Origin of the sequence: Nocardia spumae, from assembly GCF_020733635.1 — a bacterium.
Taxonomy (GTDB): Bacteria; Actinomycetota; Actinomycetes; order Mycobacteriales; family Mycobacteriaceae; genus Nocardia; species Nocardia spumae.
In genome coordinates this window covers 1,210,478-1,268,148 of the sequence record NZ_JAJFZL010000001.1, presented here as the reverse complement: position 1 = coordinate 1,268,148, position 57,671 = coordinate 1,210,478, and the positions used below count along the sequence as shown (strand labels likewise).

Here is a 57,671-nt window from a genome sequence, read left to right as displayed (position 1 = left end):
ACGCCGTAGGCGAGCGCATCACGCACCCCGTGTGCCCCCGGGAAGGCCGGCAGCAGTGCGGGGTGGGTGTTGATGATCCGGCCTTCGAAGCGCTCCAGGAACCGCGGGCCCAGCAGGCGCATGAATCCCGCGGACACCACCAGATCGGGAGAGTGGGCCGCGACCGCCTCGGTCAGGGCGGCATCCCATGCCGCCCGATCGGGGAAATCGCCCGGGGCGACCCGGAAGTCGGGTATTCCGGCGCGGATCGCATGGTCGGTCGCCGCGCAGATCCGGTCGACACCCACAGCCGCCACCCGTGCCGGATAGTCCGGTTCCGCGGTGGCCGCGATCAACGATCGCAGCAGTGATCCCGTGCCCGAGGCGAGTACGACGAGGGTCGCCGGAGCGGTCGGAGGTACCAGCTGGGCGGGCGGGGTGGTCAGCGCTCTACTCCCTGTGCGTCGGGGCTGCCGGAGGGCGGCGGTCACGATGTCCGCCGGGTTAGAGCCTAACGACCGCCCCTCCCGGGACTCTCCGGCAGGTCACCCTCTACCACTTCGGCATCGACGATGTCGGCGTTTTCGGTATCGAAGTCGTAGTCCGGATCGGGGTCGGCGTGCACCGGGTCGAGACCGTCGTCATCGAGCAGTTCACCGTCGACCTCGACGACCGCCACCGCGCCGGTACGGCGGTAGGACGGTTCCGGATATCCGTCGCCGGCCGGCTCGTCGTCGTCCAGTTCGTATTCGACGTAGCGCGGATCGTCGTACAACTGGTCGATATAGCGCGGTTCGGCAGCGTCGTACCGATCGTCGTACCGATCGTCGCCGTACCGATCGTCGCCGTAGTCCGCAGTGGCGTAGCGGTCCGCGGCGTAACGGTCCGCGGCGTGGCCGTAGTCGTGCGACGGATCGCCCGCGAGCCGCGCATCGAAACCGCCGGCGCCGTCATCGGGCGGGATACCGAGAAACCGCCGCCCGCATACCAGTCCGACGTACCCGGCGACCGTCAGCCAGCCGAAAGCCGCCCCGGCGGTGAGCAGCGCCCCCGGGCCGATGTCACCGAACGAGCCGACCCGGCCACCGGCGAACAGATCCAGCAGCGTCAGCACCACCGCCGACAACGCCGCGCCGAACAGTGTCGCCCACGGCGCCCGGGGTTCATCGGCGGATTCGCGGGCGCAGTCCAATCCCCCGCGTACCCCGACCACGGCCGGGACCAGCAGCAGTGCCGGCCACCATGCCGCCGCCGGACCGGTAGGGACGGCCGCCAGCACCGGCAGGGCGGGCACCGGCGCACCGGTCACCGAGAACAGGCTCAGTCCGCCGTCACCGATATGCACATCGGCGCCGAGCAACACGCTCGTCGACGCGATCACCACATTCGGCAGATAGGCCAGCGACAGCACCGTCAGGCCCAGCACACCGGCGACATTGCCGGCGGTGGCGTAGGTGTCGCCGATGACCGACCAGTGCAGCACGAACGAGACCAGCGCGAACGCCGCACCGCACAGCAGCAGCCGCCACAGCGCTCGTACCGCCGCGCGCGTCCCGGCGAAGACCCAGTCCGGAAGATACGAGGCGATCCGGTCGCGCAGCGCGTTCGGCTCGGCGGCGATACCCGCGACCGCGGCGAGCAGATGCAGTCCGCCCACACAGCAGAAGGCGGTCAGGGTATTGGGCGCCTGCAGCGGAACCGCCGCCGCGGCATCCTCGGCGACCGCCAGGCAGACGGCGGTGACCAGCAGCGGGCCCGCCATCGCGGCGCCCACGATCCAGCCCAGGTCGGCCCGTGAGGACCGCGGTGACACCGCGTGCGCGCAATCGCGCATCGTCAGCCACAACACCAGGCCCGTCGGCAGCAGGGGCAGCAATCCGAGCGAGGTCTTGCCCACCACGACCGGCACCTGATGGACCGCGAGCCACCCCGCCGCGATCGCCCCCGAGGCCCCGGTCAGGCCGCTGCCGGCGGCGATGAGGGTGACCAGCACGAGCGCGACTGTGGCGACCACGGTGAAGCTCGAGGCCCGGGCCGCGATGACGAGCAGGACCTTGGCCCGCTCGGGACTCAGCGAGAGGAAGACCGGGTCCTCGGATTCGTCGGGGGGTTCGGGCTGCGCCGGTCTCGCGCCCGCCCGCTGCTCGCGAAGGTCGGCCCATCGGACCAGTGCGGACTTCATAGAACTACCTCGCGGATCCTGGTTGGCTCGTCGACGACGATCGCCCGGTTACCGACATGTCAGAGTGGCAGCTGGAAACGGATCGGCGAGTCAGGCGCGCCGTGAAAAGCGCCTGACTCGCCGATCGATATGCGAAGCGGAATCTACTTCTTGTCGTCCTCGGGACGGAACGCCTTGGTGGCGTCCGCGGCCGGATTGCCGGTCTGCTCACCGCCGAACGGCTGGCCGGACTGGCCTTGCCCCGGCTGGCCCTGCTGACCGAAGTTCAGCGAGCCGAACTGCTGGCCCTGCTGACCACCGGCCTGCTGGGTCGGCGCGGCACTGCCGAAGTGCTGGGTCGCGGCGTCGTCGCCCCCTTGGGCCGGCGGCCGCTGGCCGTAGGGCGACTGCGCACCCGCGGCGCCGTAGGGCTGCTGGCCCGGCTGGCCGTAGGCCGACGGCTGCTGGCCGTACTGGCCCTGGCCGTACTGCTGGCCGTACTGGCCGTAGGCGGACTGCTGCGGCTGCTGACCCGGTGCCGCCTGCGCCTGACCGGCCTGCGCCTGGCTCTGCTGGGCCTGCCCGTACTGCTGGCCGTACTGGCCGTACTGGGCCTGCGCGGCAGCGCCCTGGCTCTGGCCGTACTGCGCCTGCTGGCTCTGCTGCTGCGCCTGACCGTAGGACTGCTGACCGTAGCCGCTGGCACCACCGAACCCGGCCGCCGGAGCGGGCTTGGCCTCGGGCGCGGAGACGATGCCCGTTTCGAACAGCAGCGCGGCCACGGCCGCGGCGGCCTGCACGAGGGACAGGAAGACCAGGACCCAGGCCATCCCCGCGGTCTTGAATCCCGGGAAGGCGTTGAAGGTCTGGAACAGGAACCCGAGGAAGCCCGTCACGGACGCCGCGGCCACCACGGCGTTCTTCGCTTCCTGCTTGGGAAGCAGCGACGCCCCGGCGAGCGCACCGGCGAACAGCAGCAGCAACAGTGGGGCCGAACCACCCAGCTGGAACGGGTTCAGCGAATCCAGCTCGTCCCGGGTCGCATCCTTGTTGGCCGTCAGCGAGTTCAGCAATCCCAGCAGAAAATTGATCACGCCCAGCGCGGCGATCCCAACGGTCAGGTAGAACGTCAGCCCCTTGGCGCTCAACGCCGAACTCCCCGAGCCGCCGCCGCTGGCGCTACCTGCCGGCTGCTGGCCGAAGCCGGCCGCGGACGAGGGTGTGGGCGAGGGCGTCGGAGTGGGCGCGTTATACCCGGATCCCCCGGTCGGGTAGGACATGTGGTCGTCTCCTATCGAGTCCTTCATCGGCTTTCAGGCTGAATACCCTTGACGCTACTGCACTCGCGCGCGCCGGTCACGGCCACGACGCCAGTCCTGGCAACCTCGAGAGTCCCCGGTGAACCCGATCCCCGCCTCGACCGTGTTGTCAGCGAAGACGATCGGAGGTACGGATGGACGTTTCGGAAATGTTCTGCATGGTGGTCCGAGCCCTGGGGCTCTGCCATCTGTTCCCGGCACCCTGAGCGACGGTTGTCCCTGCCCGCAGCGGCACCGCTGCTATCTGCCCGCAGCAGCACCGCTGCTATCTCACCACAGCAGCATGTCGCTCGCCTGCCGGAACGAATGAAGGCCGCCTCGCCGTTACGGCGAGGCGGCCTTCATCGACAGCGGTCAGGCGCTGATCGAAGCCTTCTCGAGGATCTCGCGCGCCAGGGCGGCGGTCTCGGACGGGGTCTTGCCGACCTTCACGCCCGCGGCCTCGAGGGCCTCCTTCTTCGCGGCGGCGGTGCCCGAGGAACCGGAGACGATGGCGCCGGCGTGGCCCATGGTCTTGCCCTCCGGCGCGGTGAAGCCCGCGACGTAGCCGACGACCGGCTTGGTGACGTTGGCCTTGATATACGCAGCCGCGCGTTCTTCCGCGTCGCCGCCGATCTCGCCGATCATGACGATCAGCTTGGTCTCCGGATCCTTCTCGAACGCCTCGATGGCGTCGATGTGGGTGGTGCCGATGACCGGGTCGCCACCGATGCCGATGGAGGTCGAGAAGCCGAAGTCACGCAGCTCGTACATCATCTGGTAGGTCAGCGTGCCCGACTTCGACACCAGGCCGATCGGGCCCTTGCCGGTGATGTTGGCGGGGGTGATGCCCACCAGCGACTCGCCCGGGGTGATGATGCCGGGGCAGTTGGGGCCGATGATCCGGGTCTTCGGACCCTCCGCTCCCCCTTTTTCGAGGTTGTAGGCCCACGCGTACGCGGTGTCCTGCACCGGGATGCCCTCGGTGATGACCACGAGCAGCGGGATCTCCGCGTCGATGGCCTCGATGATGGCGTCCTTGGCGAACTTCGGCGGCACGAAGGCGATCGACACGTCGGCGCCGGTCTCCTTGATGGCCTCGGCGACGGTGCCGAACACCGGCAGCTCGACGGCCGAGCCGTCCTTGGCGGTGTGCGAGACGGTGGTGCCGGCCTTGCGGGCGTTCACGCCGCCGACGACCTGGGTGCCGGCCTTCAGCATCAGCGCGGTGTGCTTGGTGCCCTCACCGCCGGTGATGCCCTGGACGATGACCTTGGAGTCCTTGTTCAGGAAGATAGACATGTTCTTTTGTCCTTACTTGGCCGTGCCGTTGGAAGACGCCGCCAGTTCGGCTGCTTTATCTGCGCCTTCGTCCATGGTCTGGGCGAGGGTGACCAGCGGGTGGTTGGCGTCGACGAGGATCTTGCGACCCTCCTCGACCTTGTTGCCGTCGAGGCGGACCACCAGCGGCTTGTTCGCCTCCGAGCCCAGGATCTCCAAGGCCTTGACGATGCCGTTGGCCACCGCGTCACACGCGGTGATGCCGCCGAACACGTTCACGAACACGCTCTTGACCTGCGCGTCGTTGAGAATGACGTCGAGACCGTTGGCCATCACCTCGGCCGAGGCGCCACCACCGATGTCGAGGAAGTTGGCCGGCTTCACGCCGTTGTGGTTCTCACCGGCGTAGGCGACGACGTCCAGGGTCGACATGACCAGACCGGCACCGTTGCCGATGATGCCGACCTCACCGTCGAGCTTGACGTAGTTGAGGTCGTTCTCCTTGGCCTTGAGCTCCAGCGGATCGGTGGCGTCACGATCGGCGAACTCGGCGTGGTCGGGGTGGCGGAAGTCGGCGTTCTCGTCGAGGGTGACCTTGCCGTCCAGCGCCAGGATCTCGTTCTCGGGAGTGCGAACCAGCGGGTTCACCTCCACCAGGGTGGCGTCCTCGTTGACGAAGACCTCCCACAGCTTCTGAATGGTGACCGCGGCGGCGTCGAGCACGTCGGCGGGCAGGTGGCCCTGCTCGGCGATCGAGCGCGCGAAGGCCAGGTCCACACCCTTGACCGCGTCGACCGGCACCTTGGCCAGACGATCGGGCTTGGTGGCGGCCACCTCTTCGATCTCCATGCCGCCCTCGACCGAGCACATGGCCAGGTAGGTGCGGTTGGCGCGATCGAGCAGGAAGGAGATGTAGTACTCCTCCGCGATGTCCTTGGCCTCGGCGACCAGGATCTTCTTGGTGATGTGGCCCTTGATGTCCAGGCCCAGGATGTTGGACGCGTGGGTGAAGGCGTCGTCCGGGGTCGCGGCGTACTTCACACCGCCGGCCTTACCACGACCGCCGACCTTGACCTGCGACTTGATCATCACAGGCTTGCCGATTTCGGTCGCGATGGCACGGGCGTCCTCGGCCGAGTCCGTGACGCGGCCCTCCGACGAAGGCACTCCGTGCTTCACGAAGAGTTCCTTCGCCTGATATTCGAAGAGATCCATGTACTCACCGTCTCGTCTGCGTTGTGGTGACAACGACTTTGTTGGCGGCCCGTCGTCGGAAGCGGGTCGAGTCGGACTCTAATCAGTTCGATGTCGCCGAAATCAGCCGCATACAGCCTAAGTGGCGCAGGTCACGGGCGGGCATCCGGCCGCGCAAAACCGCTGGCCAAGGCTACTGGCGAGTAGCTTTCAGAGGCGGTGGCAGGTAGACGAGAGGATGGTCGGATTTGCCGATACGTCTACTACGTAGTGTAGTTGCAGATTCTCACTTTTCCGGCGGATTCACAGTGAGCCATTCCTGGCAACAAACGTGATCAATCTCACATGTGCGCCCGCAGGCACCGTAGCGCTTGCCCACCTGCAATCGTTTCGTTACCGTCGATGCGGTCGATGTCACAGCTCGGTTACAGGACCAGCGGGAATACGCCCACAAGCGCCCAGGTCATCGACTACGCAACCCGGATTAGGCCCGCGTACACCGCACCGGACCAGGAGGACGGCAGGCTTGTTGCAGCACAGTGCTCCGAAGGTGACGCGTCGCTCTCTCGGCGGAGTTCACCGATGAGCCACGGCCGCCTACAACCGGGGCATCGCGCACTGTCCGCCCGGCGTTACCGGGGCGAGGGAGAATCCGTCGACCAGCACCCGTACTTCGGCAACGGGCAGGCCCTCGGCGGCTACGCCGGGGAACACACCGAAGAGCCCGCGCAGGTGCGCGGCGTTCCGGGCCGGGCCGAGAGCTGGTCGCTCGCGAGTGGCGCGGGCGCCGCGGTCGTCGGAATCACCGCGAATCGCCAGGCTGCCCCCGAAAATCACTGGCCCACATCGGGTTCCGAGGATTCCGGCGAATGGCAGCCGTGGGCCGCGCAGGCCGGTTCCAACGGTGACTGGACGGCCGAGCCGCAATGGCCCCGCACCGACGAGTGGGCCGCCGCCGACCCCGACCGGGACCACGATCAGGACTACGGCGCCTACGACGCCGCCGAGGATCACGACGAGCCGGCCGATCACCAGCCGTTCACTCTGGCCCGCCTGGTACCCACCCGTAAGCGCACCCCGGGCGGGGGATCCGCGGCCGACGAGCCCCTCCGCTTCAGCGGCGCCCACCGGATGCCGGCTCCGCCGGCCGCACTGAAGGGTCGCGCCGCCGTCGTGGCCGTGGCAGCGGGTGCCGTGGTCGCCGCGGGGCAGGCCGGGATGCAGTCCACGGGCCAGCACCACGCCACCTCCGCCGATGTCGATGCCGCCGGGCAGGTGCACGAAATCGCCGCACAGGCGGCGGTCAGCACCCAGGCGCAGGCCGGCGCTCCGCAATCACCGCAGGTGCTCAACGTCGCGCCGGTCGCCGATCTCAGCCAGTTCCAGGACATCCTGCAGCACGGCCAGGAGTTCGCCGCTGGACTGGCGGCCCAGGAATCGGCGAAGCTGCGTCCGCTGTTCTCGAAGTTCGCCAACGGCACCTTCACCTCCGGATTCGGTGGTCGCTGGGGCGTCCAGCATCTGGGCGTCGATATCGCGGCCCCCATCGGTACCCCGATCTACGCCGTCGAGGACGGCGAGGTGATCAGCGCGGGTCCCGCTTCCGGTTTCGGCATGTGGGTGCGACTGAAGCACGCCGACGGCACCATCACCGTGTACGGCCACGTCGATACCGCCACCGTCTCCGAGGGCCAGCACGTGCTGGCCGGTGACCAGATCGCGACCGTCGGCAACCGCGGCTTCTCCACGGGTCCGCACTGCCACTTCGAGGTGTGGCTGAACGGTTCGAACAAGGTCGACCCGCTGCCCTGGCTCGCCTCTCGTGGCATCTCCCTGGGCCCCGAGCGCGACTGAGGTTCTCCGCCCCGCCGCGATTGTCGCGGGCGAGTGAGTGCGTTGTGGGACGGCGGCTGTGAAGCGGTCGGGCGGTCCCCGGTAATTGTGTTGCCGGAAGGTGTGAGCGGCGGCCAGTCTGGTGCCGTGATCGAGATTCGTGTGGTGGGCGCGGACGAGTGGCGGTTGTGGCGGCGGGCGCGGCTGGCCGCACTGGCGGGTGCGCCGGAGGCATATCGCACGCGGCTGGCGGAATGGCAGGGCGACGGGGACCGGGAACAGCGCTGGCGGGATCGGCTCAGTATCCCTGGCGCGCACGATCTGCTCGCCGTGCGCGCGCATGAACCGATCGGAATCGTCACCGCTGTACCGGATCCGGAAGGTGATGCGGCCAGGATCATTTCGATGTGGGTCGACGAGTCCGCACGCGGGTCGGGAGTGGGCGACCGATTGATCACGACCCTGGAAAGCTGGGCGGCCGGGAACGGCTACACCACGCTCTCGCTCGGGGTGTTCGCGGGGAACGAGCATGCCATCGGGCTGTATCGGCGCAACGGCTTCGAGTTCCTGGACGAGCCCGGTGCGCCGACACCGCCACCGGCTGCCGACAGCGCAGTCGACACCCGGGTCGAACGCGTCATGATCAAGAAACTCGTCCCGACGGGCTGACGAGCCCGCCGGGAGCACCCGTCAGAGCTTCACCAAGGTCCGGCTGTACTGCGGGATCAAGCGAATCTTGCCCGCGGTGCCGAAATCGATGGTGACTGTCGCCAGGGCGCCGAAGCCCTCGGCGGCCACCACTCGGCCCAGGCCGTACTTGTCGTCGCTGACGCGGTCGCCCACGGCCAGGACCAAGCCCGAGTTGTTGTGTTTGGCGGCCGGGCGGGCCGGGCCGCGATCACGCAGGCCGGGGCGCTGCTGGGACCAGCCGTCGCCGCGGGTCCAATCGCGTTCCATCCCGTCGTCCTCGCCGCGGCGGCGGAAACCCCGACCGCCCGACGGTGGCGCCGGCTCCAGCCGCTGCCAGTCCATCAAATGCCCCGGAATCTCCTGCAGAAAGCGCGATTCCGGATTCGACACCGCTTGGCCCCAGCCCGAGCGGACCACCGCGCGGGACAGATACAGGCGTTTGCGGGCCCGGGTGATGCCCACGTAGGCCAGGCGGCGTTCCTCGGCCAATTCGGCGGGATCGCCCAAAGCGCGCATATGCGGGAACTGGCCGTCCTCCCAGCCGGTGACGAACACCACCGGGAACTCCAGGCCCTTGGCCGTGTGCAGTGTCATCAGGGTGACCACGCCGGATCCCTCGTCGGGAATCTGATCGGTGTCGGCGACCAGTGACACCCGCTCCAGGAAGGCCGCCAGCGAGCCGGGATCCGGCTCCCCGTCGGCCGCCTCGGGTACCAGCCCCTCGGCACGTGCCGCCTCGACATTGTTGCGGGCTTCGGAGCTGAACTCCCGTGCGACGCTGACGAGTTCGTTCAGGTTGTCCAGCCGGGCGCCGTCCTGAGGGTCGTCGGAGGCTTCCAGTTCGCCGCGATATCCGGTCTTGTCCAGCACCGCGTCCACGATGTTGCCGACATCCGGATATTCCGAATCCGGGGTGGCGCCGGCGGCCCGGATCTCGTCGAGCAGATCCAGGAATCCGGCGATGGCGCGCTGGGCTCGGGTGTTGAGCAGCGCCACCTTGCCGTCGGCCGCGTCCCGCAGCGCGGTGGCGAAGCCGATATCGCGCTGTTCGGCGTGGACGGCCACGCACGCCTCCGCGCGGTCACCGATACCGCGGCGCGGGGTGTTGAGGATGCGGCGCAGGCTCACCGCATCGTCGGGATTCTCCAGCACCCGCAGGTAGGCCACCACATCGCGGACCTCTTTGCGCTCGTAGAACCGCACCCCGCCCACGACCTTGTAGGGCAGGCCCATGCGGATGAAGATCTCTTCCAGCGCACGCGAGTTGTTGTTGGTGCGATAGAAGACCGCGACATCGGCGTAGTTGTAGTCGCCCTGGTCGACCAGGCGATCGATTTCCCGGGCGACGAACGAGGCCTCGTCGTGTTCGTTGTCCGCGACGTAACCGACGATCAGATCGCCGTCGCCCGAATCGGTCCACAGCTTCTTGTCGCGGCGATTCTCGTTGCGAGAGATGAGCGCGTTGGCGGCCGACAGAATGTGCTGGGTGGAGCGGTAGTTCTGTTCCAGCAGAATTGTTTCCGCGTCCGGGAAATCGCGTTCGAATTCTTCGATATTGCGGATCGTCGCACCGCGGAACGCGTAGATGGACTGATCGGCGTCACCCACCACACACAGTTCGCTGGGCGGCACCGCCTCGGCCCGGCCGGCCGGGATGAACTCCGGATCGGCGGCCTCCGCCCCGGCATCGGCATCGGCGAGTTCGTCGGTCGCGGGCCGCACGTGGTGGCCGACCAGCTCGCGGATCAGCACGTACTGAGCGTGGTTGGTGTCCTGGTACTCGTCGACCAGAACATGCCGGAACCTGCGGCGGTAGTACTCGGCGACCTGCGGATGACGCTGCAGCAGCGCCACCGTCTCGCCGATCAGATCGTCGAAGTCGAAGGCATTGGCGGCCCGCAACCGACGCTGATATTCGGCGTAGACCCGGGCGACGATGCCGGGCAGGTCGGACTCGTCGGATTCCGCGTCCGCCGCGGCGGTTTCGGGATCGATGAGCTCGTTCTTGAGATTGGAGATGGCGGTGGACAGCAGGCGCGGCGAATACTTCTTCGGATCCAGGTTCTGATCGCGGATGATCATCGCCAGCAGCCGCCGCGAATCGTCGGCGTCGTAGATGGAGAAATTCGAGTTCAGTGAGCCGGGCAACAGGTTGGCCTGCATCCGGAGAATGCGTACGCAGGAGGAATGGAAGGTGGAGACCCACATCGCCGCCGCGCGCGGGCCCACGAGGTCGATCACCCGTTCGCGCATCTCGGCCGCGGCCTTGTTGGTGAAGGTGATGGCCAGAATCTGTCCCGGTGTGACCCCGCGCTCGGCCAGCAGATAGGCGATGCGCCGGGTCAGCACGGCGGTTTTGCCGGAGCCGGCGCCGGCGACGATCAGCAGGGGGGAACCGGCGTGCACGACGGCGGCCCGCTGCTGCGGGTTGAGGCCCGCGAGCAGGCGTTGCACCTGCTCGTCGGCATCCGGGGCGGACCGGCTCGCGGTTCGCGGCGCCACCGCGCCCACCCCCGTAGTTCCTGTCGCCCCGTTCGTCGCCTCGGTCGTTCCAGACACCTTTGTTCCAGCCACCGTCGTCTCCATCGTCCATCCACGCTACCGGCGGACACCGACATGCTGTAGTCCGGCGCGATACCGGCGGCATTCTCACCGACGAGAACTTTGCCTCGTTTGCCACGCGTGGCAGACTGGCCATATGACCAGCGCGCTCACCACCTCTGCTGTTCTGACGAACGACGGCATTCGTGGTCGCCGATTTCGCACGTGAGCGCACACTAGACGGGGGACAATTCAAGGCCGACAAGGTCTGTTTCACGGTGGAGGAATCCGATCGGTAACGGGGCAGGGCCGCATGCCGATCGAAGTTCTGACACGAGGAGAAGAAAGTATGAGCACCTCTACTGAGCCGATCGACCAGTCCGCGACCGGGGCCGAGCCCGAGCTGCCCAGCAGTGAAGCGGAGATCGAGAAGCTCCGCAAGGAGATCGATCGGCTCGACGCCGAGATCCTCGCGGCGATCAAGCGCCGTACCGAGGTCTCGCGAATCATCGGCCGCACCCGGATGGCCAACGGCGGTCCGCGCCTGGTGCACTCCCGCGAGATGAAGGTGCTGGAGCGCTTCAGCGAACTCGGTCAGGAAGGCCACACGCTGGCCATGCTGCTGCTGCGCCTGGGGCGCGGGCGGCTCGGCCACTGACCTTTCCGGCCCGGTCCCGCCGATCGGGCCGTCACCGAATGCTGCCTGTCGACGACCGCCCCGCGATCCGGAGCGCCGACCGGCAACTCGACCAGACCACGCGGCGATCGTCTCGACGAACTCCGCGACCCCAGGCCGCCCCGGGTGTTCATTCCCCCGGGGCGGTCGTTCTTCTCGCCGGCCGCCCGAAACGCGATCAGGGCAGGGCGATGTACTTCGTCGACAGATATTCCTCGATGCCCTCGAAACCGCCCTCACGGCCGAATCCGGACGCCTTCACCCCGCCGAAGGGGGCGGCGGGGTCGGAGATGACGCCCCGATTGACCCCGACCATGCCGCTTTCCAGTCCCTCGGCGATTCGCAGCGCGCGGTCCAGGTCACGGGTGTAAATGTAAGCGACCAAACCGAATTCGGTGTCGTTGGCGGCGGCGAGCCCCTGCTCCTCGGTATCGAATCCGATGATCGGCGCGACCGGGCCGAACACCTCCTCGCTCAGGATTCGGGCATCCTCGGGCACCTCACACAGCACCGTGGCCGGGTAGTAGTAGCCCGCACCGCCGGGCGCCTTCCCGCCGATACGGACCTCGGCGCCGCGCTCGACCGCGTCGTCGACCAGGTCGCTGACGGTATCGAGCTGATCCTGGTTGATCAGCGGGCCCAGCGTGGTCGACGGATCGTCACCGGGGCCGAGTGTGACCTCCTGCATCGCCGCGACGAGCTTGTCGGTGAATTCCGCGCGTACCGAGTTGTGCACGTGGAATCGGTTGGCGGCGGTGCACGCCTCGCCGCCGTTGCGCAGTTTCGCCAGCATGGCGCCCTGCACCGCGGCATCGATATCGGCATCGTCGAAGACCACGAAGGGGGCGTTACCGCCCAGTTCCATCGAGGTGCGCAGCAGGCCGTGCGCGGACTTCTCGACGAGAGTGCGACCGACCTCGGTAGAGCCGGTGAAGGTGAGTTTGCGCAGCCGCGGATCGCTCAACAGGGGTTCGGTGACCGCACCGGAGCGGCGCGAGGTGATCACCGACAGGACACCGTCGGGCAGTCCGGCGTCGCTGCACAGCTTGGCCAGCAGCAGCATGGTCAGCGGGGTGGCCGAGGCCGGTTTGACGATCATCGTGCAGCCGGCGGCCAGGGCGGGCCCGATCTTGCGGGTCCCCATGGCGAGCGGGAAGTTCCACGGGGTGATGGCCAGGCACGGTCCCACCGGCTGTTTGTGGACGACGATGCGGCCGGTCCCGGTGGGCGCGGTCTGATAGCGGCCGTGCACCCGCACCGCTTCCTCGCTGAACCAGCGGAAGAATTCGGCGCCGTAGCGCACCTCGTTGCGGCTCTCCGGTAGCGCCTTACCCATTTCCAGGGTCATCAGCAGGGCGAAGTCCTCGGTGTGCTCGACGATCCGCTCGTAGACCGCGCGCAGGATCTCGCCGCGCTCGCGAGCGGGAGTCGCGGCCCAGCCGTCCTGTGCGGCCGCCGCCGCGTCCAGGGCGCGCATCGCATCCTCCGGTGAGGCGTCGGCCACGTGTGCGACGGGCTCGCCGGTGGCCGGATTCTCGACCGCGAACGTGGCGCCACCGGTGGCATCCACCGGCCCGCCGATCCAGAGCTGGTTGGGGACGGATTCCAGTAACTCGGTTTGCGACACCATGTGCTCAGCGTAGGCCGCGCGCTCCGTCGGTAGGGAGATCTCCGATGTCGCGCAACGGACCGAGCCAGCGACATCACTCCGATACCTGCGCGGGCACGGACTGGTCTGTCGTGTCGCGCAACGGACCGAGCCAGCGACATCACTCCGATACCTGCGCGGGCACAGACTGGTCTGTCGTGTCGCGCAACGGACCGAGCCAGCGACATCACTCCGATACCTGCGCGGGCACGGACTGGTCTGTAGTGTCGCGCAACGGACCGAGCCAGCGACATCACTCCGATACCTGCGCGGGCACGGACTGGTCTGTAGTGTCGCGCAACGGACCGAGCCAGCGACATCACTCCGATACCTGCGCGGGCACGGACTGGTCTGTAGTGTCGCGAAGGTGAGCAGCGACATCACCGCGACTGCGGCCTGGCGGAAACTGCATGATCATCACTCGGCTGTGGCCGACCGGCATCTACGCGAATTCTTCGCCGAGGATCCCGAGCGCGGGCGGGAGCTGACGGTCGAAGTGGGCGACCTCCACATCGATTACAGCAAGCATCGGATCACGCGCGAAACCCTGGATCTGCTGCTCGATCTGGCCGATACCGCGGGTGTCACGCGCCGCCGGGACGCGATGTTCGCGGGTGAGCACATCAACACCTCCGAGGACCGCGCGGTGGGCCATGTGGCGCTGCGGCTGCCGGCGGGGGCGTCGATGACGATCGACGGCTCCGATGCCGGAGCGGCCGTGCGCGAAGTGCTGCGCCGAATGGGCGATTTCACCGACGCGGTCCGTTCGGGGCAGTGGCGCGGAGCGAGCGGTGAACGCATCACCACGGTGGTGAACATCGGTATCGGCGGCTCGGATCTCGGTCCGGCGATGCTGTCTCAGGCCTTGCGTCACTACGCGGACGCGGGTATTTCGGCGCGCTTCGTGTCCAATATCGATCCGGCGGATCTGACCGCGACATTGGCGGGTCTGGATCCGGCCCGGACGCTGTTCGTCGTTGCGTCCAAGACGTTTTCGACCCTGGAGACGCTGACCAATGCCACGGCCGCGCGCCGCTGGCTGGTCGCCGCTCTCGGCGAGGACGCGGTCGCCAAGCATTTCGTGGCGGTGTCCACGCATGCGCAGCGGGTCGCGGACTTCGGCATCGATACCGCGAACATGTTCGAGTTCTGGGATTGGGTCGGCGGCCGCTATTCGGTGGATTCGGCGATCGGGTTGTCGATCATGGCGGTGATCGGCCGGGAGCGTTTCGCCGAGTTCCTGGCCGGAATGCACAGTGTCGACGAGCATTTCGTCTCCGCCCCGCCGGAGCGCAACGCGCCGATCCTGCTGGGTCTGCTCGGGGTCTGGTACTCGAATTTCTTCGGCGCGCAGTCGCGCGCGGTCCTGCCGTATTCCAACGATCTGGCCCGCTTTCCGGCCTATCTGCAGCAGCTGACCATGGAGTCCAACGGGAAGTCGGTCCGTCTGGACGGCAGCCCGGTGACGACCTCGACCGGTGAGATCTTCTGGGGCGAGCCGGGCACCAACGGTCAGCACGCGTTCTATCAACTGCTGCATCAGGGCACCCGGCTGGTTCCGGCCGATTTCATCGGATTCGCCCGGCCCACCGACGATCTCGCGACCCGCGACGGTTCGGGCAGTATGCACGACATCCTGATGAGCAATCTGTTCGCGCAGACCAAGGTGCTGGCCTTCGGACGGACCGCGGCGGAGATCGAGGCCGAGGACGGTGGTACCGCGGGCTTCGATCCGGCGCTGGTGCCGCATCGGGTGATGCCCGGTAATCGGCCCTCGACCGCGATCCTCGCGCCACAGCTGACGCCGTCGGTCGTCGGACAGCTGATCGCACTCTACGAGCACCAGGTTTTCGTGGAGGGCGTGATCTGGGGTATCGACAGTTTCGACCAGTGGGGGGTGGAACTCGGTAAACAGCAGGCATTGGCGCTGGAGCCGCTGCTGACCGCCGCCGAGGAACCGGCACCGCAATCGGATTCGTCGACCGATGCGCTGATTCGCTGGTACCGCGGACGACGGTGAGCCGCTGGTTCCGACCGGGCGCTCGCCGAACTCGACGGGGAATGAGGTCTGTCAGCGCCTCGTCCAAGGTGGGGTACGAGAACCGGAAACCGGTGCGCGGCAGGACTTCCGAGGTCGCGTGACGTCCGGTCGGGCCGAGGGCGGGATCGCTGCGTAGGAGCAGCGCGCCCAGTTTCAGGATCGGCTCCGGTGTAGTCGAGCGGGCGATCGAGGGATGTCGATGCGGTGACCAGTGCGGCGGTGGGGTCGACTCGGCTGCGGCGCAGCACGTCGATAGTGCGGGCGGTGGGACGGCAGTCGACGATCTGCCCGGCCAGGTTGATCAGCGCGCTGCCCCCGGCAGGTCGGATCCGCCGCGATGTGACGACCGAGGGCGCCGGCGATCACGACCTCCAGCGCGTCGGCCGAGGAGGCGATGCCGGCGGCGAAAGCCAAGCGCGCGAAGCCGATTCGGCTGTCCTGCTGGAGCCGTGACCCGATCACCCGCCGGCAGCCCGGCGTCGAGATGCCGCTGATTTCGAGCCGCTGCGTCACCTCGGATCCGCCCGGCCGTGCCCGCACCCTCCAGGTGATCCGCAGGGCGCCCGCGGGCTCGGGTCGTTCGATACTCAACTCACGGCCGGGTTCGTAGGCGGTGATGCGGAACGGCGGGTTCCGGACCACCGTTGACATATGCAGGTAAATACCTGCATGATTGTCGAGTGCAACCCGAACCGGATCTGGACCTGGTTTTCAAAGCACTCGCCGATTCCACTCGGCGGCTGCTGCTCGATCGACTCCGTGAGCACAATGGGCAGACTCTGCGCGAACTGTGCGAGCGGGTGCAGATGGCGCGGCAGTCGGTGACCCAGCATCTCGACATCCTCGTGCGCGCGGAGCTGGTCACCGTGGTGCGGCGCGGACGGGAGCGGCTGCACTACATCAATCCGGCACCGATTCACGACATCGAACAGCGGTGGATCTCGGCCTTCGACAAGCCGCGACTGGATGCGATCCGTGCCATCAAGGATCAGGCCATCAAGGATCAGGCCATCGAATATCAGGCAGAGGAGAACACCATGAGCACGACCGTGCCGAACTACGTCTACGTCACCTACATTCACGCGGGCGCCGAACAGGTGTGGCGGGCGCTGACCGACGCGGACCTCACCGCGCAGTACTGGGGTCACGCGAATGTGTCGGACTGGCAACCGGGTTCGCGCTGGGAACACCGGCGCGCCGACGGTTCGGGCGCGGTCGATGTCGTCGGGAAGGTGCTCGAATCCGAACCGCCGCACCGCCTGGTGATCACCTTCGAGGACGCACCCGACACGAACCGGGAACCCTCGGTCGTCACCTTCCTCGTCGAGCCGCACCAGGACATCGTCAGGCTCACCGTGACCCACGAGAATCTGCCGAATCAGGAAATGAGGCAAGGCATCTCCGACGGATGGCCCGCGGTGCTGGCCAATCTCAAGTCGTTGCTCGAGACGGGCTCGGTGCTACCGCAGGCCCCGTGGGAGATGTCGCACGCCGACGCCTGAATCGGTTCAGACGAAGGCGCGCTGCAGGATCGCCTCGGTATCCACGCCGACCGGAAGGGTGCCGAAGGCGATACCCCAATCTCCGCCGAATCGGCTGGCGCAGAACGCATCCGCCACCGCGGCGTGACCGTGACGCACCAGCTGGGCGCCCTGCAGTACCAGCGCCATCAACTCGACGACCCGGCGCGCGCGGAACTCGATATCGGTGAGATCGGTCAGTTCCTTGCCGATACGGTCGATCGCGTCGTCGAGGTGATGGTTGGCGCCGCGGGCCAGCGACACCTCGTTGAAGTAGGCCTCCACCGTTTCGGGCTGGCGCCCCATCGCGCGCAGGGCATCCAGCGCCGCGACATTGCCCGAGCCCTCCCAGATCGACATCAGCGGGGCCTCGCGATAGAGCCGCGGCATCCCGGACTCCTCGACGTAGCCGTTGCCGCCGAAGCATTCCAGGGCCTCGGCCGCATGGGCGGGCGCTCGCTTGCATACCCAGTATTTGGTGACCGCCAACGCGATCCGGCGCAGGGCGGCCTCGGCCGGATCGGTGCCGGCGCGGTCGGTGGCTCCGGCCAGCCGCATCATCACCGTTGTCGCGGCGTCGGATTCGATCACCAGGTCGGCCAGTACGTTACGCATCGCCGGCTGGTCGATCAGCCTGGCCCCGAACGCTTCTCGATGCCGGGCATGGTGCGCGGCGTAGACGACGCCGGTCCGCATACCGGTCGCGGAGCCGATCACACAGTCGAGGCGGGTCATATTCACCATCTCGATGATGGTCTTGACCCCGGCGCCCTCGGCGCCGACCAGCCAGCCCACCGCGTTCTCGTATTCGATCTCGGAGGAGGCGTTGGACTTGTTGCCCAGCTTGTCCTTCAGGCGCTGCAGGCGCAACGTGTTACGGGTGCCGTCGGGCAGCACCCGGGGCAGCAGGAAGCACGACAGACCACCGGGAGCCTGCGCGAGGGTCAGGAACATATCCGACATCGGCGCGGAGGTGAACCATTTGTGTCCCACGATCCGGTAGGAACCGTCGGATTGCGGTGTGGCCGTAGTGGTATTGGCTCGCACATCCGAACCGCCCTGCTTCTCGGTCATCGACATACCGGCGATCAGACCGGCCTTCGACGACGGCTCGCGCAGGCCGAAATCGTAAGTGCGGGAACCCAGTAGCGGCTCGTAGCGCGCGGCGAGCTCGGGGTTGTGGCGCAGCGCCGGGACCGCGGCGTAGGTCATCGAGATGGGACACATATGGCCGGCGTCGGCGATCCCCCAGGTGTAGAACTTCGCGGCCCGCGCGGCGTGGGCGCCGGGACGCTCGTCGAGCCAGGGACTGCCGTGCAGGCCGTGGCGTACCGCCACATCCATGAGATTGTGCCAGTAGGGGTGGAATTCCACCTCGTCCACGCGGTTGCCGTAGCGGTCGTGAGTGTGCAGCACCGGCGGATACTCGTTGGCCAGCCGGCCCCACTCCTGAACCTCGAAACTGCCCGCCAGCGCGCCCAATTCACGCACCTCGGCCTCGGCCCAGCCCGCTGCCTCGCGATGCAGGCCCTCGATCAGCGCCGGATTGCGGGAGAAGTCGAAGGGGGTGATCGGCGGGACCTGATTGAACACGTTATGGGTGGGCATCCGATTGCTCCTGTTCGTATGCGCCGATATCGGTGCGATGGGTATCCGTGCGGCCGGAGTCCGTGACGGCGGAGTCCGTGACGCCGAGTGCGCGCAGTGCGAAGGCGACCAGTTCGGGGACCACCGATTCACTCTGCACCTGCTGTGCGAGCGGTCCGACCAACACCTCGCCGATGGCCCCCACCAGCGCCGCGGCGCTGGTGCCCGGATCCTGGGCCGGTAGCCGCCCGGCCGCGACCCCCTCGGCGATCGCGGACTCGAAGGTTTCGGCGAAGGCGCGGCGGAAACGCAGGCGTTCGGTGTCCACACCGGCGTCCACCGGCTCCGCCAGCAGGACATAGGCGAGTTTGGGATTCTTCAGCGCACGCCCGGCGAAGGTCTCCACCGCGGCGGTGACGCGCTCGACCACGCCGCCGTCGGCGCCGGCCTGGGCGACGGCCGCGACCTCGCGGGTCACGACATCACGGAAGACGGCGGTGACCAGTTCGGCCTTACCGCGGAAGCTCTTGTAGACCGTTCCGGTGGCGACTCCGGCTTCGGCGGCGACCGTGGCCATCGACAACCCGCCGAAGCCCTGCTCGGAGAGCACCTTCATCGCCGCGTGCACGATGGCGCGCGCCTGCGCCTCGAGTCGCGCCTGCACGGCGGGGGTTCTGCGGTATGCCACGCAAGAAGTGAATCACAAATTCATTTCTTGACGCAAGGGCCGGGGCGGGCCGTATGGTCGGATTCGTGAGCGTACGAATCGAGCGCAGCGGCCCGGTCTGCACGGTGATCCTGGATCGCCCCGAGGCACGCAATGCCGTCGACGGACCGACCGCGCGGGCCCTGGCGGAGGCGTTCCGCGAATTCGATGCCGACGACACCGCCGCGGTGGCTGTGCTGTGGGGTGCCGGGGGCACCTTCTGCGCCGGTGCGGATCTGAAATCGCTGGGCACCGAGAAGTCCAATCGCGCCGAGCCGGACGGGGACGGCCCGATGGGGCCCACTCGGATGACACTGTCCAAGCCGGTGATCGCCGCGGTGTCGGGTTACGCGGTGGCGGGTGGCCTGGAGCTGGCACTGTGGTGCGATATGCGAATCGCGGAGCAGGACAGCACTTTCGGCGTCTTCTGCCGCCGCTGGGGAGTCCCGCTGATCGACGGCGGAACGGTGCGGCTGCCCCGCATCGTGGGCGCGGGCCGGGCGATGGACATGATCCTGACCGGCCGGGCGGTCGCCGCCCCCGAGGCATTGCAGATCGGCCTGGTGAATCGAGTGGTCGGCCCGGGCGAATCCCGTTCTGCCGCCGAACTGCTCGCCGCCGAACTCGCCGCCCTGCCTCAGACCTGTCTGCGGTCGGACCGGATGTCCGCCCTGGAACAGTGGGGTCTGGACGAGGCGACGGCGATGGCGGGCGAATTCCGGCACGGATTCACCGCACTGGCCGACGGCGCACTCGAAGGCGCCCAGCGATTCGCCGGTGGCGCCGGTCGGCACGGATCCACGGCCTGAGGTCATGAGCCGGCTGAGCGTCGTCGACGAGATCTTCCTGCGCGCCCACCGCGGTCTGGGCACTCCCAGCGCCCTGCAGGGTTTGTGGCGCACCACCGATCCGATCGACCGGCGACTGCTGGAGCGGATTCACGCCGCCCTGCGGACCGGTCCACTCGGCCGCCGCGTGATCCGCCCGCGCATCCCCGGCGCGCGACCGTATTGGCGCCGCAACGACGCGGCCCATCCGTTACGCATCGCGGGCGGCGCGCTGGCCGCCGCCGACGTGCTGGCCTGGGCCGACGATCAGGGACATGACCTCGATCCGGAATTCGCGCCCGGCTGGCGACTGTCGGCCGCGACCCTCCGCGAGGGCGGTTCGGTGGTAGTACTGACCTGCTCCCACACCCTGGCCGACGGCCGCGGACTCGCCTTGGCCGTCGATCACGCGCTGTCCGGCAGCCCGGTCACCGAATACGCGCCGCAGCGATCGGATTGGTCCGACGCCGGCCGGCAGTGGGCGACGGTGCTGTCGGGCACCGCCCGCGCGCTGCGCCGCGGTGCGCCCGGGCGGCCGGAGGCCACCGCCCCCCGCCGTGCCGCCGAGCTACCGAGTATCGGTGCGGTACTGCAGTTTCCGGCCGCCGACTGGGAGCTGGCCGCGGCCGGTCGCGGCGGCACACCCAACAGCCTGTTCCTCTCGGTACTGGCCCGGATGCTGTGGGACAGCGGATTCCCCGAACCGCGCATCTGCGCCGCCGTCCCCGTCGACACTCGCGACGATCGGCGCGTCGACAACGACATGGCCATGACCGAGGTGTGGATCGAGCGCACCGACACCCCGGCGACGCTGCGGGAAAAGTGCCGGGCCGCATACGAATACCGCATGTCGGCGCCCGACGGCATGCCCCCGGAACTCTTACAGGTTCTCCCCGGCCGGATCGCCTACCACCTCTCACGCGGCGCCGGTGAACGCGACATCCTGTGTTCCAATATCGGCACCCTGCCGACCTCGCTGACCCAGCTGGGCCCGCACCACTGCACCGGAGTAGCCGCCCGGGCCATCCATCCCGGCCTCCTGTCCACGGCGTTGCCCCGCACCCGGCTCTCGGGCTACCTGTGCCGCATCGGGCACAGCTACACCCTCGCACTGGTCGGCCTGGATCCGGACCACATCTCATCGGCCGGCGCACTGGCCGACATCGCCCATGCCGCCCTCGACCCACTGGACGTGCCGGTCACGGTGTGGTGAGCCGGTCCGCCGAAACTTCGGCTCCCCTCCCGTTCAGCGACAGTCGTCACATGACGCGGAACCGCCCGCCCGGGCACGGATATGCGGCGGGACCTCGATCCCGTCCGCGAGATCGGGGGCGGGGATCGGGTCGCCGAAGGTCTGTCGTACCGGGAGCAGGCCCGCCCACGCCGGGCCGGCGAGATCGGCCGCCTCATCGGAGGGGTCACCGCCGCGAATCTTGACCGAGGCTTCGGTCAGGTCGAGTGCCAGCACGATGGTGGCCGCCGACTCCTTCTTGTCCGGCGGCCGCACCGTGTCCCACGCTCCGGGCGCGGAATGTTCGACGATGGCGCGCAGTCCGCGCAGGCGTTCCCCGGCGTCGATGACCTCCACCGGGCGGCCGTGGATCACCGCGGAGCGGTAGTTCATCGAGAAGTGCATGGCCGCACGGGCATACACGATGGCGTCGACCAGGGTGACGGCCACCGAGACGGGTTCGGCCGGCGCCGCCCGCAGATTCCCGGCGCCGGTGGATCCGTGCAGATACAGGGTGTCGCCGATCCGCCCGTAGACGGTGGGGAGCACCACCGGCGCACCACGCAGCGTCACCCCGAGATGACAGATCAGACCCTCGTCCAGGATCTCGTCGAGTGCGGCGCGGTCGGTCGCCGCCCGGTCGCGGTAGCGGGTGACGGTACTGCGCGGGGTCGGCGAGAGCGGGGTTCGGGTAGCCGCGGTGTCGGTCATACTGCCAGCATCTATGCTCGAGTGGCATTGCTGAATATCCAATTCTGGGCAATGTGAACAGTCCACTTCTGATTCGGGAGGTGGTCGTGGACGAACTGGCGCTGTCCATCGATCGCACCGCGCCGGGCCCGCTGGCCGTGCAGCTCGCCGAAGAACTGCGCGCCGCGGCCACCGACGGCCGGTTGCGGAGCGGGGATCGGCTGCCGTCCTCGCGGGCGTTGGCCGGACAACTGGGAGTGAGCCGGACGGTGGTTACCGCCGCCTACGACCAGCTGCATGCCGAGGGCTGGCTCTCGGGGCGGCACGGCTCGGGCACCTACCTGCTCGCGGCTCCTACCATCGCGCCGGAACACATCGGGGTGCGGACGCCTTCCGCACCGGATCCCGACCTGCTCGATCTGGCCCCCGGCGTGCCCTGTGTGGCGACGATCGACCCGGCCGCATGGCGTCGCGCGTGGCGCGCGGCCGGTGATCGTCCGCCGTCGGCAGCCAAGCGTCGGGCCGGCGAGCCCGACTACCTCGCGACGATCGCCGAACATCTGCTGCGTCATCGCGGCCTCACAGCGAGCCGGGACGCGGCCGTGCTGGCCACCGGCGGAACGGGCGCCGCGGTCGGAGAACTCGCTCGCGCCCTCCTGCGGCCCGGTGACGCGGTGGCCATCGAGGATCCGGGGTATCAGCGCGCGGTGGGCGGATTCCGCGCCGCCGGGATCCGGGTGGTGCCGGTCCCACTCGATGCCGACGGCATCCGGGTCGATCGGATTCCGACCGGCATCCGCGGCGTGTATTGCACTCCGGCACACCAATTTCCGCTCGGAGTCCGGATGCCCGCCGCACGCCGGGTCGAACTCGTCGACTTCGCCCGCCGCACCGGCGCCTGGATCATCGAGGACGACTACGACGGCGAATTGCGTTACGACAGTGCGCCGTTGCCGTTGCTCGCGACGCTGGCTCCGGACCTGGTGATCCATCTGGGCACCACCTCGAAGATCCTGTCCACCACTCTCGGCGTCGGCTGGCTGGTCGCCGCCCGGAAAGTAGCCGAAGCCGTACTGGCGCATCGGGAGTCGTCCGGAACCTGTCCGGCCGCCGCCGGCCAGGTGATGCTCGCCGAATTCGCCCGCCACGGCGATCTGGCCCGGCATCTGCGGCGGCTGCGCCGGGAGATGCCACCCCGGCGGGCACTGGTCGTGTCCGAACTCCGAGCACGTGGACTCGTGGTCGCCGGCGACCACGCGGGTTCGCATGTGCTGGTACCACTCGATTCGGCGGCCGCCGAACAGCAGGCCGTCGACACCGCCCGCCGCCGCGGTGTGGCGCTGGACTCGCTGGCCCGCCATCACAGCGGTGACCGCCACACCTTCGGCACCCCGATCGGCTACGCCGCGCTGTCGCGAGCCGAACTCCGGGACGCCGTCCGCATCGCCGCCGAATGCCTCGCGGACGCCGCTAGCTGAGCGTGTGCCATAACCATTCCCACTGGAGATAAACCTGGAACCACGAGGATAATTGTTCGGTCGGTTGACGCCAACCGACCGGGATATCGGTTCATCACCGGCGGAGAACGGCGAGGTAGGGCTGTCAATGAGTCTGACTTTGCCACAAGGGTTACCCCCCATGGTGGTGGAGTGCGTCGCCGGTCATTTCCCGTCCGGTGACGAGGACAGACTTCGCGCGGTCGGCGACAGGTGGTTCGACACCGCCGACTGGTGTCGCATCCAGTCCGAGACGCTCACCGCGAAGGCAGCCGCGCGACGATCGATCATCAGCGGGGAGACCGGGGACAGCCTCGAGGCGAGTTACCTGCAGCTGGCCGCTAATTTCCACGATCAGGCGCTGTGCTGTGAGAGTCTGGGCAAGCAGTCGCACGGCCACGCCAACGAGACCGAGCTGATGAAGATCACGGTGATCGGTTTCGCCCTGTTCTTCGCCGCCTCGTTGGCCAGCGCGGCACTGACATTCGGCGCGACCGCGGTTCCGCAGGCCTACTTCACCCGGCAGGCCACCGACAAGGCGTTGCAGGCGGCATGGCGCAGGCTACTGGAATTCGTCGCCACCCACGGTCTGCGCGCCGCCGCCGAGCGCTCCGCACTACAACTGGCCGGACGGGCCGCGCTGCTCGGCATCCTGCAGGGCGGCGGGCTCAATGCCGGGGCGCAGGCCTATCAGGTCGCGACCGGGCATCGCGAGCAGATGGATTGGAAATCGGCCGGGATCGCGGCCGGCGCCGGCGCGATCGGCGGGGCCGCGGGCGCGGTTGCGGGCCAGTGGCTCGGAAAGCGCTGGGTGGTACCGAAAATCAGTGCTCTCGCCGAAAGCGCCACCACCGCGGCCCGGCGCACCCTGGTGCAACTGGGCGGCACGGCGGTGCTCGGCGCGAGCGGCGGTCTGGTGGGCGGGATCGCCGGCGCGGCCTTCTCCATCGCGGCCTCCGGCGGCGAGTTCACGACGAAGACCCTCACCGAGGGCCTGATGCCCGCCGTGACCAGCGGCTTCCTCGGTTCCGCGAGCCACGCTGCCCGCGAGATCCGGGTCAACACCCGCGCGCCCGAATTGCTCGGCCGGGCCGGTACTCCCGGTCAGGTACCGGTGCCCGACGCCGACGCCGTACCCGCGGGTCCGGTCGACGCGCAGGGCGTCAACCCCCAGATCGCGAAATACCTCGAGCTCCTGCGCAACGCCGAGACCGCGGCCGGCGAGCCGAAACCGGGCGCGCAGCCGGGTGCGAAAGCAGAACCATCACCCGTCTTCGCGAGCAATATCGCGGGCGAGACAGCGGCCGGTAAGACCTCGAAGTCCCTCGGCCAGTTGCCGCAGCACTCGGTAAATACTGTCTCGGCCAACGAGATTCGCATGCCGAAGTGGTCGAAGCTTGCGGTTGATTCGGCGCCCGCACCACATACCTCCGTACCGGATGCGGCCGTGACCGCCGCGAAGCCGAACGGTCCGGCTCCTGAAGTCGCGAAGCAGCACGCGATACCGAAGGATCGAGCGCCGTCGGCATCTCCATCGAACGGGGTCATTCCCAAGGCAGGTGAGCCCGCCGCGAAGCCGACGGTGTCCGCACCGCCCGGACCTGTCCGCAAGAACGTGGTGGCACCGACCGTCGACGCTCCGCCGGAACCGACGAAAACTTCATCAGGACAGCCGGATTCCAGCACTGAGCCCAAGGCGGGCAAGGCCGTCGCCGCAGCGGAGCCGGAGGCGAACAAGACCGTCACCACACCGGAACCCGACGCGAACAAGACTGTCGCGCCACCGGCCGACGTCGCCGCCGAACAGGGCAAGACGGAGGTCGAACCCGGCACCGGCACTCCCGCGCCGGACACCAGCGAGGCGCAGCCGGCGGTGGCGACCACCGGGGATACCGAGCCGGCAGCGAGCACACCGGCGGCGGGCGCCCAGCACCCGTCCGGGTCGTCGGAAGGTGCGCCGCCCACATCGCCTGCCGTCGAACCGAGTGCCGCCAATCCCATCGGCGAATCGGTCGCGGAGAAGACCTCCAAGTCCGGAGCCACGGTGGCCGGACCTCTCAACGTCACCCCCGTTACCGTCGATATGAGCCTGGTCGGTGTGGCGCCGCCGCCGGCCACCGCATCCGCGGACCCGATCGGCGGCAACCAGCCGATACCGGCCAACACCAGCCCGGAGGACGCCAAAGCGCTTACCGCACAACGGATCAAGCGGGAGGAACAGCGCACCGAGCAGTTGCGCGCGCGGGAAGAGCAAGGCCTCGCACAGTCGAAGGCCGAGCAGGACGCGGCCCGTGACACGGTGGCGGAACGAGAGGCCGCGCTGACACAGGCGCGTCGGCAGGAGAATTCGGCCAACCGGGCCGTCGAGGAACGCACTGCCGACCAGGAAGCCGGTGCCACCCGGCTGCGCCGGGCCGAGGAAGACGCCCAGCGAACCGATACAGACCTGCGCACCGCCGAAGAACGCGCGCTCGCGGCCACCGAACAGCGCGGGAGAGCAGACAAGGAGGTGCGCGCCGCCGAGCACGAGGTACGCGCCGCGCGGCGCCGGTTGAACGCCGCCGAGGAACAAGTACGAACGGCCGAGGAACAGCTCGCCGAGGTGCGCCGCCGGGCGGCGGAGAACGAGGGGGACGGCAGCGAACTCGAGCGGGCGCGCGCCACCCTGGACCGTGCGGAGTCCGAACGCGACGCCGCCCGCACCACCCACGAACAGGCCCGCGCGCACCGTGCCGAGACCACCGCTGCCCGCGACCGGGCCCACACCGCGCAGGAAGAATCCGTCCGCACACGCGACGATGCGGCGGCCGGCCATCAGCGAGCCGTCGAAGCCCGCGACGAGGCACTGGCCGCGCACGAGAAGGCACGCGCCGCACACGATGCCGCCGTCGCCGCACATGAGCAGGCGGTCGAGAACCGCGAACGCGCGTCGACCGAACTCGACGACAGCCGGGCAGTGCACGAACAGGCCGTCGCCGCCCGTGAGACCGCGGTGCGTGAGGCGGCCGTCGCACTGGTCGCGCTGTCGGACGAGGCCGGTGTGGCACTGATGCGCGCCTTCGAGGCCGGGGTGCTCACCGATCGGGATGCGGTATTCGCCGCGGTATCGCGGGAGCGGGTGCGCGCGGCGCTCGCCGCGGCCAAGGCGATCGGCTCACTGCGCGAACTGCCGAGCGTCCTCGGCGGCCACGGGCCGATCGAGAAGGTCGGGCCGAAGCACCTGATCACCGCGATGACCCGGGGGACCACCGAGGAACGGATCGCGGCGATGACGGAGTGGATCCGCCGCGGCGACGATCGCCATCGCATCGCCCGGGAAACCCAGGTCGCCACCTGTCTGGCCTTGCAGCACGGCCCGGTCGATATGAAGACCGGTGAGGGTAAGACGCTGGTGATGGTGATGAGCCTGGTCGCCGACGCGACCGATCACGGCACCGCGCACGCGTGGACCAGTAGCGATCTCCTGGCGGGCGAATTGGCCGGCGAACTGCACGAGTTCCTGTCCCGCCCGGGAACCGATATCGGCATCGAAGTCTTCCGCATGGATCAGGACAACCCACTGCCGGATCTCGGCGACGGCCGCAACCGCATCGTCGTCGGCACTCAGGAGGACTATCTGTTCCGGGGGCTGCGGGTCGCCAACGATATGGTCGACAAGCTGGCCGCCCATGGCGCCGATCCGGCCCAAATCGAAGCGCTGCGCCAGTGGATGAACGAGAAGCCCTCGATCGACGCGATCAAGCGGCAACTCGACCTGGCGGCCGCCGATCACGGGTTGGCCGATCGCTTCGAACCGTTCCCCGCCGGTAAGCACACCATCGACGAATTCGACACCATCTTCGACGGCAACTCCGAATGTGTTCTGTCTCCCGGCGCGTCCGAGAACGCATCGCCCGAGCAGGTGGCACGACTGCAGGCCCTGTGGGAGCGCCTGACCACCGCCGAGCGCGAACACGGCCTCACCGCAGCGGATTTCGCGCGCCCGGACAATACCCGCGGTATGTGGTCGGCCCGCACCACCGACGCGGCTATCGCCAAACTGGAGAAAGCCCCCGGCGAGCCGATCACCACGGAGGAGGCGGCGCTGTTCGCGCACGCCGCCAATGCCCGCTGGGGTGTCGAGCGCGGCACGCACTACATCATTTTCGAGGAGAAGGTGCCGGCCGACCCCAACGCGGCGAAAACCGGCGACGCCGAGCCCACCAGCACCCGCAAGATCGGCATCCTGGCCTCGGACACCAATGACAAGCCGATGTGGAACCGGGAGAAATCGTCGGAGGTGCGCTGGCAGGGCGTCGCGCAGTTCGTCGAACTCAAGGAGGGCATCGATGTCCGTGCCGAACAACATCATTCGATGCGGATGTCGGCCCAGCAATTGATCGGCAGTGAGATGCTGTTCGAACCGTCCGGACTCTCCGGAACACTCAAGCACGTCGAGAACGCGCTCTACGACGAACTCGGGATCGGCCCCGTTCCGGAGATGCCCCGGTTCTACGCTTCGAACCTCAAAGTTTCCGAACCGATATTCCTCGACAGTACCCAGTCCAAACTGAAGCAGATGGCCCACGACATTCTGCGCGATGCCGAAGTCGTCTACGACGAGAAGACCGGCAAGTTCCGGCAGACCGGCCGGCCCCAGTGGGTGGTCATGCTGGACAACGGAGAGATCCGTGGTGATCAGCAGTCCGGGCGAATGGGCCTGGTCGACTGGATCAACCAAGTCGGCAAGCAACAGCACGGCGAGCATTTCGAATTGAAGTTCGACGTCGTCGATGCCGAGTTCTACGCCGAACACGGCGGCAGCAACGCCAATGCCGAATCTCTGGTCATCAAGAAGATCAAGGAGTTCGGCGACCTCGGCACCATCTACATCACCAATAAGGACGGCAGCCGCGGCGCCGACCCGTCGCCGTCGGCGGCCGCGATCGAGCGGGGCGGAGTGGACGTCAAAGCCAGTGGCGGCCCGGCCTATTCGGAACGAGTCAACGAGCAGATCGACGGGCGGGCCGGACGCAGCGGCTCCGGTGACGACAGGGAGAACGGGGGCACTCCCGGCACCGCGGTGCACTACGTGTCACCCGAGGATTTCCGAGGCCGAGTGGCCGATCACGGTGTGGTCCAACAGGTCGTGCTGTATCAGAAGGCGTCGGCGAATCACCTGGCCGCCGAGCAAGCGCTGCAGGCCCACGCCACACCCGAAGCCCACGCCGAGGTGGCGGCGGCGGCGAAGGCGAAAACGGCGGCCGAAGCCGTACTTCGGGACCAAGCCGTTCCGGCCATGAAGGCCGCGGTCGAGGCGGATCTGCTGTCGTCCCGGCACGGGACCACCTATCAGGCCCACGCACCACCGGTCGTGAATCAGGGCACCGCGCCTATCCAACCGGCGCATCCGCCACCACAACCGGCGCCCGTACCCTCGGCGGGGCGGGCCGAGCAATCACCCGAGTCCGGCACCTCCGAGCGGACCTGGCAGCAGGCCCGGCACGGGCAGCCCGCGGCGTTCCGAACGCTGATGGGTCAGTACGCCCCGGCGACAGTGCAGCAGATCGCGCACACCCTCGGTGTGGACCTGAGCGGAGCGGCCCTCACCGAACCGGCACAACAGCTGGTCCGGGCCGTCACGCTCGCCGGATTCCTTACCGCGCATCACGAGCAGTGGGCGATACCGGAGGGCCACAGCACCGCGAATTGGCTGGTCGAGCAAGCCCACAACGCGCTGCTGGACGGACTCGGCCGACTGGCCGATACGACGGCGGCCACCGACGCACTCACCGCACTGCACCTCGGCGCCGAACCGACCGCGCAGCACCGCCGCGCGCTGTCCGAACTGACGAACGCCATATTCGCACCGTTCGACGCCGCCGAGGTGGAATCGCTGCTGAACGACGGCGAATCCCCGGCCGCTCCGGAATCCGGCGATCCGGAGGTAGCTGCGAGCACTCGGACGGACGACGCCGATGACACTGCGGCACAGCCTGATCCGATCTGGGGGTGGGTCGCCGACTCGATGCTGGACCCGAATGCCGTCCGAGATCTGAATCTCCTGCGCGCCAGAGCGGTCAGCGCCTATCTGCAGCTGGAAGGTGTCGACGAATCCGATCCCGTGGCCGCCGCCCTGATCGCCGCGCCCGCGGCCGTACTCGACCTCTGCCTCGCACAACTGCCGCACAGTCAGCGGACCGCCCTGCGGATGCGATTCCAGCGCGGACTGTCCGTCGACCAGGCGATGTACATCCGGAATAGTTCCGAGCCCAGCGAAACACCGTGGAATTCCGCGGTGACCAGTACCTTGGCCGCCGGTGGTCTGCGCCGGCTGGCGCGGTCGGTCGCGATGATGGCACGGGTACCCAGCGCCGGCGCCCCGCTCACGCCCGCCGAACGCGTGGTCGTCGAACTCATCGCACAGGAGCTGCCGGAGACCGAGATCGCCGCCCGCTTCGGATGGACTCCCCAGCAGCTGAGCGAGACCATCGGCCGGATCGCCGACAAGCTGAACTCGGCGACCCCGGCGGCCACGGTAGCCGCCGCCATCCACCGCGGCGATGTCGATCTCACAGCCCTTCCGGTACCGAAACTGGAACGGGCGGTGGCTATTCCGGACAGCCAGCGCGCGGTTCTGGACCGCACCGCGCGCGGTCTGAGCCCCGCCGCGGTCGCCGATATCCTCGCGATGCCCGAGGCCGAGGTCGCCGAGCACATCGCCGATATCAGCCGGAAACTGGGCATACGAACCATGGTGGGGCTGGTGACCGCGGGTATTCACGCGGGTGCGATCGACGTCACCGGCCCGGACTGGCCGGGCGACGCCGGAATGCCCGGGCCGCGGAGAAGCGACGACGTCCGGCCCCCGCGGGGTTCGGGCGAAGCCGCCCTCTCCGCACCCCGGCGCTCCCCCACCGAGCCCACCGCCACGAGCGAATCGTCGACGTCGACGGGTCGACAGGGACCGGCACCGGGCCCATCGGATCTGCCGCTCGACGAGAGTTGGATCGCCAAACCAGCCCGCAGCGCAGAGGATTTCGCGCTCGTCACCGCGGTGGACCCGGAACGCCCGCTCGGCCCGAATGCCCGCACCGATGTCAACAGGCCCGCTACAAGCGGGGCCGGTGCCCGTGCCGCGGTCGCATTGCACGGCACCATAGCCACTCATCTCGAGAGCGGAAGTGTCGAGCAGGCCAAACGTGCGCTGGCCGACAGCGAGCCGGGCATAATCCTGGCCCGGTGGTCGGCCGGAAGATTCCCCGGTGAACACCGAGTCGCATCCGATGTCGTAGACGAGATTCTCACCGCCGCCATCGACAACTACGCCGATATCGGCGACCGCACCATCGAACAATGGCTCGACCATCACACACGCGCCATCCTGCCCGAACACCTCGCCGCAGCGAATTTCCGCAACGCCGTCCGGCAAGCGATCGCGGCCATCCCTGGCTCGGAGAAATCCGAGCAGATCGACGGCGCCCTGACCGATGTCACCACCGCGGAATTCACCGCGGGTCTGAAGACATTGACCGAGCGGCAGCGCGCACACCTCGAACCATATCGAGGCGTGCACGAGCGGCGTATGCCGGTGCCGGCGATGAATCCGGCCAGACTTCAAGCGGCGGTGATACTTTCACACGCGATATCCGAGCGGCGCCGCCAGTCGGCAACCGTCCGAGTCGACACTCGACGCGTCGACGTACCGCAGCGGGCGCTGCTGGCCGATATCGCGGCGGGGCTGACCAACGAAGCGATCGCCGCCAGAACGGGTATCCCGGTCGGCACCGTCAAGAACCGGGTAGCCGCGCTGGCCAAGATTTTGGGTCTGCCGGAACCATATCGACGGACGGCGATCGTCGCCGCGAGTGTTCGCAGTGGCCTGATCCACCCGCCGTTCGACCGGGTCGTGGTTGCGAAGTACCTCGAGGAAGTACTCTCGCGCCAGCAAATCGCAATTCTTTCCCACCAGGCATCCGGGTTCACCGCCGCGGAAATCGCGCACAAACTCGGCACGTCCCGCGGGACGGTGGCAAGCCAGCTAGAGAAGATATCGACGCGGCTCAACGTACATTCGGCAGCGCAGGCCGTCGCGCTGACGATCACCGCTATCGACCTGCTCGCACGGGGCACGGCCGCCGACGCCGCCGCCGCCACCCGATCCGAATCCGCCCCGCACCGCTTGCCGAATCCGGTGGTGTTGAGCGACATTCAGCATCAGGTGCTCCGGCTCCTGTCCGAAGGGGCCAAGAGCCACGAAATCGGATCCGCGCTGCGCAAGCAGCGTCGCAAGGTGGTACCCGCGGACCTGATCAAGGGGCTCGCCTACGCGCTGCGCACCTCGGCCCAGCACCATATGCTCGTTATCGAGGGCATCCGCGGTGGGCATATCGCGCCACCGGAGGATCGGATTACCGATCTGACCACCGGATTGCTGACCGACGATCAGTTGCGGGTAGTGCGATACCGGGCGCAGGGACTGTCCGAGGCTCGGATAGCCGGACTGCTCGGATTCTCTGTCAGTGTCGTGAACCGACTGCGGCGTGAGGTCTTCGCGGCTCTGGATGTGGCCACCGAGGCCGCCGCCATGGCGAAGCTCATCCAGGCTCTGGACGTCCGGCCTCCGGTCGACAGCCGCGCCATCGCCGAACATCTCGCCGCGGGCGATCGCGACCGCGCACTCGACGCGCTCACGCACAGCGCGCAGGGCCGCCATCTGCTGGCCTGGCTGCAACGGCAACTTGCCGAGAGACGAGTCGCCTCCGATATCGCCGCCGAAATCCTCACCGCCGCCGTCGATAACTACGCCGATATCGGCGACCGCACCATCGAACAATGGCTCGACCACCACACTCGCGCCATCCTGCCCAAACACCGCGACACCATCGAACTGCGGCGAGCTGTTCACACCTTCGCCGTCGAGAGCGCCGAAAACCCCACCGAGGCCGCCTATTTCGACACGACGATCACCAATGCGACAACAGATGAGTTCAATCGGGCCTTCGCGCAGCTCGCCGAACTACACCGCACGGCACTCCGCGACCTCCTGAAAGCCGGCTCCGGCCGGGCCCGCCCCACAGCGCTGGTTCGCGCCGCGGTGATCGGTCTGCAACGAACGCTCGCGGAGATTCGGGAATTGCCGGCTCTCGAAGATCTCTCCAGCGGGACGGACGCGTTCGGTCCTCCCACCATGCGCGAGCAGCAGATCTTGCTTCTCGAACTACTGGCCACGGGAGCCGATACGGCGGCCCTCGCCGATGCGATGGGCCGTACAAAGCTGCGTTCCGTACGCGGCTCCCTGGCCGAGACGCTGGGTGTCCAGCCGGACTGGCCGATCTTGATCGCCGAGGGAATTCGACAGGGGCTCATCGCCCCACCACGAACCGGTAGCGACCCGCTGCGCGCGCTGCAGCCGCGGCAGCGGCTGGCCTTCCTTCTCATCTCGCGGGGCAAGACCATGGCCGAGGCGGCAACGGACATGGGTGTTTCCGTCGCGTCGGTCGGACAGTATCTTCGCGACGGCCGGAAGGCACTCGACGCCGCCACAGTGGCCGAGGCCATGGCGGAGCTGGTTCTCGCCCTCGACGCGCGCGCCGAGGAGATCCTCGCCGGCGAACGACGATCCGTGTCCACCGACATCGCCCCAGGACGGCGCGCGGCCGCCGAGGATGCGGGCACCGCGCTTTCCCCCGGCGGATCCGAAGCTGTCACCGGAAAGCCCGACCGGAACAAGGCACTCGCGCAGGCTCCCGACCTCGGGTCTGCCAGCGTCACTGTCGGTTACCTCCCCAGCGTCCGCTATTCCAGCACCCCCGGGCGTCGATCCGCTGCACCAGGCACCGTGGCAGGGGCGACCGCTCTCACCACCCAAGCCATCGCCGCCCAGATCTTCGAGACGTTCGGCATCGAAGTCATCGGCATGGACAAACTCGGCATGACCGTGGAATCTGCCTTGTCGATCCGAAACGCGATCGCCGATGCGATGGCGGAGGACCCGAACCTCCGGCTGGATGCCGTTATCGTCGCGCCGAGGGGCCTCCCGAAGATGGCCCAATTCGAGGCGTTCCACTGGCAGTCGGGCGGCATCGGCACCGCAGTGGACGAATCCCGGCATGTCATCTATCTGAACGAGACCTACTTCTGCAATTCGGAATTCTTCCAGGACTCCTTCGAGAAGGGCGTTCAGAGCGGGCACACGCAGCGCAGCACCGGAAACGCCGCATACGACGTCGTGCGCCATGAGCTGGTTCACGCACAGGTGCAGACCGCGAACCCACTAACGCCTGGTAGGGACAGCGATCAGGACGGGATGGAGCGCCGGTCGTTCCCGTATCTGAGCGAGTACTTCACCGGTCTGCGCCGGCGTGGAGATATCCCCGCCGATATGTCGTTCGATACGTGGATCGATCAGCTGGCCGGATATAGCAGGCAGCGCAAGGAGCGACGCGACGACGATTATCTGACCGCCGCATTCGATGCCTGGCTGCTCGAATTCGACCGCCGCACAGTGCCGGGGGGCAACGCACTCGACGACTGGCTGCGCGAACGCGGCGTCGAACCGGTCGATGGCAACGGCGCTCGGACGGTCACCAGAAGCGACATCTATCGCGCGTGGCTGAACCATCTCGACCCGGCAACCAGGGCGAGGCTCGAGCAAGCCGACCGGAAACATGACAGGTTCCTGCCCGAGTCGGTCCCGGCGCTGGGCGACCAGCCCGTCTTCAATCCCGAGGAAGCGCTGGCCGAGGCGCACGAACATGGGAGTCTCAGCGACCCCACGCACCCTTCATACGCGCTCTACGCGTTGCGGAACGGGTTCACCGTCGCGCAGGCGTTCGCCCGCGAACCCGAACGCCGATGGGCCGCCGCCCTCGCCGGGAACCCCGGACGCGGTCGGCTCGATTTCGCCGCTGCCCGTGGTGAGATCCCGGCCGCCACCGAATTCCGCCCCAGTATCTCCCCGGACGGATTTCTCGCGGCCCTGGCGGAGCGAATCCGCCAGGGTGAGTATGTCTCCGACGTGGTTCCCGATATCACCGGCGCGACGCGCGGCGACCTCGACGACATCCCGTTGCTGGTGGACCGGCAGCTCATCATGGATCGTGATGGATTGCCCACGGTGCCAGCGGGATTCCACGAATGGGATATCGCCCCGGTGGGCCCGCTGGCTCAGCTGGTGCACGAAGTCGCAGAGCTCGCGCGAACGCGCGCCTCGCGATTGGCTCCGGTACGCGAATTGCTCACCGCCGACAACGGGCTGGCGGCGGCGCTGGGTCTCGGGGCCTGGGTGGGCGCCGGCGCGGCGACAGCCGACCTGGATGTCTCCGACCTGGAGCGTCGGATCGCGGACGCCACGCGCACCGCCCAGCCCGATGCCATTCGACATGCGCTGAGCGCTTTGACACGTGCGATCCACGACGTGCGTGACGAGCTGCAAGTTCTCGGCGTGCGCTCCGCCGCACGCCGTGGTCGAGCCGAAATCCTGGCGGTCGACGCCGTCGCGGCAGCACTGGGTGGCCCATCGCTGGGCACGAATGTGCGAGTGGCCGGAGACGGCCGGGTCGAGGTGTTCGAATCTCCGGGCCAACGCAGCGCGCTTCCCCCGCTGCTCGCCGAGCTTTCGACGCAGCACCCGCTCACCGTCACCACCCAGCAGGTGCGGGTGGACGCCGCCGGCCGAGTGCTGGTGCAGGATCGGCCGGAGTCGGACCGGGCGTCGGTTCGGCAACAGCAAGATCTGTTGTGGCAAACCCGCGATCACATCGGCAACAGTTCGTGGCGCGCGATTCGAGCCGCCGACGAACAGAGCGGCACACCATCACATTCGGCGACGATCCCGGCTGTCGCGCACACCGAGACCGTCACCGTCGCGCCCGTGTGGGGTGAGCTGATCCGCATCGCCTCGGATCACCTCGCCGCGGTATGCCGAGAAGTGGACGCGGAATATCCGCTCGCGCCGGATTCGGACCTGCTGACCGCGCCCCGGCAGACGGATCAGGCCCGGTTGCGGGCGGCGCTGGAAATGGGCGCCGATACGCTGCGCACCACCCGGATACAGGCCGCCGCCGATGCGGGCCGGCGGCTGCTGGCAGAACTGCCCGGCCAGCGGATCGGCAATTGGGCCACCCTCGACGGCAACCGGCTGGCGGTGTTGTCACCGTACGCGGACATGGATACGTTCCTGTCCGCGGCCACGTTGAACACGCTGGCGCAGTCGGGAATTCAGGTTGATTTCTACTACCTCCAAGTCGACAAGGCAGGCACGGTCACCGCCGATCTGCTCCGCTCGGCAGCGGTGGCACAGCCCGAGGTCGAGGACGACCTCGGGGAGCTCTCCCCCGCTGATCGGGAGCTCATCGCCGATATCTCGGCGGAGTTCGACCGGCTGTTGCGGCAACACGGTATCGGCCTCGATGTCGCAAGGCCGACCACCTACGCGGAGATCGAACAGCGAATCGCCCAGCAGCTGGACGCGCGCGAACTCGCCCGATCGGAGCGCGATCGCTGGCGTGACGAGTACGACCGATTCACGCGAATACTGAACTCGACTGCCGCACCGGATCTCTCGTCGTTCCGCCTGGCTCACGCCAGGGCAGCGGCGCAAATCCGGCTGTTCGATCGCGAACTCTCCCGCCGCAACGCGACCATCGCCGCGCTCATGCTGCACATCAGCCAGCTGGCCGAAGCCGATCGGCCCGCGGAGGGCATGACCCGGGACAACCTGCTGGAATTGGTCTCGGTGCTCGGCCCCTTCGGTGCCGAGGTTTGGGAGGCCATCGAATCCGAGCACGCGGACCGCATACTGCACAGCACCCGAGCCGCCATCGTCGCCTCACCTCCCTCGGCCGCAACGCGTTCCGCACCACTGCCGGAGCTCATGCGCGTGCTGTCGGATATCGACGACCAGCTGAATCCGCGACCGGCGGGCGAGCGGCCCCCGGGCCGATCCGGCAATCGGTCCGCCTTGCAGCGAGCCGAACAGCCGACCGGACCCGAGCTCACCGTGCTCGATCACTGGGCCCAGGGCAGAACCGCCGCGGAGATCGCCCACGCACTCGGCATGCCGTTGTTCGCGGTGCTGCGCGATTTGTCGAACGGTATGGCCACGTTGGGCGCGCGCACCGATCGACCGCAACCGACCGGGATTCCGCGAGCGGCGCTCGATTGCGTGCCGTGGATTTCGCGGATGACCAACGCGCTCGGCGCCGACCAGGCCGAGGACGACCCCGACCCCAGCCGTATTCTGCCCGCGGACCTCGCCGATCACCTTGCCGCCGGTCTCACCCCGGTCGCGCTCGACGCCATCGACGACCCCGCTCGACTCGCCATCGAAAAGCTCGAAGCCGACCCCACTCTCGACACCATCGTGGTGGTAGTCGGCCAGAACGAGGATCGGGCCGCCGGTCGACAGGGCCGGGCTCACGCCTACCTGGCTACCAGAATCAACGGGCTCATCTTCGTCGCCGACAACCTCATCGAGGGCAACCACCGTATTCGCCCGGCAGAAGCCGACGACGGCACCGAGTCCTGGCAGCCGGCCTACGAGCAGGTCGACTACGCCTATACCATCGAATTCGACTCGACCACCGACGGTCTCGCACCTCGCGTCGCGCCCGCCGATTCCGTTGTCGCGCCCGAACACCGGTCGCAGGAGGTCACCGGACCGGCCGATCCCGGACAACCGATCGTTCGCACCGCGCCGGCCGATCTCCCGGACTATGACGAACAGACCGCGCGCGATATCAATCGGGCGATAGCCGGGGAGATCTTCGATACCTACGGGATCGAGGTATTGGGCCTGGAGAAAGTGTCGGTCACCACCGCACTGTGGATCCGCAACGCCATCATCGACGAATACGACGAAATCCTCGAACTGTACAAACACGGAATCACCGTCGACTCGTCACTGGCCGAGCGCAAAGCCGTCATCGACAGCCTCGACGAACGACCGGACTACGGACCGGATTTCATCGCCGTCGTGCCATTGAACGAATATTCGGCATCTGCCGGAAGGCTGAACACCGCTGGAAATCCCCGGATGGTGTTCATCAACGAAGATCACTTCCCGGCGTCGAACGGAGACGAAAAGACCGTCCCACCGGTGGCCGCAGGCCACCTACTGGACCCTGCCGGGAACTATGCCTACGCGACCCTGCGTCATGAGATGGTCCATCTTCGTGACCCTGTCGCGCGACTCTACGCGCCCGGGTTCGAGGAAAGGTCGCTGGAAGAACAAGCATTCGGATTCCTGTTCAGCCATTTCCAGAGCCTGAAGAACCCGATATCGGCCCGACGGACAGGAGACTTCGGCGATTGGACGGACCAGGATTCGGAAGAATTCGGCGACTTCCCGTCCCTGCCGGCCGAAACCAGCTTCGAACAATGGCTGGACCAGCTCATCGGATATAGCCAAGCATATAAATACCCGAATGCGGACGACGTCGAGTACAGCGTCTTTCAGCACTGGCTGACACAACCGAAGGACAAACGCGGCTTCGATATCGATCTGAGCGAATTGGAGCACGCCTATCCGGACAGCAAATACCCCCTATCGGAGCTGTTCGCGGTGTGGTCGGCCAATATCGAAGATTGGCAGTTCTCAGCGATCCAGGAGGACAGGCGGGATCAGCTGGCCAACACTGTCGGTCCGGATGGCGAACCGATCCCCAGCCTGGGCGACCGCCTCGTATTCAATCCCTCCGAAGCACTGGCCGAGGCCAACCTCGCCTTCGGCGCGAACGCTCCCGCCGACCTCACCCATCCGGCCTACGCACTCCAGGCACTACTGCGGGGCCTCACTCCGGTTGAAATATGGCGCGACGCCACCCGCCGAAACGCGGTCGCGCAGCGCAGAGCCGCCGACCTCGGCCCCATCCCCACACCATCGGGACCACGCGCCGCCATCACTGCCTACGGGACCGCTGCGGCCACGGCACGGCAGTGGCGTACACAGCACCCGGACGACAGAGCCGAATATCTCATGTCGCCGACCGGGCAGATGCACGCGGTACCCCAGGGAGTGCCTTTCCCGCTGGATGAATTCGCGCGGCTGGTCGATAGGCAACTGGGAATGTTGCTCGGCGACAATCCGGATGTCATCGCCGGTGTCGACGACGGATCCGGGACTCGATTCGTCGAATTCGAGCATGTGGCGACCGGCGAGCTCGCCGACGACATTCAACGCATGGGCGACCTGACCCGCGCACGAACACGCGAGCTGGAATGGATTCGCGATTCGGTGCTCGACAGCGGCTTGGTCGACATGCTGGGTCTCGCCGAGTGGGCTCATAACGGCGCCGCCGCGGTCGATCTGGTCGCATGGGAACTTCGTGGACGAGTCGGCGACGCAGCGCTGCGGGCCCACACCCAGAACACGGTGCAGCTGCTCGATGCCGTGTCGAACGCCCTCGATACGGTGATGTCGCTCGACGAGGAGCTCGCCGATGCCTCCGCCTCGGCAGAGGATTGGGTCAAGAGCATGGTCGCACCCGACGGCGGCTACTTCCCCGGCCGAGTGGTGATCGACGCCTCCGGGCGCATCCTGATCGAAGAACTCGACAACACGGCCACCGCCACCGCCACCGCCACCGCCACCGCCACGACACCCGACCAATCCCTCGGCCCCGACAACCCGGCGAACGAACCGAGCCGCGGACACCGGCCCGCACCGAAAGCCCGCATCGGCCGTAACGTCGACCCGGAGTTCACCTCCCGAGCCGTCACCGGACCACCCGGCCCCGCAAGCGCCGAGGGCGGCGCGGGCGCCCGGTCGGCCGCATCGCGCGCGGCGCTGGCCGCATTCCTGTCGCTGCCCGCCGATCGCGTCATGCCCGGGGCGGTGCGGATCACCGTGAACGATGTGCAGCGAGCGCTCGTCTCGATGTCGGACGAGGCGCTGGCGGGGATCGATGTCGAGGACCTGTCGCGGTGGATAGCGGCATCGTTGGATCTGCATCATCGAATCGAAAAGTTCAACCGGCGCACTGCCGGGAATGATCAGGCGACACTGCGCCGCCAGCAGCAGCTGGTGCGGGCACAGCAGGCATTTCAGGGAGAAGCGAATGCCCTCGCTCGGCGCCTGGACGCACTGGCCGGGCGCTCCGCCGACGCTCCGCTCGCCGAGTTGCACGAGGAAGATCCGCTGTTCGAGCTGCGGCGGTTCGCCCGGGCTGACGGCTCGCCGCGAACAACCGAACTCCTCGGCCTGCTGGAGGACCTTTTCGATTCTCAGCCATCGACCGCGGATTCGGCCGACGATCCGGCCCCCGCACTACGTGCGGACCTCGCCGAAATGGTATCGCGGTACCGCGATTCGGGCACCGCACCCGCAGGGCGCACACCGACCCAACGCGATGTCGCGGCGCTGGCGCAGCGACCTCAGAACCACGTGAGTACGACGCTTCGCAAACAATCTCTGCCGGCGCCCACGATGGCCGAACAGCGGATCATCCTCGCGGCCCATCTGCTCGGATATCCGCTCGCGGACCACCTGCGACGGATCGCCTCGGACCTGTTGCCGCAGAACGCTTCCGAATCCGAGCCCACAACGCGGCCCACGCCCGCGCCCGACTCCGCGAACCCCGCGACGGGCGGACCGGCCGCCGAGCGAACGGCCGAGACCGCCGCGGCCACCGCACGCCGGGCCGGTTATGCGACAGTCGAGATGGAAGACGAGTCGTCCTACAACGCCGAGGACGGGCGTCAGATCTCCTACCACGACCTGCATTTCGATGCCGACGGGGTGCTGCGTGACGAGAACGACGAACCCTACAACACCGGCGGGTGGGAGCAGTTCTTCTTCGTCGGGGATACGATCCGAACCTCCGCGGGCAACCATTGGCTGCTGTGGAGTACGTTCCCGGATCCACAGCATGTGCCGTTCGCATACGGTAGCTGGCAGGTGGTGGATGGCCGGCGAATCGAGGCCGAACTCGGCAGCGGCCTGATCCAACGCTCCGCGCCCCGGTCGGCGGTGAGCTCGAGGTTCGCGGCGCAAGCGAAGTACGAACTGTCGCAATATGTGCCGGCCGAGAACCTGGTCATCCGCAACGAGACCGAGGGCTATCTGTGGAAACCCGGCGCTCAGGTCCCCACCGTGGATCAGTTGATCGAACGCCGGGGGCTCGGCGCCATCGCGGGCGACCCGGGTGTCGTCAACATGTTCTCCGGCGCCCGGACCGATTCCTGGGTCGACCTCGTCGACTGGCACAGCACCGATAACGGCCTGGTCGTGGAGCTCGCGGTCACGTCGTTGCGCGGCAACGAGGCGCCGGGCCGGCTGACCCTGCATCTGGTTCGTGGACGCGACCGCACCGTCGCCTACTACGAGCGCGAAGACGGACCCAACCGTGAGTTCGTTTCCCCCGCGGCAGATGCCTTCCACAGTGATCTGATCGCACCCTGGCTGGCCCGCTCGGGTGTGGAATTCGCCGGCTTCGCCCCGCCGGGGAACCTCGTCATCGAAGCCGAGGCGGCCGACGATGTGCCGGCAACGAGCCGCACCGAATACGCCCCGATGTCGCTTCCGGGGTATGTCGCTGCCGTGGGCGCGCCCGACGTGGTGCTGGAACGGCTGCGTATCGACCCGCGCGGACGCCCGGCACGCGCGGACGGCACGCTCGTGACAACCGCCGGCCCGCAGGGTTTCCTGCTGACGACGACCGGTGAGCTCATCACCGGCAACGAGTGGCAGGAACAGGTATTCGACGCGTACCTGGCGCAGGGCGGCTCGATCGGCGACATCGTGGGCATGGGTATGTGGCGCCTCCAGGGCGCGATCGTCGAGTTCGACCTGTCCCCGCCCACGACGGGCAGCGACCTCGACTACCGCAGTCAGGCACAGGTTCTCGACGCGCTCCACACCGCGCGTGCCGATCTGTCCCGGTGCGCCCCGGTGGCCGGCAACCGTACCGATTCGCTGTGGAACAGCGACGGAACACAGCCGGACGCAACCAGTTTCCTGCAGGATCTGGGTGCCAATGCGGCACCGCTGCTCTCCGGATACTTCGCTGCCCCCGCGCCGTGGGGCGGCCACCTCTGGACGTCGGTGCAGGTCACCGAAACCACCCGTACCCCCGGCGGTATCGCGGTCACCTTCGCTCTGACCGTTCCACGCTGTGAACCAGCGACTTTCACAGTCGAATTCACCATGGTCGACGGCGCCGTCAGCACGCGCTACGAGTCGGTGGGTCTGGGGGCCGACCGGGTGCGAACCACCGCCGCACTGGCAGCGGTGCACGACCGGCTGGAAACCTGGCTGGCGGAATCCGGTGGTGGCTGGGCCGAGGACATGCCCACCGAGGATCGCGCGAGCTCGCGCCCGCAAGCGCCGGAAATGATTGCGGCAACACCGGACAACACCCTCGACATCCGAACGCCCACGCACCCGCTGTGGTCCGCCGCAGACCTCCAGCGTGCCGGAGCGTGGTTCTTCGCCGAGATCTCCGACTGGCCACCGGCGGCAGCGGCCGCTGCCCGAGACTCGATCGTCTCCGCGCTCGAACAATTGCTGCGCACACATCAGGGTCCGGTATCGATGGTGGTAGAACCCACCGGCGACGGTGTACGGGTCGATCTTCTCGTCACCGCGGACCAGAAGTCCGTCGCGCCACCGGACCATGTTGTGACACAGGATGATTCACCGTTCATCCGGGCCGGGGTGCGCACTCTGGAGGGGGAATCCGGGCCCTGGCGCCAGGCCACCTGGTTCGACCTGACGCGCCCGGCACCCGGGACCTACGACAATGTCAGCCCCATATCGTCGTCGAGCGAGCACACGCCGGACGAGGACAGCATCGCCGGTGACCTCCCCCCCGAGGTGTTCGACTGTGTCCCCTGGGTGACGCGCATGCTGCTCATGCTCGGTCTCGACACCGCCACTGTCGATCCGGACACTCCCATCAACTTCCCGAGTCTGGAAGCCGGTATCGCCGCCGGATTCGTGCAGGCCACCCCCGACAACTCCCTGCCCGACCCGATGCGCTCGGCATACGACGAACTCGTCGCCGACCCCGAACTCGACACCATTGTGGTCGTAGTCGGCACGTCCGAGGAGGACGGCACCCGCAACCGTGCCCACGCCTACCTGCTCACCAAGACCGAGGGCACCGTATACATCTACGACACCCTCATCGACGGCGACCGGCACCGCATCCGGGAGTACGACCCCAACCGACGATCCCGTTACACCCGAATCGACTTCGCCTACACCGCGAAATTCACCAGCACCGCCGGCGTGCTCACACCGGTCACCCGGCGCGAGGACAGCGAAGTCCTCCTGGCCCACGCATCCCGAGAGATCACCGGCCCCCCGGCAGGCGAATCCGGCACCGCGGCGAACCCCGCCCCTCACATCGCATTTCGCAACAGCATGCGATCGCTCTACCGCCGCATGGGCGGCGCATCGGAGCTGGAGCGCTCACTGGCCGAGGCGCCTGCTTCGGAGTTGCAGCGCGCCTTGGGGTCACTGACGAACAGCCAACGCGCAACTCTGCTGCGATCCCGGCCCACGCGCGGCGGCGCACGTGCCGCCATCGACGATGTCGCCACCGATCGAACGCTACGGTCCGCGATCCGGAAACTGGCCTTCGCCCTCGCGGCCGCCACACCCGCACAGCCGGTCGGAACGGGCGGCACGGCCGCACTGTCGGTGACGGAGTTGGAAGGGCTCCGGCTCGCCGCCGAAGGTATGTCGGATCCGGACCTGGCAGCACGCTGGGGAGTGACGGTTTCCGACATCGGACGAATGTTCCTCGATGCCGCCCGGAAGCTGGATCCGGATGCACGCCGGAAAGCTCTGAGCGAAGCGGGCCACTGGTTCGACGAAACATCGCCCCCGCCGGCTGATGTGGTTCCCAAGAAGCTGTACCGGACACTGTCCGACGGAGAAAAAGCACAATTCCGGTTGGCCCTGTCCGGAAAGTCGGACGAGGATATCGCCGGACAATGGGGATTGTCGACCAGCGATATCACCGATCGCTGGCTCCATATCGTGGACAAGCTCGGCATCGATATCCGAGACGAGCTGCTGGCGGCCGCTGTTCGATCCGGTTTCATCAATGCCGGAAATCGCGAACGAGGAGAAACCGCGCCGCGCAATGAGCCGTCGATCGGAGATTTCAGCGCGAGCCAGGTGGAGCTGCTCCGGCTACTCGCCGCGGGCTACACCGACAAGGAAATATCGAAACTCGTCCATCGCACCATGAAAGGTGTCACATACGATGTCGCCAAGCTCGCGGACAAACTGGGCGTCGCCAATCGCAGGACGGCAGTGGTCGCGGCCGCGATACGCGGCGGGATCATCAGGGGAACCCGGAGTGTAGCGGCCGCCGGACTGACGTCTCTGGATATCGCTCTATTGGCCCTGACAGCCCGGGGCATGTCGGATGCGCAAGTGGACGAGATCATCGGCCACGAGGCCATGACCGTTCCGGCGAGGTTCCGGCGCATCCTCGCGATGCTGGGCGCCAAATCGCGTTCCGAAATGGTCGCCATGACCATCCATATCGTCGACGCGCAGCTGGAATCGGCCGAAGTCCAGCACTTCCTGCAATCCACTCCCGAAACCAGATCGCGGCCCGAACCCGCCGAGCACAAGACTATCCACAGCTGGCTGCGGGCTCTCCGAAGCTACTACGGCCTGACCCAGGCGGAGTTCGGTGTGCGCGCCGGCCGAGCAGCGAGTTCGGTATCCAGAATGGAGCGGTTCTCCAGACCGCGCATACCCGTACTGCGAACGCTGCGCGACAACCTAGGGCTACCGAATGCCGTTCTCGTCCAGGCCATCGAAAAGTTCTACGCGCGGCCGGGCGCGGCGATCGTGGACGAAAAGGAGAACCGCCTCTTCTGGGAGCTGATCGCCACCCGGCCGGGTTCGCCGGAAGAACAGCGAATCCGGAATGCCATCTACAAGAAGTACTCATGGCTTCCCAATGCTGTCGCAGGGCGCTGGTCGGAGTCGACCGAGGAGTACGAAGATATACAGTCCCGAGCGATCCCGGAGATACTCCAGGCCATCTCCAATTTCGCACCGGTCGATGCGTTCACTCCTTCCGCGTGGGCAGCGGCGCGTGGCGCTCGACTCGATTCATTCTTCGAGCGGCGTTTCCCGTACATGGACGGAACGACGCGAAAACAGTACATGGCGGTCTACACCTATCTGAACAGCCATTCCACTGAGTCGATCGACGACGGACGACTAGCCCGAGAACTGAATCTGGATCGGACCACGGTAGCCGCGGCGCGCGATTTCATAGATTCCGATGATCGTTCCGGTCCACGCCCGCGCACGACGCGGGAACAGATCACCGAATCACCCGAGTCCAGTCCGGAATTTTCGGCCACTCTGCGCGCAGCACTCGCCGACCTGCCCGACCCGGCCCTCGCGCAGAGTGTTGTCTTCCTTCACTTGTACGAAGGACTCACGGCGCAGGCAGTGGGCGACCGCCTCGGCATACCGGCGTCGAAAGTCTCGGAGATCGCGGCCGGCGCGGCCGCACTGCTGCGGGAGGCATTCGCCGACCGGCACACCGACGTCGCTGTGCCGCTGGACGACACGACCATCCCATTGTCCGGCGACGACACGAATCGTCGCAGCGGCGACGATTCCGATCGCGATGCCGGAACCGGTATCCCGCGGCCTTCGTCCGGTATCGGCCCCCCGGCAGGCGAATCCGAGATCTCGCGCGGTATCAAGCGGGCCATCGCCGCGGAGATCTTCGATACCTACGGCATCGATGTTCTCGGCCTGGAGAAACTACCGATCGCCACCGCGCTCTCGATCCGGAACGCGATCATCGACGAGTACGACGAGATCTTCGAGCTGTACAAGCACGGTATAACCGTGGACTCCTCGCTGGCCGAGCGAAAAGCCCTGATGGAAACGTTGCCCACGCGGCCGGATTTCGGGGTGGATGTGATCGCCATCGTGCCGATCAGCGTAAAAGTGGATGGCTCCGCCGGACGGCTGCCACTGGGAGGCAATGTACGCACGATCTTCGTCAACGAGCTCACCTTCGCCGATGCGAGCAAACTCCGGCAGACACCCGGTACGGGGAAGGGCAGTAATCTCCTGCTCGATCCGACGGGCGATACCGCCTACGCGATGTTCCGGCACGAAATAGCCCATCACCGAGACCAATTGGGGCGCCATGCCGATCGACAGGACAGACTGAAATCACTCGAGGCACAGGCGTTCGGGTTCCTGCTGACGTATTTCGATGGTCTGAAGGATCCGGAGACGGCCCGCCGGACCGGCCAACTGGGGCCATGGACCGAGCAGGATGCGGAAATTCTCGGCGAATTCCCCGCCATACCTGCCGATACAAGTTTCGAGGATTGGCTCGATCAGCTCGCCGGATACAGCAGGGTGAAGAAGAAGCCCCGACCGTCCGACGCGGCCTTCGAAGCATTTCAGCATTGGCTGAAACAGCCGAAGGACAAACCCGGATTCGATATCGATATGTCCGAGCTGGAGGAGGCGTATCCGGACGGAAACTACCCACTGCGGGCCGTATTCGAGAAGTGGACCGAGAAGGTTCACGAGTCCCCGGATTTGGCCGAGCTGCTCCTGCGAGATCTGTCGGTCCACCAGCTGACCGAGCTCGGCCCTGATGGCGGGCCGTTCCCGAGCTTGGGTGACCGCGAAGTGTTCAACCCGGGCGAAGCACTGGCCGAAGCGAATCTCGCCTTCGGTAGGAGCGCGCCCGCGGACTTCACCCATCCGGCCTACGCCCTGCAGGCACTGTTGCGAGGGCTCGCTCCGGTCGAGGTATGGCGTGATGCCGCCCGCCGCAACGAGGTCGCGCGCCGGCGGGCAGCCGACCGCGGATCGATCCCCGCACCGTCGGGACCCCGCCCGACCATCACCGTCGACGGTCCGGCAGCGAACTTGGCGAGATCGTGGCGTGCCCAGCCGGAGTCAGAGCAGAGCGCCGTGCGCAGCGAATCCGGATCGTGGCAGGTTCCCGACGGCGCCCCCTTCTCATTGGACGAAATCGCACGCCTGGTCGATCGGCAACACGGGCTGTTGCTGGGTGTCGACCCGGATGTGGTCGGTTCGGCCGGCGAACAATCCGCACCACCACTGGTCGAACACCCCCACGTCCCGACCGGTGAACTGGCACAACAGATTCAAACCATGCTCGATGTGGCCCGCGAGCGCATGCGGCAGCTGGAAGTGATTCGCGACGCACTGGTGACCGGCGGCATCTCGGACGTGCTGGGTCTCGGCGAGTGGGCGCGCGCCGGAGCGGTAGCGACCGACCTGGACTTGCGTTTGCTGCAGCAGCGGATCGACGAGGCGGTGGCACGCGACGCCGACTACGATACGCAGCTGACGCTGGCCCTCTTGGCCACCGACATCGCCGCGGTGGCGCCGATCGAGGCGGACTTGCGCCAGGCTCGGGCTCGCGCGGAAGAGTTGGCGATCGCCGAGGTCACCCAGTCGCAGCACGGTACCCGCTACAACGACGGACGAGTCGAATTCTTCGCCCGTGCGGAAGAATACGACTTTGCGGCCGCGGTAGCGGCGGACATCCGGCAGCGTGGCGCATCGGCGGTCGCGCGTCTGCTGCAGGTGGACCTGTCCGGTCGGATCCTGGTCGAAGATGTGCCGGGCACCGGCGCCACCGCATCGCGGCAATCGCAGCAGCCCGCCCCGTCATTCCAGTGGTTCCCCCTGGATTCCCCCACCGATACCGCGCTGGGGGAATCCAGTGATCGAGCAGCCGGGCCGAACGAACCGAACCTCGGCGCGCCGGCGGACCTCGCGCGCGCCGCCCGCGACGGCGACGCGACGGCGTTCGCGCGTCTGCGTGAGCACTATCGGCAGCAGGTGCGGCAACGCATCGCCGCTCTGGTGCACGACGATTCGGCGATCGCGCGCCTCACGGCCGAGGCTCTCGCCCGGGCCGAACGCCAGGTGTCCACCGTGCCGGTCGACGCACCGGGCGTGTGGTTCGATCGCATCGCCCGTGTAGTGGCCCAGGGCCATATCGAATTCGAGCAACTCCGGTCGCGGTTCGTCCTTGCCTTCATAGACCTGACCGGCGTCGCCGCCACCGACCCCCGGTTGGTGGCAATCGCCACCGCGAGCCCCGCGCAGCTGCGGCAGGCAGTCCAGGCCGTCGATCCGGCGCCACGCGAAATTCTGCAACGACGGTTCCAGGATCAGCTCGAGTGGGCAGCCATCGCGGCTGAACTGGACCGTCCGGAATCCGCTGTCATCGAGCTGGCCACGCGCGGATTGCGCAGTGTGGCCAGGTATCTGGGCGGTCGCGTCGCATCGGAGCCGCCGAGCAAGGCCACGGCCGCGCCGGAACTGGCCCGCCTGTCCAGCACCGACATCACCATCCTGCGCGAGCTCGCCAGAGGGACCGCGGTCAAGCGCATCGCGCCGATGATCGGCACCACCGAGCGGAAGATGTACGAATACCTCGATGCGATCGCCGCCCAACTCGGGGTTCGCGGGATCGGCGGGCTGGTTGCGGTCGCGCGCGCACACAACCTGCTGACCGACGCCGACTTCGCGGCGGCGGATGTCGCGGCCGCGGATACCGATGATCGTGCGCTGTCCGACCACGAGACCACGATTCTGCGATACATCGCACAAGGCTTGCCCGCCGACGCCATCGCCGAGGCGCTCGAGCTGTCACCGGCCACCGTCGGTAACCACACCGACCGCATATTGCGAAAGCTCCGGACGCCGAACCGAGCCGGCGCCGTCGGCGTCGCGGTGCACACCGGAATCCTGGCGCTGGGGGATCTTCCCGAACTCGCTGGTGCGCCTATCGCCATGACCGATAGGGAAACAGCCGTCCTGATCGCACTCGCCGACGGGCTGAAGAACCCCGATATCCGGGAAAGGCTGCAGCTCAGCGAATTCAAATTGCGAACCTGCCTGACCGGTCTCGGCAACAAGCTCGGTACTCGGGATCGGGCCGGAATGGTGGGGCTGGCGCTGCGCGCCGGCATCATCTACGCGGACGATCTCGCGATAGCGCACGATCCGAGCGCGAGCCGGTACACCCGGAAGTTGACCGGTCAGGAAGAGGCCGTGCTGCGCGAGGTCGGAAAGGGGTTGTCGAGCAAACAGATAGCCCGGGCACTGGGTCTGTCCCAACGCACAGTCGACAACTATATCGACCACATCATCGACAAACTCGGTATTTCGGGCCGGGGCGCCCTGATCGCCGTGGCACAGCATCGAGGTTTCGATCCGCACGCCCGCCCGGCAGCTCAGCAGGCGCCGGCCGAACCCGCGCCGGGGCCTTGGACCGGATCGGCACGAAAAGCCGGCGAAAGATCCGCGGACGATCCCGCAAGCGCGCCGACCGCCAGCACATCACCGGCCGGTATCCCGAACTATGACGAACACACCGCCCGAAATATCAAGCGCGCGATCGCTGGAGAGATATTCGATACCTACGGCATCGAGGTGTTGGGTCTCGAGAAGGTTCCGGTCGCCACCGCGCTGTCGATCCGCAACGCCGTTGTCGACGAGTTCGATGAAGTACTCGAACTGTACAAGTACGGGATCACCGTCGATTCATCGCCGGCCGAGCGAAAGGCAGTCATAGACAGCCTGGTGGAACCACCGGACTACGGGCCCGACTTCATCGCTGTGGTGCCATTGAACGACGCACCGACCGCAATCTCCGGAAGGCCGGGGATCGGCGAGAATCCGCGCATAATCTTCCTCAACGAAAACCACTTCTCGGGGACGAAGGAGGCCGAACAGGCACTTCGGCCGGCGACCGCGGACAAGCTACTCGATCCGATCGGGAACCATATTTATGGAACTGTCCGTCACGAACTCGCTCATCAGCGTGACCCGATCGCGGACCTCTATCCACCGGGGTCCCCGGACAGATCGATGGCAGAGCAGGCTTTCGGTTTCCTGTACAGCCATTTCCGAAGTCTCAAGGACCCGCTGTCCGCCCGCCGTGCGGCGGCCTTCGGCGATTGGACCGAACAGGATACGCAGGCATTCGGCGAGTTCCCGGCACTGCCGGCCGAGATGAGCTTCGCTCAGTGGCTCGATCAACTTGCCGGATACAGCAGAGAGCACAAGGGTACGAACCCACTCGACCTGCAGTACAGCGTCTTTCGGCACTGGCTGACTCAACCGAAGACCAAAAACGGATTCGCGATCGATCTGAGCGAATTGGAGAGCGCCCATCCGGACCGCAAATACTCCCTGTCCGAGCTGTTCGGCGCGTGGATAGACAACATCGAGGACTGGCAGTGGCTCGAGATACTGGAGGATTTGCAGCACCAGCAGGCGCAGGATGCCGGCCCGGACGGCTCGCCGGTTCCCGCCATGGGCGACCTCGCCGTATTCAATCCGGGCGAGGCGCTGGCCGAGGCGAATCTCGCCTTCGGACACAGCGCGCCCACCGACCTCACTCATCCGGCCTATGCACTGCAGGCGCTACTGCGGGGCCTCACCCCGGTCGAAGTATGGCGTGATGCCGCCCGTCGCAATGCGGTTGCGGCACACAGAGCCATCGATCTCGGCCCGATTCCCGCCCCGGCCGGCCCCCGCGCCACGATCGCGACCGGCGGCCCGGCCGCGACGATGGCGCGGCTGTGGCGTGAGCAAACCCCGGCCGAACAAGAGGAGTTTCGAAACGCGACCGCTGGAGTCATGGACGGGCCCGCGGGATCCCCCTTCGCCATGGACGAACTCGCGCGTCTCGTCGACCGGCAACAGGGGATCCTGCTCGGCGACGACCCGGATGCCGTCGGCGGTGCCGACGACGGTGCGGGGCCTCACTTCACCGAGCTCGACCACGTGCCGACCGACGCACTGGCACAGGCGATTCAACAGATCGGGGATCTGACCCGCGAACGGGTGTGGCGGCTGGAGTGGGTGCGCGAACTCCTGCTCAACGACAGTCTCACCGAGCTGCTGGGGCTCACCGACTGGGCTCGTAACGGTGCCCAGGCAACCGATCTGAATCTGACCGAACTCTGGCAGCGCGCCAACGACCTGTCGCGGCGAACAGACGACCCGGACATCTTGCCGGCGCTGGATACCGTGCAGGACGCCCTGTTCTGGATGTTGACCGTCGACGACGGTCTGACAGAGGCTCGCACCCGGGCAACGGACCTGGTCGAGAGCATGCTCACGCCGGAAGACGGCGATGCCCCGGTCCGAGTGCTGTTCGACCCGTCGGGGCGGATTCTGATCGAAGGGCCGGCCGATGTCAGCGTGACACCCGCAGAGCCGGCAACAACCGAAACCGCCCCTGCGCAAACGCGCCAGGAGGCAGACGAACGCCCCCGCAGGAACCTGTCCGAACGACGTGGCGAGCCGTCTCAGCCGAATCAGGCCACCGGCCAGAGGATTCGTGTGGTCCCGCCCCTGCAGGAGTCGAACCCGTTCGCCACCGCACACGCGCGGCCCTACGGAATTCCGGATTTCGCGCAGCTGCAGCCTTCCCATTATCTTCCCGCCCTGAAGCACGCGATCGGTGTGCACCGCCAGGAAATCGAGGCGATTGCGGGCAATTCGGATCCCGCCAGTGTGGCAAATACCCTGCGCGCCTTCGCTACCTGCGGAGAGTTGTTCGCCCTGGTCTCCTCCACGATGGCCACCAGATCCAAAACCGACAACAGTGACGAACTCCGCGCGGTCGAAGAAGAGTTCAGCGAGGTAGAGATTGCCCACCGCCGCTGGGTGATGACGAATCCGAAACTGTTCGAGCGCATAGCGACTCTCTACAGGAGCCGTGCGCAGCTCAGCTTGACGAAGGAGGATTCCTGGTACCTCCGGCGGTTGTATCTGGATTTCGCCCGCAACGGGATGGGACTCGACGATGTGGTCCGCGGGCGCCTCGGCGAAATCGAGACGAGAATGGCGCTCCTGCAAGCGCGGTACCAAGCCAATCAGGTGGAGGCGAACAAGGCACAGGGTGTCGTGATCCCTGGGGCCGACGGGCACCGCTTGTCGGGTATGTCGCAATCGGCGATAGCAGCAGCGCGGAAAGCGGCCATTGCGCATGGTGATCCCGAAGGCAGCTTCCGACTGCAGGTGGGCGGCCTCAGCCGCGTTCTCAGCCCAGTACTAGCGGTACTCGACGACCGGGAGCTGCGGGCGGAGCTCTGGCAGGCCGGGCATGCACGTTGCGTTGGTGGTGAATGGGACAACACACAGATCGCACTCGAACTACTCGCCCTCCGCCATGAACGAGCCCAGTTGCTCGGATACACCGATCATGCGGAATACCAAGCGGCGGTGGAGCCTGTCGAGGTCCGGCAAGTCGTCGCGGTGATCAACAGGCTCGCACCGGCCGCGGTAGCGAAAGCCAGGGCGGAGGCTCGCGAAGGCGCCGCCGCGATCGGGGTCGATCATCTCCAGCCCTGGGACATCCCGCACGCGCGACGGAAACTCCTCGCCGCGCAATTCGGAATCGACGACAACGAGATTCGCGAACATCTCGATCTGGACAAGGTTCTGAAAGATGGCGCCTTCTATTTAGCCGAGAAGCTGTTCGGTATCCGGGTCGTGGAACGAACCGGGCAGATTCCCGTCCCCGACGCCGATCACGGCGTCCGCGTATTCGAGGTTCTCGACAAGGACGGGCACCCGATGGGTGCCTTCTGCTTCGACCCCTTTGCCAGACCCGGCAAATCGTCGGGTGCATGGACCGACCAGCTCATCGGAAAGCTCGGATGGTCCGGACAGCTTCCCGTGCGCATGATGCACACCAACCTGAGCACCCCGGGTAATGGCCTGTCCTGGGAGAACGCGCGATCCGTGGTTCACGAATTCGGGCATGTGCTGAATTCCATACTCGGCGAGGGTGTTCACGAACAATCGGTGCGGCGACTGCCGCGCAATTTCGCGGAGTTTCCCGGGATACTGCTGCCGATGCTGCTGACCGTCCCGGAAGTGGTTCGCAACTTCGCACCCACACTGCCGCCGGCACAGGTCGAAAAGCTCGAGGAATGGTCGCAGGCATATCTGGGGTTCGATACCGTCGACAAACTCGCCGGGCCGTGGGTCGATCTGCAGTGGCATCTGCTCGCCCCATCCGAACTACCCGCGGGATCGAATCCGAGCGGGCAAGTCGGCGACATGGAGCAGCGGTTCCTGGCGCAGGCCGGGCTGGCACTGCCCGACATGCCGAATCACTATCGCCTGCAATACTTCGGCCACATCTTCAATCCGGGCATCGGCACGAATTACAGCGCGGTCTACTCCAGCTATGTCATGGCCGAGTTGCTCGCTCACACCGTGGGCCGGCGAGTCCTGCGACTGATCGACGAACGAGGTGGTATCGACAGCACCGTCGGCGACTTCCTGTACGAGTGGGTATTCCGGCACGAAGAGGTCGACCTCGAGGAGGTAGTCACCGCGCTGCTCGGGCCGGACATCGATCCGGCACCGATGGCACGTGCCCGCGGTCTGGAGGAAGCCCCGGCGAATATCGCCGGAGATAACGGACACACGAACAACGGTCACGAAAAGGCCATCGGTCACGAAAAGGCCGCTGCCAACCCGTACCTCGTACAACCTGATTCGTCACCCTCCGCACTGCCACTCGACCGTATCCGCGCCCGTCACGCGGAACTCCGGGCGGCTCAGCAAGAAAACGCGCCCGCGACTGGACGGGCCGCGCTGCTGGCGGAGTTCGCGAGTGCGGTCGAGGAAATGTCGGATGCCGCTGCCGCGGTCGCGCGCACCCGCGCCGCGGTCGACGCCGAGACCCAGCTGCGATCGGCACTCGACACGGTCAGTTCGATCGTTTCGGCGGTGGAGGCTGCCGCGGGAGACGCGACACGACGCGATGACGTCGTCCGACTGCTCGCCGGCCTCGATGCCGCGGCCACCTGGCAGGCGAGCCTGGTGTACACCCAGTTGTTCGAGCACACCTCCGACGCGGCCCAGCGGGTCGATGATGTCGGGCAATCCGAGAGTGAGCTCGATCGATCGGTACAGCGGTACGAACTACTGGCCACACTGACCGATTGGCTCGACGCGCTCGTCACTGTGCTGGGCCACACCTCACCGAAAGACCGCGCCGAGCAATACGATTCGCTGATACGCGCTGTCCCGCGCGACCCGGCCCCGCACTCGCCGAATCCGTCACCGCTGCAATCCTGGCTGATCAGCGAGCTGATCCGAACCGCGGACAGATCGGCCGAACTCGACCAGCAGGCCGCCCGCGCCGATCAACGGCATCGGGCCGCAGTGGCTGCCGTCCAGGATCTGGATCAGCGTCTGATTCCGACCGATCCCGCCGCACCGGTCGCAACCGATGCGGACAGTGGCTCTGCCACACCGGTTCCGGCCGCGACCGCCGACGACCGCACCCACCGGGAAGTCGATCTGGGCCATGCCGCCGGCGTCACCGATATCGGCGGCAGATCGGCGCGACAGCGGCACTCCCGCAATCAGGACGACTTCAGCATCGCGACCGCGACGGTCGGCGGCGAACAGATGACCCTCGCGACGGTGACCGATGGTGTCGCCCATTCGACCGGCGGCGACCTCGCCGCACAGGCGGGCGCGCAGGCAGCGGCCGATGTGCTGACACGGCACGCGGAGGCGGCCGCGGCGGGTGCCACCTGGGACCCGGTAGCGGTGGTAGCGGAGGCGCTCGAGGCGGCCCAGCAGGCAGTGCTGGACCTGATCGAGGCCGATTACGCCGAATCCAGTGCGGTGGACTCTCCCAAAGCCACCATCGTGGTGGCATTGGTGACACCCACCCAGGTCATCACCGATTCTCGGGGAGATGCGCGTGCGGTATGGATTCCCTTGGACGACAGCGACTCCCGGGAACTCACCGAGCCCGACACCTACGTGCGGCAGTACATGGAGTTGTTCGGCGACACCGAGCGCGAAGCCATGGGCCGCCCGGAGGCCGACAAGCCGCTCACCGGCCTCGGTAAGGGCTGGGCACGGGAATGGCAGCCGCCACAGCCCCAGGTATTCGATGTCACCGGTCCCGGAATCGTGGGCCTGTTCACCGACGGACCGATCAAACACCTCGCGGGCAGCCCGTCGAATCCTCGTAGTACCGCGGCATCGGTAGCCGAGCAGGTCGCCCAGGATTACGCCAGGTCGGGCACCTTGATCGCTGCGGCGCAGGCATATATCCAGGGTGCGCTCGCCGCGCAGCAGACCAACGACAATCTCACCGCCGTCCTGCTCCAGGGCCCCGCGCGCTACGCGGCGACCGCGAGGCCGGACAACGCGTCGACCGTCGAGGACGGCACGGGCACCGGCACATCCACTTCCGATCCGTCGCGGCGGCGAGGCGGTGGATCGCCCACCGCGGGCGGTGCCGTCGAACACTACGTCCCGGCTCCCAACCCCGGCGATCTGCATGCGATTCCCGCGAAACAGCCGCGTCGCCGCGGCGGAGTCATGCCCATGCACGGGGGAATCCCCGATGGCGCAATAGCTTTCAACCACCGACCGGACGGCACACCCTGGTTCGGCAACCCACCGCAGCGGCAGGCCGACCGACAGGCGGAACATCCGCGGTTGCGCGACGGTCTGACGACCGCGTACCGCGAACTCGAACATGCCGACGAGTCGGATCCGATCGCCGAATCATTGGGTGGGGCGACCGCCTCGCAGTTCGACGAACACTTCCGTCGACTGAGCCCGATCCAGCAGAGCATCCTGGAGCTCACCTACCAACGGGGCCTGTCGCCCGCGGAGGCCGCGCGGGTGTTGAGTACGCGGGGCTGGACGGCTCCTGCCCTGTCACCCGCGGCGGTGCGAACGGCAACCGCGGGTGCGCTACGCCGCCTGGCCAGGTCACTGGCACACGAGAACTCGGTCCCTGGGACACACGACAACCTGAGTGCGCCCGAGCTGACGGTCCTCCGAATGAACGCCCAGGGACTGTCGAGAGCCGCGATCGTCCGCAGCACCGGCTGGTCTCCCGGCACCGTGACGCGACACACCGGGCAGATCGTGCGGAAGCTCCGGGTAGCGAATCCGGTCGCGGCGGTGTCGGAAGCGGTGCGCCGCGGTCTGCTCGACGTCTCGGAGCTTCCGGCGATGCCGGTACCCGTTGCGCCTGTGCTGCCCACCGACGCACACGAGATGCTGGTGCTGGCCGCGAAGGGCCTGCCGAACGACGCCATCGCTCGAACACATCCCGCCACCCGAGGTCTGGCCGCTGGGAAGGACAGCGTGCGGCGTCGTCTGGCGGCGGTGGGAGAGATCTTCGGGGTCGACGCACGGACCGGAATGGTGGCCGTAGGTATTCGTGCGGGGTACGTGGATGTCAACGACGCCGACTGGTCGCACGAGGACGAAGCGAACGCCACGGCAGACGCTCTCACGGCACAGCAATCCCGGATTCTCCACCTGGTAGCTATCGGGCAGACGAATGAGCAGATCGCGGCCGACCAGAAGATTTCGGAGGAGACCGTCCGCGTCCATTTGGACCGGATCTACACCAATCTGGGTGTGCACTCGCGCGAGGACGCGGTACTGGCGACCTACACGAGGGCCCAGCTCGCGGCCGCCTTGTCCGAGGCCGGGACCGATGACGTCCTGTCGATCATCGAACAGGCCACCTCGGACCCGCAGACGGCTCGGGCACAGTGGCGCAACAGGCTGGTGGACGCACTGCGCCGATCGATTGTGACCAATGGGCTGCGGGAAGGACTGTCACTACCCTCTACGCGCCTGCTGATGCGACTGTTCGATCCCGAACGGGTCAATGCCGTCCGGCGCGCGTACCGGGTATTGCGCGACGAAGGCTACCTGGCCGTCCGTCCGGGCCGCCACACCGTCACCGGCGCGAGCAACTGGCCGGCCCTCACCGCAGACGAGATTCGACAGTACTTCGCCGACACGGTATTCCGGCTTGCGGCAACCGAAATCGGCGAGGCATCGGCGCCGCGGATAGCCGCGGAATTCTGGGCGCGCGCGTCGCGTCCTCCCGCGACCAGCGACCGGAGCGTGGCGGAATGGGTCGACACCGTCGCGCGCAATGTGATCAGCGAGCACCGCCCGGCAGCCGAATTCCTCCGCCGATTCCGCGATTTCGTAGTGCGGAGCGCCGGCCTGAACGAAGAGTCCGCCGTCGCTCAGATATTGGCACAGGTCTCCACCGACGAACTGCGCCGCGTCCTGGCAGCGCTACCCCTCAATCGGCGGCGGCGACTCGACGTATTCCTGCCCGCCCGCCCCGGCCCGGCATCAACACCCGGCAATCCGACGAACCTGATGACCGATTCGACCGTACTGTGGTCGACCGCAAGAGATTTGGTCAATCTTCTGGCGGAGCGTCACGGGGTCACCGTCGCACTTCCGAGGGAACTGCCCGGCGAGCAGGACACCCCCCGCCGGCCGCGCCTGACGAATCGCGAAAGCCAGATCCTCGCGTTGTCGGAACAAGGTCTGTCGAACCGGGAGATCGCCGCACAGCTGGGCGTCAGTCCGCACACCGTGGACAGCCACCTCGGCAGCGCACGACGCAAGACACAGCGCGCCGCAGACCGTTCAACAGAGCTCCCCGATGAGGTCCGCACGTGTTTGCCCTGGGTCGTCGACATCCTCCGGCAGAACGGCCTGGATGTCCTCCCCCTGGCCGGACGCAAAGCCATCCACTTCCAGCGCGCCACCAACGCCGGACTACAACACCTGCCCCCCACCACGCCCGACCGTTCCGACGACCCGATGAAGAAGGCCGTCGACGACCTTCGCGGCAAGCCCATCGGCACCTTTGCCGTCGCCATCGTCGGCAAGGGCACCCGCGCACACGCCTACATCATCACCCGCAAAACGGACCCGGCCACCGGGCTCACCAACACCTACATCCACGATCAGCTCACCGGCGGCGAAGCCCGGCCCTACTTCGACTGGAAAGCCACCTACACCAACCCCGAACACACCTACATCGCCTACTTCGACCCCACCGAGAACGGCGCTCTCACACCCCACACCACACCAGAGCAATCTCACATCGCCCCCGACTTCGACTCCGACATCACCGGACCACCCGCGCGTGAACCGGAAACCCCGGAGCACGAACCGAATCCGCAGGAATCCGCGAACACGGAACCGGACGAGACCGGGGCCGCCCCGAACGACGATTCGCTGCTGCACCTCGTTCGCGACAAGCCCTACGTAGGGGTACGTATCGGCGCCGAGTTCCTGAACGACGCCAGCTTCGAGCTCATGTCGACAGTGACGTCGCTGTACTTCATGCAGCACGGCGGGCCGGGACTGGCGGGTGCTGTCGGGTGGGCGACCCAGCTGCCGTACATCGGCGGCGCACTGATCGCGGGACATCTGGCCGACCACGCCCAACCCAA

At 67.3% G+C, this 57,671-nt stretch carries 20 protein-coding genes and 1 pseudogene (2 of these 21 running past the window's edge); 10 read left to right on the top strand and 11 right to left on the bottom strand.

The annotated features are described in order from the left end of the window. The 5 genes from purN to sucC all read right to left on the bottom strand — a co-directional run. A protein-coding gene (gene purN / locus LKD76_RS04830; RefSeq protein WP_227985096.1) for a phosphoribosylglycinamide formyltransferase crosses the window boundary here: on the bottom strand, positions 1 to 425 show its 5' portion. The gene continues 220 nt to the left of window position 1, outside the view; only the first 425 of its 645 coding nucleotides appear in the window; it begins with the start codon at positions 423 to 425; the stop codon falls past the left edge of the window. A 65-nt stretch (positions 426 to 490) separates the two neighbouring features. Continuing rightward, positions 491 to 2,161, bottom strand: a complete 1,671-nt coding sequence (locus LKD76_RS04825; protein WP_227979746.1) for a cell division protein PerM — start codon at positions 2,159 to 2,161, stop codon at positions 491 to 493. Positions 2,162 to 2,304: 143 nt separating this feature from the next. Beyond that, the gene (locus tag LKD76_RS04820) at positions 2,305 to 3,288 is read right to left on the bottom strand and encodes a DUF5336 domain-containing protein (protein ID WP_227979745.1); all 984 of its coding nucleotides are present in this window, start codon (positions 3,286 to 3,288) and stop codon (positions 2,305 to 2,307) included. Positions 3,289 to 3,813: 525 nt separating this feature from the next. After that, the gene (gene sucD, locus LKD76_RS04815) at positions 3,814 to 4,740 is read right to left on the bottom strand and encodes a succinate--CoA ligase subunit alpha (RefSeq protein ID WP_227979744.1); all 927 of its coding nucleotides are present in this window, start codon (positions 4,738 to 4,740) and stop codon (positions 3,814 to 3,816) included. Between the two features lie 12 nt (positions 4,741 to 4,752). After that, positions 4,753 to 5,934: an ADP-forming succinate--CoA ligase subunit beta gene (gene sucC, locus LKD76_RS04810; protein ID WP_227979743.1), complete on the bottom strand. Its 1,182-nt coding sequence runs from the start codon at positions 5,932 to 5,934 to the stop codon at positions 4,753 to 4,755. Between the two features lie 561 nt (positions 5,935 to 6,495). On the opposite strand from sucC, the gene LKD76_RS04805 reads away from it, so the two are divergent. Continuing rightward, complete coding sequence (locus tag LKD76_RS04805; RefSeq protein WP_227979742.1) at positions 6,496 to 7,767, top strand: M23 family metallopeptidase; 1,272 nt, start codon at positions 6,496 to 6,498, stop codon at positions 7,765 to 7,767. A 126-nt stretch (positions 7,768 to 7,893) separates the two neighbouring features. Continuing rightward, the gene (locus LKD76_RS04800; protein WP_227979741.1) at positions 7,894 to 8,415 is read left to right on the top strand and encodes a GNAT family N-acetyltransferase; all 522 of its coding nucleotides are present in this window, start codon (positions 7,894 to 7,896) and stop codon (positions 8,413 to 8,415) included. 21 nt (positions 8,416 to 8,436) lie between these two features. On the opposite strand, the gene pcrA is transcribed toward LKD76_RS04800, so the two are convergent. Next, the gene (pcrA, locus tag LKD76_RS04795) at positions 8,437 to 11,022 is read right to left on the bottom strand and encodes a DNA helicase PcrA (protein ID WP_372465745.1); all 2,586 of its coding nucleotides are present in this window, start codon (positions 11,020 to 11,022) and stop codon (positions 8,437 to 8,439) included. A gap of 304 nt (positions 11,023 to 11,326) precedes the next feature. Here pcrA and LKD76_RS04790 point away from each other — a divergent pair, with 304 nt between their 5' ends. After that, positions 11,327 to 11,635 carry a chorismate mutase gene (locus LKD76_RS04790; protein ID WP_227979739.1) on the top strand — a complete coding sequence of 103 codons (309 nt, stop codon included), beginning with the start codon at positions 11,327 to 11,329 and terminating at the stop codon, positions 11,633 to 11,635. Positions 11,636 to 11,831: 196 nt separating this feature from the next. On the opposite strand, the gene LKD76_RS04785 is transcribed toward LKD76_RS04790, so the two are convergent. Beyond that, positions 11,832 to 13,283, bottom strand: a complete 1,452-nt coding sequence (locus tag LKD76_RS04785) for an NAD-dependent succinate-semialdehyde dehydrogenase (protein ID WP_227979738.1) — start codon at positions 13,281 to 13,283, stop codon at positions 11,832 to 11,834. 385 nt (positions 13,284 to 13,668) lie between these two features. On the opposite strand from LKD76_RS04785, the gene pgi reads away from it, so the two are divergent. Continuing rightward, positions 13,669 to 15,321, top strand: a complete 1,653-nt coding sequence (gene pgi / locus LKD76_RS04780; RefSeq protein ID WP_227979736.1) for a glucose-6-phosphate isomerase — start codon at positions 13,669 to 13,671, stop codon at positions 15,319 to 15,321. A gap of 103 nt (positions 15,322 to 15,424) precedes the next feature. Here the strand turns inward: pgi and LKD76_RS31745 are convergent. After that, positions 15,425 to 15,484, bottom strand: a pseudogene (locus tag LKD76_RS31745) (hypothetical protein); the annotation flags it as partial. 122 nt (positions 15,485 to 15,606) lie between these two features. On the opposite strand from LKD76_RS31745, the gene LKD76_RS04770 reads away from it, so the two are divergent. Both LKD76_RS04770 and LKD76_RS04765 read left to right on the top strand, forming a co-directional pair. Continuing rightward, a complete protein-coding gene (locus LKD76_RS04770) occupies positions 15,607 to 15,795 on the top strand; it encodes a hypothetical protein (protein ID WP_227979735.1) in 189 nt (62 codons plus the stop codon). Between the two features lie 251 nt (positions 15,796 to 16,046). After that, positions 16,047 to 16,844 carry an ArsR/SmtB family transcription factor gene (locus tag LKD76_RS04765; protein ID WP_227985095.1) on the top strand — a complete coding sequence of 266 codons (798 nt, stop codon included), beginning with the start codon at positions 16,047 to 16,049 and terminating at the stop codon, positions 16,842 to 16,844. A 6-nt stretch (positions 16,845 to 16,850) separates the two neighbouring features. Here LKD76_RS04765 and LKD76_RS04760 read toward each other — a convergent pair whose 3' ends face one another. Both LKD76_RS04760 and LKD76_RS04755 read right to left on the bottom strand, forming a co-directional pair. Next, positions 16,851 to 18,470, bottom strand: a complete 1,620-nt coding sequence (locus LKD76_RS04760; RefSeq protein WP_227979734.1) for an acyl-CoA dehydrogenase family protein — start codon at positions 18,468 to 18,470, stop codon at positions 16,851 to 16,853. Next, positions 18,457 to 19,137 carry a TetR/AcrR family transcriptional regulator gene (locus LKD76_RS04755; protein WP_227979730.1) on the bottom strand — a complete coding sequence of 227 codons (681 nt, stop codon included), beginning with the start codon at positions 19,135 to 19,137 and terminating at the stop codon, positions 18,457 to 18,459. The genes LKD76_RS04760 and LKD76_RS04755 overlap by 14 nt, the downstream gene beginning before the upstream one ends. Before the next feature lie 53 nt (positions 19,138 to 19,190). On the opposite strand from LKD76_RS04755, the gene LKD76_RS04750 reads away from it, so the two are divergent. Next, positions 19,191 to 19,964, top strand: a complete 774-nt coding sequence (locus tag LKD76_RS04750) for a crotonase/enoyl-CoA hydratase family protein (RefSeq protein ID WP_255659647.1) — start codon at positions 19,191 to 19,193, stop codon at positions 19,962 to 19,964. 4 nt (positions 19,965 to 19,968) lie between these two features. Then, positions 19,969 to 21,195, top strand: a complete 1,227-nt coding sequence (locus tag LKD76_RS04745) for a hypothetical protein (protein WP_227979727.1) — start codon at positions 19,969 to 19,971, stop codon at positions 21,193 to 21,195. 33 nt (positions 21,196 to 21,228) lie between these two features. On the opposite strand, the gene LKD76_RS04740 is transcribed toward LKD76_RS04745, so the two are convergent. Then, positions 21,229 to 21,924 (bottom strand): pyridoxamine 5'-phosphate oxidase family protein, encoded by a 696-nt coding sequence (locus LKD76_RS04740; RefSeq protein WP_227979725.1) that lies wholly within the window; start codon positions 21,922 to 21,924, stop codon positions 21,229 to 21,231. Positions 21,925 to 21,977: 53 nt separating this feature from the next. On the opposite strand from LKD76_RS04740, the gene pdxR reads away from it, so the two are divergent. Next, positions 21,978 to 23,381 carry a MocR-like pyridoxine biosynthesis transcription factor PdxR gene (pdxR, locus tag LKD76_RS04735; protein WP_227979723.1) on the top strand — a complete coding sequence of 468 codons (1,404 nt, stop codon included), beginning with the start codon at positions 21,978 to 21,980 and terminating at the stop codon, positions 23,379 to 23,381. Between the two features lie 127 nt (positions 23,382 to 23,508). Next, a protein-coding gene (locus LKD76_RS04730) for an MFS transporter (RefSeq protein ID WP_227979721.1) crosses the window boundary here: on the top strand, positions 23,509 to 57,671 show its 5' portion. 29,314 nt of this gene lie beyond the right edge of the window; the window shows 34,163 of its 63,477 coding nt (coding positions 1-34,163); its start codon is at positions 23,509 to 23,511; its stop codon lies off the right edge, out of view.

Excerpts from the sequence above, each read along its gene's own strand:
- LKD76_RS04825 (WP_227979746.1), bottom strand. The coding sequence starts at position 2,161 with ATGAAGTCCGCACTGGTCCGATGGGCCGACCTTCGCGAGCAGCGGGCG.
- sucD (WP_227979744.1), bottom strand. The coding sequence starts at position 4,740 with ATGTCTATCTTCCTGAACAAGGACTCCAAGGTCATCGTCCAGGGCATC.
- sucC (WP_227979743.1), bottom strand. The coding sequence starts at position 5,934 with ATGGATCTCTTCGAATATCAGGCGAAGGAACTCTTCGTGAAGCACGGA.
- LKD76_RS04805 (WP_227979742.1), top strand. The coding sequence starts at position 6,496 with ATGAGCCACGGCCGCCTACAACCGGGGCATCGCGCACTGTCCGCCCGG.
- pcrA (WP_372465745.1), bottom strand. The coding sequence starts at position 11,022 with ATGGAGACGACGGTGGCTGGAACAAAGGTGTCTGGAACGACCGAGGCG.
- LKD76_RS04790 (WP_227979739.1), top strand. The coding sequence starts at position 11,327 with ATGAGCACCTCTACTGAGCCGATCGACCAGTCCGCGACCGGGGCCGAG.
- LKD76_RS04785 (WP_227979738.1), bottom strand. The coding sequence starts at position 13,283 with ATGGTGTCGCAAACCGAGTTACTGGAATCCGTCCCCAACCAGCTCTGG.
- LKD76_RS04760 (WP_227979734.1), bottom strand. The coding sequence starts at position 18,470 with ATGCCCACCCATAACGTGTTCAATCAGGTCCCGCCGATCACCCCCTTC.
- LKD76_RS04750 (WP_255659647.1), top strand. The coding sequence starts at position 19,191 with ATGGTCGGATTCGTGAGCGTACGAATCGAGCGCAGCGGCCCGGTCTGC.
- LKD76_RS04745 (WP_227979727.1), top strand. The coding sequence starts at position 19,969 with ATGAGCCGGCTGAGCGTCGTCGACGAGATCTTCCTGCGCGCCCACCGC.
- LKD76_RS04740 (WP_227979725.1), bottom strand. The coding sequence starts at position 21,924 with ATGACCGACACCGCGGCTACCCGAACCCCGCTCTCGCCGACCCCGCGC.